Genomic DNA, 53969 nt, shown 5'->3' with positions numbered 1-53969 from the left:
TGGCTGGATATTATATTGCTGGAACCCGGCGAGCATCACTGCGGCGGTCGCCGACGTCGGCAGTCCGAGCGTCAGAAGGGGGACGAGTGTGCCGGCTGCCGATGCGTTGTTGGCGGCCTCGGGCCCGGCTACACCCTCGATTGCGCCCTGACCGAACTCCTCAGGCTTCCGGCTCAGCTTGCGTTCGATATTGTAGCTGAGGAAGGTCGGGATTTCGGCACCGCCGGCCGGCAATGCGCCAATCGGGAAGCCGAGAACGGTTCCTCGAAGCCAGGGCTTCCAGGAGCGTCCCCAGTCTTCCTTCGTCATCCAGATCGATCCCTTCACTGGAATGGGTTTGTCCGGCTTATGGAAGTGGCGGGAGGCCACCAGAAACGCCTCGCCGATTGCAAACAGTCCGACGGCCAAGGTGGTGACTTCCACGCCATCAAGGAGTTCTGGAACGCCGAACGTCAGCCGGGCTTGCCCGGTGAGTTGATCTATCCCCATCAGGCCGAGCCAGAGCCCGAACGCCAGGCTCGTGAGTCCGCGCATCGGCGAAGAACCGAAGGTCGCAGAGACGGTCACGAATGCGATCAGCATCAGACCGAAATAGTCCCAGGGACCGAATTTCACGGCAACCTTGACCAGTATCGGAGCCAGAAAGGCAAGGCCAAGAGTGGCTATGAGAGCCGCTACGAACGATCCTATCGCCGCGGTTGCAAGTGCCGGACCGCCTCTGCCCGATCGGGCCATCTTGTTACCTTCGAGGGCCGTAACGACCGAGGCACTTTCACCGGGCGTATTCAAAAGAATTGCAGTGGTGGAACCGCCATACATGCCGCCGTAGTAGATCCCGGCGAACATAATTATCGAGCCGCCCGGATCGAGCTTGAATGTCACTGGCAATAGCAAGGCGACGGTCAACGCCGGACCGATCCCCGGCAAAACGCCGACAGCCGTGCCAATCATCACGCCGATCGCAGCATAAACCAGGTTTGCGGGCTGGATCGCGAGCGCAAAGCCCTCGATGAGGAAGGAAATGGAATCCATCTGACGAACCTCAGAAAAGCTTTTCGAGCGGGCCTTGCGGAAGCGCGAGCGTCAGCAGCTTGTTGAACAGCAGGAATACGAACACGCCGATAGCGGCCCCGAGACAGAGGTCAACCAGGAACGCTCGGCGGCCGAAAGCGCGGGCAGTCAGAGCGAACAGTAGGGTTGCCCCGAGGATGAAACCACCGCCAAGCCATATCGAGCCAATGAGCCCGCACAATGCGAGGCCGATCCAGCCAACGGCCTTCCAGTCCGCGACTTCCACTTCGACATCAGAGGGCTTGAAAGCGGAAACCAGATGCCCGGCCGCAAGAACGGCAAACAGGAGGGCGACGAAATAGGACGCGGCACTCGCGCTCATCCCATAGGCCGCGCGGGTCGTCATCTGACTGGCGTCCCAGTAGGTGATAGCTGCGATCGCGAACAAGACGACGGCAATCACCGCCGGGGGACGGTTCGGAGTGTGAATCGGTCTGGAAGTCATTGTGTCCTCATCGCAAGCGGGAGGAGCAGAGCCCCTCCCTTCCAGCGTCAGATCAATCGGCAAGGCCAATGGAGGTCAGGATGGCCCTGACGCGGTCATTCTCTGATGCGATGAAAGTCTTGAATTCATCGGCGGGCGCGTAATAGTCGGACCAGCCGCGGGCCTTCAGGATTGCCTGCCACTGTTCCGATTTAACTGTGTTGTCCACGGCAGCCTTAAGCGCATCGAGATCTGCACCCTGGACATCCGGACCGGCGAAGATACCGCGCCAGTTCACCAGCTCGATGTCGAGTCCCTGCGCCTTGAGCGGCTTTGCTTCGATACCTTCGATCGGTTCCGGATACGAGATCGCCAGTGCCCTCAGATCGCCAGACTTGATCTGGCCTTCCCATTCGCCATAGCCGGAAACACCGGCCGTCGCCTGGCCGCCAAGCATTGCCGCGAGAGACTCACCACCACCGGAATATGCGACGTAGTTGATCTTGGCCGGATCTGCCCCGGCCGCCCTGGTGACCAGAGCTGCCAGAATATGGTCAGCACCACCGGCCGACCCGCCGACCCAGATCGTCTTGGCAACGTCCGTCTTAATGGTGGCCAGGAGATCGTCGATCGTTTTGATCGGGGAGTCCTTCGGTACCACTATGACCAATGGATCGCCGGTGAGGCGCGCTAGAGGCGTCACCTGCGTCAGATCGACGGGAGACTTGTTGGAAATGCTGGCTCCCACAAGGGTAATGCCTGAGACGAGCAGTTGATTGGGGCTACCTTTCGCCGACCCGATGAACTGGGCAAGGCCGACAGTGCCGCCGGCACCCGGAACGTTGACCACCTGCACGCTCTTTGCATTGCCTGTCGCCATCATGGCTTCCTGCAGTGAACGAGATGCAGAATCCCAGCCGCCGCCCGCGCCTGCAGGGGCAGTAATGGTCAGCTCAAGCTCCTCTGCGGCCGCCGGGACGCTTCCGAAGCTCAAAGCGCTTCCGACCACTGCAGCCATCAAACCGTATTTCACGAAATTGCGCATCGCGATTTCTCCTCCTCGCATCGCGGGGCTCACCTCCTGAGCCGAACATCGCGGAATTTGCATTATATAATAATAAAAGTAAATATGGGAAATCAGGCATTTCATTCGCCAGAACCGAAGTCGGTCACAACCGAAAACTATTACCGTCAAATGATGCGCTGCCAAAGCCAGGCACAAAGGTGGCATTCGGTGCGACGGTCGAACGCGTGGTACGCCCGCGCAATCCGGTAGACATGTGGAGGTTTCGCACTACAGGGGCGCGACCGCGACCCGCGTTGTCACTGCGTCATGTCTGTTTGCAGCAACCGCGACCGATGATCCTATGACCGAAAAGGCGGCGCAATGCGGACATTCATTGATCCAGTTAGGGGGCAGCACTTTACGACGGTTGACGCCGTACTGCGGCCGTGTTGACAGGGGCAAGGATCGCAAGTTGATCTGTATAACAAGGTCGGGCTCTTACGTGATGGGCAAACGCGAGGTCGCGAAGACGATCGGCACCACAAACGGTCGTCGCGGAGCCCGTGCTGAGCTATTATCTCCGATACTACGGATTGATGCGCCACGGGATGAATCGTCAGGGTTAGTATGATGCCGCCCCAGGTCGAACGGCGCCTGACAGCGATTATGGCGGCCGATGTGGTCGGCTATAGCCGCCTCATGGACCTCGATGAGCAGGGAACGCTGGCCGCGTTGAAGGCGCGCCGCAAGAGGATCCTGGAGCCGCTCGTTCGCGACCATCGCGGCCGCATCGTCAAGCTGATGGGCGACGGCGTTCTGGTCGAGTTCGCCAGCGCGGTGAATGCCGTTACGTGCGCCGTTGATATCCAGAAGGAGATGGTGGCGGCCAATCAGGGTCTCCATAATGATCGCCATATCGTCCTTCGAATCGGGATCAATCTCGGCGACGTGGTCGTCGAAGGTGGCGATCTCTTCGGGGATGGCGTTATCCTCGCGGTGCGGCTTCAGGTCATGGCCGGGCCGGGCGACATCTGTGTCTCCGGCAGCGCCTACGACCAGATCAAGCGCAAGCTCACCTTTGCCTTCGACGAACTCGGCCCACAGGCGGTCAAGAACATCGCCGAGCCGGTTCCAGTATACCGCATCGGATCATCGGCGTTAGGCGAGAAACGCGCAACGGAACAAAGCTCGTTGCCGCTACCGCTCAAGCCTTCGATTGCTGTTCTGCCGTTCAAGAATATGAGCAACGATCCAGAGCAGGAGGCATTCGTCGATGGCCTAACCGAGGACCTGATCACAGACCTTTCGAGAAGGGGCGGATTGTTCGTCATCGCCAGCCACTCGGCCTTTGCTTATAAGGATCGCCACGAAGACGTGCGCCACATCGCCCGCGAGTTGGGCGTGCGCTATCTGCTCGAGGGGAACATCCGGCGGGCAGCGGGTCGGGTTCGCATCAACGCAGAACTGATCGATGCGATCAAGGGCGACCACCTGTGGGCCGAGAGGTTCGATCACACCCTGGAAGACATCTTCGCCGTGCAGGATGAGGTGAGCGGCAAGATTGTCGAGGCCCTGGTAGGGCGGCTTATGGCCGTGCCGGCCCGCAACCGACCGGCGAACATAGAAGCCTATGAACTCTGTATTCGTGCACGGAGTCTCGCCATGCAGACGGCGGTCGCAGCAAAGGAGGCGGTCTTCCTGCTGGAGCGAGCCATCGCGCTTGATCCGGAGTATGCGGAGGCGCACCGCTGGCTGGCCTGGAACCTGTGGCTGGGCTGGGAGTTTTGGGGCGAGTCGGAGCCCAGTCGCGCACGATCTCTGGCCGAAGCCCAACAGGCAGTCGTCCTCGACCCCAAGGATGCCGGGAATCGCTGGGTGCTGGGCATCATCCTGGGCCACGAGGGCCGCTTGGCCGAGGCGGACGCCGAATTCGACGTTGCCCTTAAGTTAAATCCAAACCATGCCGACGCATGGGCAATGCGCTCGGACCTAACGACGCTCGGCGGCAGGCCTACTGAGGGTATCGAGCAGGTTCGCAAGGCCCTCCGGCTCAACCCGCACCCGCCCGGCTGGTACTATTGGCAGCTCGGGCAGGCCCAGTATGCGATCAGCGACTATGAGGCGGCGGTCCAGACGCTGCGCAGGCCGGAAACCTACCGCACGACATCGCGCCGCCTGCTCGCAGCGAGCCTAGCGAAACTAGGGCGCCTAGAGGAGGCGCGCTGCGAGGCGGAGCTCTTCATGATAAGCAACCCAACGTTCACAATCCGGCACTGGTCAACCACCCAGCCCTTCCGGAATGAGGACCTGCGGCAGCATTTCCTGGAGGGATACCGTCTAGCCGGGCTTCCGGAATGACTGGCGCGGGGCCTAGCGCTCACCTCCGGCCTGTTCTCGCAGCGCCGGAAGCTTGAGGATAGAACTGCGGCGTTGGACTCGCGTTCTCATTGCCAGGATGAGCGCTTCGACTGGTCCCTATTTCCAGAGGGCTACCTTCGGCGGATGCGAACTGTTGTGCCCTCCGATCAAGGCAGTCTCCCAGCGCCCACGCTTGCGGGTATTCTGAAATTGGTTTGATTGGCTCCCGCGCCCGTTGCCGGTGCAGCCAGCCAGAATAACCAAGGCAGCCGCCGTGATGATCGCCACCATTCTGATCATGCCGCACTGCGCGGTCGCCACGCATCAACGGCAGGTCAGACGCGATGCTCGTCTCGAAGGCGCGGCGGTGCGCAGGCCGACTTCAGCCGTGCCGCGCAATGCAGCAACAGCTACATCCGACCGATGTGACAGTGCCTGCCAGAAGGCGACAGAAGCTCTATATCCCCACGCAGGGGTAACAGAACAAGATGGTGGGCCCGGAGGGCTACTGGAAAGTCTTGCTTTTCAGGCACTTGCAGAAAAGTGGGACAGAAAACCGCTCTTTGATTTTGTTATGCTTTCTAGATCGATTGTCCCACTGCGAGCCGGCCAATGTGGAAAATAGTTAGCCCCACCAATTGATCGCAATTTCCAAGCTGAAGCCTTGTTGCCAATGGCCGCTCGACTTTCTATACACTCGCACCGAGCATTTCCCACACGCAGAAGAGGCAAACAGATGCTGGAGATCGCCGATCGGGCTGTGATCTATAGCGGGCAAATCGTTCTAGTCGATGAAGAGACTAGTTTCCGCCTCACTCTTGAAAATGGCATCATACTCGATGTTCGTTTTGTCACGGACGCCGCGTTACCAACGTCTGCATTTCCTCGCTTTTCCGATGGCATTTTCACCATCGAGCTCACCAATTTTGGTAGCTCGCTTGGGATGGCAGTCTCAGGGATCATTCGGGCGGAAACGACAACAGGCGGCCAGTCCTTGGACCGCAACGGCGCAATAAGACCTGGCGCTTGGATGTTCCAATACGCACTAACCACTCACACCATTGGAGATGACAAACCCACTCGCCTCGTCAACATTACTATTAGCGAGAAGCGCGTAGCATGAGGAAACGTGTGGTCGGTGCTCCCAGTATAACAGGTGCGACGGTTGAGCCGCCAAGTCCCATCATCAAGAATCCAACTCCGCGTTTTTCCATGGATGAAAACGTCGACTACCATGTGATCCTGGATCAGGAGCTGGACCAACTCTCGCAACCGGAAAACGGGGTTGTCGGCACGATCGGCTTTACCGCCTTGGGTGCAGCCCTCGCCTTTGTGCCGGCGATGGTTTCCGCCCTGGAAAAGCTCGGAGACCCACTCAAGCCGCTGGAGCGCACTGAAATTGCAACATTGCTTCTCACGCCGGGCTGCATCGCAACGGCCATCGTCTGCCTCATTCTGTTCAGCATATCCAAATACAGGAACCGCGGATTGGTTGAGAGAATTAGAAGGCGCCCCAGAAGGAGTGCTGGTTGACCGCCTCTTGAGGCTAGGCGGGGTGCGCGTCCCATTGAAGAGCTTTGGACTGTCAGCTTGGGAAGCTCGCGACCTTCCTTTTCCGTCAACGGCTTGGCTGCAGAACAACGCCGGTCCGGCCCAAACAACATTAATGAGTTAATGGCGCGCTGTAAAACTCTCGCCATCACACTATCCTTCTCTCCGTGCATGCATGAAGAGGAACCTATGACCGACGACGACAGCCCCCGCCCCCGCCACCACTGGATCAAGGAGGAGCACTCCGACCACATTTTCGCCGGCTGGGGTGAGCGGAAATTTGGCCGGGTCGAGCGCCATGTGCAGGGTTGGCGGGAGTGGAACCCCACGTGCCTCGACGGGGTCAGGGATTTAGGCCCGCTCAGGGCGTCATGGTATGGCCGAGCAGAAACGACCACGCTTGCCGCTGGAACGGGCTCATGAAGGCGAGACGGGGATGATGAGCGACGAGGTGTGGCTTTACGTGCTGATGGCTGTCGTCGGGCTGTCTGTCGCCGCCGGCCTCATCATTCTCGTTGGGCAGTTGGTCGGGTGGTGGTGACGAGGTGCTGCACGTACGACTGAAGTGGCTTTCTCCCTTCCCTCCTCAAGCCCCAAGAAGTGTGTGCTTGCCCGGCGTACCGCACACGCCGGAGTCTTTCGTGCGAGCCGGATCAGCTCTTACTAACGAGCACGACGCCGAGCCGCGATGTTGGCCAACGCCGAGCGGTTGACCTCTTGATCGCTTATCTTCTAGCTTATCTCCAATGTTTAAGGGGTCTGATCATGAAATCGCCATACCAGTCGCTCCCACCAGAGCGCTTTTGGAAAACGGGTGTCAGCGAACAACATCCGTTTTCAATTATTGATCTTTACAAGCGAAAGTTCCGTATCCTGCCGACTGACAAAATCGCGACGGCCGGCAGTTGCTTCGCTCAACATATTGGCGGACACCTGCGCGCAGCTGGTTACAACGTGATCGATGCAGAACCAGCGCCGAACGGCATAACCGATGCGGCCGCCAGGAAATTTGGCTGGCGTACCTATTCTGCTCGATACGGGAACATCTATTATGCACAGCAGCTCTTGCAGCTGGTCGAAGAGGCGTACGGCCTCTTCACGCCGAGCGAACCCGTGTGGGAAAAGCAAGGACGCTACTACGATGCGTTCCGCCCCAGTGTAGAGCCTTGCGGCCTATCCTCTCCTGCCGAGGTGAAGGCTCACCGTGAGGAACACCTTGCGGCGGTTCGGGAGGTTGTCGAAACGGCGAACATCTTTGTCTTCACCTTTGGCCTCACTGAGGGATGGATCCATCGGGAAAGCGGAACCTGCTACCCAACTGCGCCGGGAACGATTACGGGGACATATGACCCAAAGGTGTACGAGTTCAAGAATTATCGTACCTCCGAGATCCGGGCGTCATTCGAGAAATTCCGATCCCTCGTTCTGGAGCGCAACGTAACGGCCAAATTCATCGTGACAGTTTCACCGGTTGCGCTCATCGCGACAGCCAGTGAAAGTCACGTGCTTTCGGCAACCACCTACTCAAAATCCGTGCTGAGAGCTGTTGCCGGCGAACTTGCCGAGGACTATGCCGATATCGACTATTTCCCCTCTTACGAGTTGATCGCCACCCCCTTCTCCAAGGGCTTCTTCTACTCTTCGAACCTTAGGACTGTCGAAGACCAGGGCGTCCGATCCGTAATGCGCGTGTTTTTCTCACAGCATCCGGCAATCAAGAAAAAGCCCTCAAAGGAGAAAGTTCTGTCGAAGGATGATATCGTATGTGAAGAAGCAATGCTGGAGACCTTCAGTGCTTAACGTCTGCATATTCGCCAACTCCCATGTGAACATGCTCAAACTCGCCGCCGATAAAGCGCCGCCTGACGGCTGGCGCCCCACCTTCATCGGCGCTCCGGCTGCTGGACTTCGAGGTCTCCGTGCGAAGGGCAATGGCCAGAAGATTGTCCCCCGCGGGCAACGGCTTCGCGAATGGTTCGAAAAAACGTCTGGCGGTCTGACTGAGGTCAACCTGGACCGTTTTGATGCAATCGTGGTATATGGTCTAGGCCTTCGATCCCACGACGCTCTAACAATTTTAGCTGAGTTTCAGCCTATGGACCTTCGCTTCTGCGCTGGCTCTCGCCTGATCTCGGAACCGGCGTTCGGCGCACTCATTGATGCCATCAATGATCAAAGAGCGGCGGCGCACGTACTTAACTTGATCAAAGGGTGCGGTAAACTGATCATCTTGGCACCGGCGCCACTTCCGAACGAAAACCTCCTCCTGCGGGCTGATTATCAGTGGATCAAGTCGAAGAAGGGCCAAGCCGCTGCCAGGTGGGCGACGGGTCTCTGCCGTGACAAATGGAGAGAGCGCGCAAGTGCCGCCGGGGCTACTCTGCTTCTTCAGCCTGAAGATACAATCACCGATGGCTGCCTGACGCTTGGTGAGTACGCCGTCGGGGCTACTCGGCTTTCGGGTCGAGACTATAATGCCGATCCAACACACCTGAACGCCACTTTCGGAAAGAGAGTTCTCGACGACGTCGGGGGTATCGTTCTCGGTCAAAAGAAAAGCACCTCCTCCTCGTTTGGCCCACTTCACCGTCTCCTTCGCCGCAGCGTCGGTAACCCCGCTTGCTGAGAAGAGCGCGGCGCTAATAATACCTACATATTTGCCACATCTCTAAGCTGCCTGACGAACTGATCCGTTTTCGTTGCCTCGGATGACACCAAATATTCGGAGGCCACTGCGCGTTCGGCTGCAAGCCAGTCGTCACCCTCCACCACTACCCTATTGAGAAGCGCCTCAAGTTCACCGATATCGGAATAAATGTAGCAATAGGTGTTGATCGGAAGCGAGCTGCGATCAACACCTTTCGGCACGTAGACGAAGACCGGGCGTTGGCTGGTTAGCCAGTCGGAAACTACACTCGACACGTCAGTCACGCAAATTGATGAATTCTTCATCACGGCGTCGATCGGGGCACTGACGTCGATAAGATTTGCGCCGGTATCGACGATTTTCTGCTGAACGTCGGTCAGGTTATTGAGCCGAAATCCTGTGCACGGATGAAGCTTCACATGGACCGATTGGAACGTCTCGCGAAGGACATTGGAAATGGCTTCTGCAAACTCGAGAGAGCAATATTCGTTTCTGACATTCGGACCCTCCCATGTTGGCAGGTAGCAAGCTGTGAGCGTCTCAGGTGCTGCGCTAGACATAAAATCTTTTGCTTGAGGTCGACCAACAATGCGGAACCGCCAACTCGATCCGAAACGTTGGAGACGATCAATGTGCCCTTGGCCAGCGACCCATATTTCATCGTAGACCCTGAAGGTCTTCGATGCGGAAGCATTCTTGTAGCTATCGCCGTGACCAATAAAGCAATGCTTTAGGTCTCCGTATTGAATCAGGTGAATAATGTTGCCCGGATTTCCGGTGTGCATGACCGCTCGTAGCGCCGGCATACGAGACATCAACGTCGGCGTTTCTTCATTACCGACGAGCAACACAATTTGGTCATCGGGGAACTCAAGAATCACCTTCTCGAAAATATTCCGGACCCGAAAAAGCCCGATGAAGGGAACGCCAGATTTAATGAACTCGGCTCGCCACTGACGATAGATGTGTTCAGATCCAAGCGTTGCATCGCCATGGTACAGGATTACTCTGACATCTCCGGCATCCCGCTCAAACAGCTCAGGATTCAGTATTTTTAGCGATGGCTGAATAACCTTTATTGGCTTAGGTTTCGGACGGGGCCTCTTCTTGAATATGAGATCGTACTTACCTAATTTCAGCTTCATAACCGCCCTATAGCATTCCAAAAAGGTGAAGCAGCAACTCTGGAGAGAAGGCTATTCTTAGCTTGCTTTCAAGCACACGTTATGATCGCACACAAGAGGGGACTTTTTTATCGACAAGTGGGCACGGTAAAGGGGCGACGAGAAGCCCAAGACGGACAGCGTCCGTGTGGAGCACCGGTGCCACCATTTTGACTGCAAGAGTGTGGGCGTTGCGGCTACAACCCCAGCAAGGGAGCGACGGACTGATGGTGCTGGAGCACAGGGTAACCGATGAGGCGCGATCCGTGGTGGATCTACGCGCTCATTGTAGTGACGCTGTTGACGACGTTCGCCGGCCTCGCCAAAAGCATCGGGCAGTCAATTTGGGCGTGGTGATCATACAAATCCGAGCTTGATGGCGATCCATTTCCCGAACGTGGCGAGCGTAGCGCCGAAGGCCGCGGCGACGGTGACAATCAAAAGTCGCATGCCAATGAACCGCTCTTTCCAGCGACCAATGTCGGCCGTAATCGGCTCCATCTTGTCGAGCCGTTGTTTTACCGTCGCCAAGTCCCGCGCGATATCGTCGATACGCCGTTCCGTCATCTCGGCAGTCTGATATTGCTGCTTGCGATCCACGCGCGCCTGTTCCTGATCGGCAAGGATACGATCAACCTTGGCATCGAGAGACCCGAGTTGCTGATGTACGGCGGCGTCTACTCCGGGCAGGGACATTGTGCCTCCTATTTCGCGCAACCGGCCATCTGCCGGCAGGTGCGGTTATGAGATGCGATCTGCCTCGCAAACGACAGGTCATTGGCGACGACGAAGGCGCGTGTCGCCTGCGAGAGCGTCAGCACCTCGAACCCTGCGCCCGTCACGTCACTCGCAGTGGCCTTGCACCCACCGGCCGCCAAGAGCGATGCAAATACCGCGAGCATCAAGAGCGTTGACTTCCGCATTTGTGCGACTCCTCTGTTGGATGATTTCGATGGAGCGTCTCAGGGCGTCGGCCCGTTCCGCATCGCGCCCTTCATTCCTGGCGGTAGGCAGCCACAGAAGCGCGTTGAGCGTTGCGAAGGCGACAATCGCAGCCGAGGCGCCCAAAAACGCGCCGGCCGCGAATGACAGTCGGGAGGGCATCACTTCAACCCCAGCGCACTGCGAACGGCTGGCATGGAGGTGATCGCGTAAATGGCGAAGCCGACGATGACGGCGAGGATCGCCATCTGCACCCGCCAGTCGAGCGAGACCACGTTCAACTCCTTGAGCGCCGTGATGATCGTTCCGCCAGCAGTGAGCAGCCATGTCCAGAAGCGCCCGGACTGTGCCACCGGCTTTCGCCATTTCGCAGGCTTCGGCACCCGCCCCTCGTGCGGGTCCAGAACCGCGCCGCCCCGACCAACCGCCAGCACTCGATCAAGGACTGACTCGACCCTCTCTGGCTTGACCAGCGCCTTGTTTAATCCGTCACCTGCGTAGAAGGACTGACCACGCTTGAGGTTACGATGGGTGCTTTTAGTGGCGGCAAGTACAGGAAGCGACGCCCACTCCTGCGCCAGACGCTGGCCGAACGCCGTGCGGCTCATCTTACCCTCGATGAACAGGTCAAAGCCGCGCCGAACGAGCAGCTTGTAGGCAAGCCTGTCCTGCAGATCCGGGTCGAACGGTTGATCACCCCGCAGTGACGGATTTGCCTTGGCAAGGTCGACAAGGGTGGCGCGCATGAACTGGGCGGCGCCAGCCGCGCTGGAGCCGAAGCGCTTCGTCCAACTCAGCTGCAAATCGACGATCTCGTCATAGGTCATAGAGGTGAGCGGCTTTGGCAGCTTGTCTTGGTTGTGGCCGTAGATGACGTTGTAACATTCCGGCGCCTTCCTGCTGGTTTCGGTCTGGTAGATGAACGCAAGCAGAAGCGCCGCGCCGGGGGGTACGGTTTTGTCCATGGTGGGTCCTTTAGAGATTTTTAGGTCAGATAGTTATCTTCATGGTCGCGCATGAACGCGCGGCCAAGCTTTGACGTGGTCGTGGATGGTCTTTTGGGAGTGTCTTTTGGGAGTAGCGAACACGAAGGCGAACGCTCGCGAGGAACGCCGTGGTTAGGGGCCAGCCGTATGGCCAGTGATATCGGGCAGTGTGGGGCGCGCCAAATGGAGATGGCGCAAAGCCCAGGCGCGCGAAGGCCAGCACGGAGCGCTGATCGGTTCACGACAGGCGCCAGCCGACAACATCAGGCGCGAGAAAGGCCGCCCAAAACGACGGGGCGGCCTGCCTGTTGGTGGCGGGGTTAGAACCCGACTTTGTTCCGCATCGTTTTCCAGAAAGTCTTTTTCACCGGCCGGCGCGAAATCTTTCTCAGTTCAAAGCGTGCGATGTGTGGATCTTCGTCCTTGTAGGTCGCAAGGCCCTGTCCTTCCTGTCTTTGCACAATTTCGAAGACCTTGAGATTTGCGACCCTCTTCTCGAAATCGTCAGGATTTACGAATCTTCGATAGTGACCACCATGCGTCTTGGTAAGGTGCTGGTCGAGATGTGTCCTGAACTCAAGAAACACCGATGACCCTGTTGGCAAAGCATCCTTGATTGCGCGCAGTACGCTGGCTTCGCCCGCATCGTCGATGCTATGGAGGAAGAATCTCGAGTAGACAGCAATGGGACCGCCAGCCGCTTTCGAGAAGGCTTTGATTATTGAAGTCAGCGCCTCTGTCTCGCGAACGTCAACCTGCTCAAAAGCGACGTTAGTAACGCCCTCTCGGGACATTCTGTCACGGTTTGCTACAATTGCCGTGTGGGCATAGTCCAAACCAAGAGCCTTCAAGCCACCCGACACGAAAGTCGTATCCCGGCCGCTACCGCAACCAAGATCAATCAAGCCCTTTATTCTTTTGTCGATCTTTGGTTGGACCGCATTTGCGAAGCTTGAGGGCGGGTTAACGCTCAGATCTTTGTAGTTCAGATCCCAATAAATCTCGTTTGCTTCTTCCTTAGTCAAGGAGAGCTTGGCCATCTCATAGGCAGCCGGGTCTTTTACGACCCATTGGAACATGGGATCTGGGGTACGCCACTCTGACCCGTACGTACCTTCTAGCACCTTCTCTTTTTCAACAGGAACAAGGACTGGCATCCCGCAGAGAGTTTCTTCCGTGAAACCTTTAGCTACTTCCTTCGCAACTTCACTTCCAACGGCGAAAGACTGAAAATACATGTCGCCCCTGCACCAAGCAGGGAAAACGTCGATTGTGACGCCTAGATCCTTGTCCGCCCAATGGAAGAAATTTTTTCGCTTCGCTAGCTTTACGGTTTCCCCGGCCCCAATGAGGTCGCGCATGATCGAGATCATCTCGCGTTTTACGGCATGAGTATCCGTGTGACGTGACACGTAAGTAGTGTCGAAATCATCATCTCCAGGGATGAACCCGCCTTGCCGAACATGTCCCAGGAGGGTGCCATAGGCGATCGGTAGGTCGAGATCATATTTACTTTTAAATACTTCTCGGGCGCGCGCGTAGAATTGAAGCACTTTATGCTGCCATTCGATATCCAAATGAACCGAAAGGCGGAATTTCCCGGTCTTGGTTACAATATAACCTACTTTCAGACGGTCAACTAACTCTTCGACAGGTTGCCGCCTGTCGGCTCGAATTACTCGATACTTGTTTTCAACTACGGGCAAAACCTTGTCGCGCACGCGAAACTGAAGTGATTGCGCGGTGTGGATGTACTGAGCAAACGAAGGCGTTACACGAAACTTGAATTGTGCCATCCCCTTGCAGGGGAACTCTTCAAAACCCTTCATTTTCGACGTCGGCTTGATGGTCCGCACCTTATGACCGTCGACAAAAATATCGACAGTCGGCAGGCTCTCCGCTTCCGTATCTACCACCCATCCAGTAATAGCCTCACGACTCAACAGCGTGACGGCACCCCCAATTGGCATAATATTCCCCCATAACTTGTCTCTGCAGCGGAGATAAATCATAAATAGCGAGGAGTGCAAAGGCGTTAAATTGAAGAAGTCCGTCTCGAAAAACGAATGTCATGCGTGGCTGACGACGGCCGAGGGCCGCGACGGCTTTTATACGGGAGGCCAGCCAGTTGCGGACAGGAGCAGGAGGCAAGGAAGGCGCCAGCATGGACTTGGAGGGTTCACATCTGCCGCCAGCCGTATGGCCAGTAATATCGGGCAGTGAACCTCACAGCTCACTCTGCAACATCCACACATTAAAATAACGGGAGTGATCAATGTCAGTGCAGCAGATCAAGCATGATCCGACCGGCCTGGGGATGGTCGATTTCGAAGACGGCGGTAAGGCGCAGCGCGTGACGTACACATGGTATCGCGGAGAAGATTGCAACTTCGGCCCGACGCTTTCACATTTGGAGGACTGGAACGGGTATTCTGACTACTTTGTGGGCAGTTTCGCACCGCATGAACCCGTCATTACCGCGAAATCACGCGTTACCGCCTTTGGCAGTTGCTTCGCTGCGAACATCAGCAAATGGCTCGCGAAGCGCCATTATAATGTTCTCAATGCTGCGGAAAAAGACTCGCCCGCCTATGTCGTTCGGATGGGCGAAGGCATGGTAACGTCCTATGCAATTCGTCAGCAGATCGAATGGGCCTTTGAAAACAAGCCACCGCAGATTCCGGTCTGGCACTCTTACAGCGCCGAAAGCATGGAATACGACGAGAGTATCCGGCAGGAAACTCTCAGGATTTTCAGCGAAACGGACGTGTTTGTCCTGACCTTCGGGCTGTCCGAGGTCTGGCATGACAAGCCGACCGGTGAAGTGTTCTGGCGGGCTGTACCACAAGACCAGTTCGACCCGGCAAGACATGGATTTCGAACCGTCTCCATCGATGAGAACTACGAGAACTTGCGGGTTATTTTGCAAACCATCCGCAGGCACCGGCCTGAGGCCAAGGTCATCGTAACGCTTTCCCCTATCCCTCTCGTCGCAACTTTCAGGCCTGTCCCTAGCACGTCGGCCAATTCTATTTCCAAAGCTTCGCTGCGCATGGCGATTGATAAGGTGATGACCGCGAAAGAGTTCGAGGGCATGACGTTCTACTGGCCATCCTATGAGATCGTCATCGAGGGCTTCCTGGCAAAATGGCGCCCGGATCGCCGGCATGTGAAATCCGAAATCCTCGATTTCATCATGACGCTTTTCGAGAAGCGCTGGTGCGTGGGCGACATTTCAGAAAAGGAACTGGCTTCTGCCCTTTTGGCAGCCAAGGTCGCCGATGGATCGCTAAAGCAGAGCACACTCGACATGCTGCTTAAGGGGCCGTCACAGGAAGCAAGTAAGTGGATTGGCAAGATGGAGGCAAAGGAACGATTCAGGCTGATATCGTCTGCCAAAGCCGTTATGTCAGCTTGAGTGTAACGACCCCCTGCCGCAAACCGTGCTGGGGGTCGTCGCTACTCTAACTTGTCGCCTCAGGATCGCCTTGACGTTACGGCCCGACCACCTCTAGCAGCTCGCCTCATTGTGGATGAGATTGGCGCAGCACTGCGCGACAGCAATCACGCAGCTTCAAGTGCTGCAAGCCGCGCCTCAAAGCCCGCCGCCACCCACACAAGAACCTGATCGTAACGAACGCCGTAGCGGTCGCCGGCGTCGAAAATGGTTGTCTGGTTGCCGTCTTCGTCCGTCTCGATCTTCGCTTCCCATTCGTCGTAGCAGAGGACAGCATAACGGAACCCGTCGAGACCCTCCGCCTCGAACGCATCTCGGACCTCTTGCGCCGTCACACCGATATGCAGACGGGCGCCACCCGTACCCTTCTCTGCAATGGCGTCATTCCACTGGTAAATGCCAACAAGCTTAGAAAGCCGCTTAGCAACCCGCAACTCAGCACCGTCCAGTTCGCCGCGCCACGTTTTATCGCGCGCGTCCGACGTGCTGATTGTCCCGGTTGCCGCATAGACGACGCTCCAACGCTTGGAGCCTGCACCGCATGAAATGCCATTGTCCACATCGCCTGGATAGATGGCAGTCCCGCGCACTCGGAAGATTTCGGTGGGAGTGGTTCCGCCCGAGCGCATAGCGGCCCATACAAAGGCCATCGGAACGGAGTTGGTATTGAGCGCACCTGCAGCAGCGTCAACTTCTACAAGGTAGTACCCGCTGTTGATGTAATTGCCGCCGTGAGCCGCATAGAAACGGTCTGCATAAAGGTTCATGCCATCCGGCAAGCTACCGGACAAATCACCGATCGTTCCGCTTGTGCCGCGCACGATGATGCGGCTAACGTCGGACGCGCCGCCCGATGCTGTCCACAACGACAAATGATGCGTTGCGTTTTCAACGGTGGTGGAATGATGCTGAAACGGTGCAACGTTACCACTGCCAGCCGGTGACGCCATAAGGCTCCAATTGTGCCCAATGGTCATCGTTGGTGCGTAGTTGATCGGACGGCCTGCTACATAACCGGGATCAGGCTGAACGGGACCGATTACATAGACGCAATTTCGGCTTGCTTCCGTGCTGCTGCCGGCAAGCGAGATAGCCAGCGACGGGATAGGATCGTTGTCCGAACCGTCGATAAAATCGATGCTTTCAAGCTCCCAATGCACACCTTTGGACACAGGGTTGCAGGTTGCGAAACCAGGACGGAACTCCGAATTGCGATACAGCAGTTTGCCGGTGAACATATCATGGACGAGGATTTGCCCGGACGTGTTGATATTCGTGTAGCCGGCGATGGTGTAGAGCCGCCGCCCGTCGCAACCGTGCCCCTGATAGTACAGATTGGATGGCGATGGATCAGGAAACGTGATCCGCATTGACACGACTTCCAGCCCCGACACATCAGCCGTAGGCAACGAGCCGATGGCGGCCAAGACCTGATCGAGAGGATAGAAACGATTGGTGATCGTACCGCCCGAGCGGCTTTGCGTCACAAACCATTTCTGATCATAACTGATCGACACCTTACCAGATGACCCGGCAAAGAAGGTGATTTGCTGTGCGCTTGCTGGCGCACCGCCGGCAGCGTAATCGAAGCGAAGTGCAACCCCGCCAGCACCGCCGGTCCAGAGCTTTCCGGTGGCCCTTTCGACACACAGACCGGAATGGCTAATTAGCGCCGAAGGCGTCATGCTATCAAGTGGGGCGCGGCTGCCGGTTCCCCAGGCATAGCGGGTGATGACACCCTTATCGGCGCCGTCATTGATGTTGTGGTGCGTGTAGATATAACCGCGCTGACGGTCGAAGCCCGTTGTTTGGTTCACGCCCATTCCGGCAATCGGCACGAAACGGCACCAGGGCTGATCGAACGCCATGTCGCGTGAAAGGCTGGCGTCAAACAAACGTTGGGCGGACATTTCCGTTTCTGGAAGTCGCGACATTGCCGCAACATCACGCACCCGATACCACGTCCGCGTGCCACCATTGGTCGTGAAGGTGTCAGTGCTGCCGTTGTTGGTGTCGGTCCACAACCCGCCAAGCCCGTCGCTTTCGGAGGCCCCCCCTCTAAGCGTAATGGAATGCACGCCGGCCGGGACGCTAGCGGCGGCCGCTGCTGCGCGCGTTACGAAGGCGAGGTTGCTGTTTGCGGCGGCCAATGCCACGTTGGCCCACCCCTCAGCTGCCGCAACAATGGCGCTCGACACCTGGTCATTCACGACCCTGAACGTGCTGTCAGATACGATGCCGAGCACGATCATACCAGACATGAGACCACCAGGCGCTACGTCGTTTCCGGTATTCGTTTTAATGGGCAAAGGTGCCCCGCCGTTGAACGCGACAGTGACTGGTCCGGTGTTGGCAGTGAACACATTCACCCAGACAAGCGCCGATCCGGAGACCGGAATTGAAGACGTTGCCTGGATCGCGTTGGGCGTGCCGGCGCCAATATTAGACGCAACGACAAAGCTGAACGGCAGGTCGCTCCGCCGGGTCCAAGAACCGGAGCCGGGCGCCCCGACCTTCCCGTAGACGCCGTTGTTGGCGGCGACAGGGTCACCAACCACCCACGCCATGGTGTTGACGGCCTTGGCAAGGTCCGCGTTCAGGGACTCCAAGGACGAATAAACGAGTCCGCCATTCGAGGTGAAGGCGTCAATAATCGCTTCATACTGAGAATGCAGCTTTCGGATATCCGCCTTCTTCGGCTTGTTGGGGCCGGACGAAGGCACGCCATCGGTGACGTAGTCGCGGTAAACTTCGGCGGCGGTCAAATTGGTCATGTCGTTTCCTCATAGAGAAGCGATCCGGCCCCCAGCCAGAGCGCTTTTTCAGCTGTATTTAGTGGCGGCTCAGCTGACGACACGTCGCGTCATTGGCCGAGGCGACGTCGTATAGGTCAGACGGTCGCTGTGCGGTTGATATAGGTCGTCCAATCTGAAGAGCTGGCAGCCCATGTTCTGAGCCGGAACTTGTACTGCACGCCGTCCGACAGATAGGCCGAGCGGACATTGGCGCTCCCTGCCTCAGATAGTGTGGACCGCGCCGGCTCTCCGCCAGACACTGGCTCCCACTCGAGTTCGTAGGTGAATTCCGGGTTGGTCGTCGTCCAGGACGCCAGCGCGTAAGCAGCCTTCTGTCCGCCGGAAAGTGTCTCGCTCTTGATGATGACGTCGAACCCGGTCGGGACCGGCACCCCCTCAGGCGGCAACGGCTCGACGCTCGTGCCTGGCTTGCCTTCCTCCATGCCAGCATTGAAATCGTAGAGGCCGGCTGGGACGATGATGCCGGAGAACGCCACGGTCAGGTTGCGCAGCGAGATCGTCGGAACGTCGGTGATTTCGATGATCGCCTCGTCGAGCTTGGGCGGCACGTGAACCTTGACGAAACGCCGGTAAGGCACATTCTCCGCCGGCTCGTAATGCGCCACCACCGAGACGCGCGGTGCATTGGCCCGGAGGAAAGCGATCTTCTGCATCCGCGAAACATGGTTGTGCGACTGCACCGCCTCGTTGTCGACGGTTTTCGTCCGCTCCGTGTCCTCCTCTGGCAGGTACGGGTTGCCGTAGATTGCAGCATCGGCGGTGTTGTAGTCCTTGGAAGTATCGACGTAGCGGCCGCGCACGGCAAGGACAGTGCCAACCTGCCGAGTGTTGCCATCGAGCTGGACGCTGATGATATCGGCAGCCGTCAGGCGAATATCCGGCGCAACGAACTCACCGGCGTGAACGCCGACCAACCCATCCGCCCGCTCGTAGACGACGAGTTCGGCGGCCTGGTCCATCACCCGGCCGACCTCGACCGGATCATTCTCGGCGCGAAACCAGAAGCCGCCATGATAGCGCTTCTCTGTGGCCCCGCTGCGGTTCGTCACGTTCTGGTCGCAGACGTTGGCAGCGTTCTGCCATTCGGGCAGATACATGTCGCTGCGGGTCAGCTTGCCGCCGACGGGGCTGGTCAGATGCCAGAGTCGCATCAGCGCCAGATTGCGCGAGAATGCTGTGGCTCCTGTGCGTGGATCGTAAAGGCGCAACCCATCGATCACGCCCGAATATTCCGGCATGTTGTTCGGGAACACCTTCATGAAGCGCTTTTGGCTGGCCGACTTCACCCGCATCAATACGGTGGCCAGGCCATCGCCGCGGTGATCGTTACCCCAGATCGTTGGAAAGGCCGAAACGATATCCGCATAGGCCGTCGACGCGTTGGCGCCAAGTCGCGTCAGGATGCGAAGATATTTCGTGCCATCGTAGGTGAAGTGCCCAGGCGACGTCACATCGTTGTTGCCGTCGAGCGTCAGCTTCTCGTCATGCGCATAGTGCTGGACAAAGCCCTCGATGCGATGCGCCGCCATGCAGATGATATGGTCAGCGGTCCCGCCCTTCTCCTCGAGGAACAGGTAATCGCCACCCTTCTTGGTGCGTCCGAGCACATAGGATAGCGACGGCACATTCTGCTTCAGATTGAAGCTGCCATCCTCTGGCTTCGGCACGTCAGGTTTTCTTGCCAGCAGCTTCGATCCGAAGGCAAGGCCGCCGATCGCCAGCGCATAAGTGCCGAGGTAAAGCGCGTTGGCGGCAAGGGTCGTCGTCGCGATCGATGACACGATCAGCGCCAGCGTTTCCAATCCAGGCATTAAATTCTCCAGATCGCCAAAGGCTTTGCGACCATCGTGCCGACGCGGTCGATGAAGCGGACCCGCCAGCGCGCGCTGTCGAAGATCGCGCCGAACTGCCGATGAATGTTCGTTGCACTGCCGATTACGCCAACGTCGCCGCAGCATGGCTGCGACACGCGCCGCCCCCCAATGACAGCCGCCGCCTCTTCCATCAGTAGAACGCAGCCTGCGGCCTCGGCGACGATTGCGCGCATATGCTCGTCGTCACGGACAACGCCACGCCACTTTTCGATCGGGTCGCGATGTCCGAGCCAGATGGCCCACGCGGCCGGAAACATCAGGCAGTTGACGGATGCAGGCGCCCATGGCTTTTCGTCGTAAGCGCGGAGGAAGTCTCCAAGAGCAGTCTCCATTACAGATCCGGCCAGCGGATTTTCTTGTCGCGCAACAGGATGATGCGCTCGGCGATACGATCAGCCGGTGCGGACGGGTTGAGGATGGCCGCCCTCGCCTTCTGGTCGACGTCGGACAACACCGAGCCATTCGACTGCTTGCGCAGCGAGAAGCGGTTGGTGATCTCGATCGTGATCGTTGAGCGGATCTGCTCGCCATCAACGGTGTCACCAAAGATCAGGTTGTCGATGCGGCCGGTGAACTTGACCGCAGGCGCGCCCATCGGCTGGTCGTACTGGTCGCACTTCTGGATCAGGATGCGGAAACGCGATCCCGCGATGGTGCCCGCCTTGTAGTCAGCCCAGATCGCGTTCGACGTCGCCACGTCAATGCCGGAGATGACGAGCGAAAGCGTGAACGCCTCCGCGTTGATCGCCATTTCGATGTTGCTCAGCGCGTCTTCCGTTAGGACGCTGGAGCGATAGACGTTGCCGTCGTCGTCGACGAACGGACCGCCAGAGCCGTCATACCAGCGCAGTGTCTTCGACGGCAGGTCGGCCTGCGCCAGGATGCGAAGCGATTTCAGCATCAGGCAAGCCCCAATGCGAGCGCGTTCCAGTAGTCCGTGGCCTCGACGAACGAGACCGAAGGCAGCGAGTTTTTGCCCACTGCGTTGCGGTCCACGTCCATGCCGCGATCGTCGGCCATGTGACAGAGGCAGGTCGGTCGATCGAACTCCAGCGCAGAGCCGGCCGGGATGAACTCGCGGACCGACGGCGAGATCGGCACGGTCCAAATATCGCCATCGATGGCGATCACCGGGCCGATCTCGTAGAGCGCGTGGTTGAACGAGAACATCACGCCGGCCAAGTTCGGCGCTGCGTTGATGATGCGCAATTTGATGACTGTTGCCCCGAGCGCCGTATTGCCATCGGTCACGACCGAGATGGCGCCCTGCAGATAGGAGGCGCCGTCATCGAACAGCGCGTCGTCATCGTGCGGCACCTCGGTCTGCGGCTCGAACTTGCCCGACACATACGGCGCGGACAGCCCCGCGCGTACGGGCACCACGATCAGCCCTGACCGTCCCGACAGCTTCTGCCGGACCGCCTGCCATGTCTGCCACTGCTCCCGGTTCCGGTTTTGCAGCACGACGTTGCCATACTGGATGCTCCAGTGACCGAGGTCAGTCCGGATCGCCGACTCGACGCCGCCCAGCGAAGCGCCGCCGGATCGGGTGAAGGCTACCGGACACGGCGTTATCGTCTGCGGCCGGAGCACGCAGAGCGGCCATTCAATGATGTCAGCCATCAGGAGTTCCTGTAGTCGCCGCCGGCGCGCTGCGCCTGATACTTCGCCACCGCCGCGGGAGCGCGAGCGTCGGCGCGAGCCACCGCCACGTTCACGATCGTGCCGCTCTTCGTTTCGATGCGCTGATCGGCGATTTCAGCCATCCGCCCGCTATCGTCCTGCAGATAAATGGTGACTTCGTCTCGGCCGCCGCCCAAGCCTTTGCCTGTCGACATGCGGAGATCAACCGGGATGCGGCGGCCGTCCGGCAAGGGAACAGCCGCCTCCGGCCCAGCCTCTCCAAAGATTGCTGCGGTGCGCGAGATGCCGCCGCTGGCAAACTGCTTCAGTGGCCTTCCCCGAGCCGCGATGCCGCCGTTTGCAAACCCAAAGATGGAGAACAGGCCGCCCAGGAATCCGCCACCCCCGCCGAGACCGGCAAGCGGCCCTTTCCCGAGAAGGATGGACTGGGCCACCGCCTCGATCAGCGTGTTGAGGAACTTGTCGAGCGCCTTGTTCCCCGTCTCGATCTGCGGGATGAGATCGGAGAAGGCGTCGTAGGCCGAATCCGCGAAGAACTCGGATGCTTCCCTTGCCTGGCGCTGCGACTGATCCAGTCGTTCCGCCGCGGACGTTGCCTCGGCATAGCCTCTCGCCATCGCCTCGATGCTGGCCTGAACCTGCGGAGTGATTTCCACACCCGCCTTTTGCGCGGCATTCAGGAGATCCTGCTTCGACCGCGCGAACTCGATCGAATAACCGAAATCATCGATCAGGGGATTGAGGCCGGCCATCGCGGCCGTTTCGGCCTGGATCGCCGCCGTCCGCTCCTGGATCTGCTCGACTTCACGCTGGAAGCTATCTGCGCGGCTACGGCCACCACCACCCTTGCCTTTGCCCTTGCCTTTCGACTTCGAGGCAGGTAGGTCGAAATCCGCCAGTGAAACCGGCGCGACTGTCGCCGCAGCCGGCACACGGCCATCCTTCGGCGTCGTCAACGCCCCCTTGCCGAGGACGCTGTTCTTGATGGCTTCTGAGGTGAGTTCGCCCGCCTTCTGGATTTCGTCTTCAAAAGCCTCGTTGATCCGGTCGGTGATGCCCGCCGTCGAGGTGACAGTCAGGGCGCCGCCAAGAAACTCCCGCCGTGCCGCGCCACCGGTCAGCAACTTTCCGACGTTATCCCACCCCTTCATGTTGCCGACCGCATTGGCGAAGTCGTTGGCGGACTTGATCCCGGAGTTCATCGCCGCAATGACGGCGCTGATCTCGGAGATCAGATTGTCGAAGTCGATGCTGTTGACGAAGGCTGCGACCCGGTCGATCTCAGCGCCGAACGTAGCCGACGCTTGGGCAGATTCATTGAATCGGCGTGCGGCATCGACAAGCGATGTCTGCAGGTTCACCAGCCGCTGGTCGATTGTCAGTGTGGCGTTGGCGACCTTGTCCTCCAGGACGACGGAGCCCGCCTCGAACGCCCGGAAGAAGGCCTCCGAAGAGACAGCACCATCGACGACGAGCTGACGGAGCTTCGCCACCGAGCCGCCAGCCTCCTTGAGGCCGGCGGCGGCGGCCTGGGCGAACGGGAGAGCACCTTCGAGGATCGAGTTGAACTCTTCCGCCCGGACCACACCGGAGCCGAGAGCCTGCGACAGCTGCAGCAGCGCACCGCTCGCCGATTGCGCATCCGTGCCGGCAACGCGCAGCGCCACCGCGACGTTGTTTGTGAACCCGAGCAACTCGTCGGTGGAGATGCCGAGTTCCTTCTGCACGATCGCGGCGCGCCCGTAGAGCGTGACAAGCGATTCCAGCGGGGCGGCGTTGGCAAGCGCGCTGTCGCGCAACCGGCCATAAACGCGTTCCAGCTCTTCGCCAGAAAGACCGGCAACCTTCAGCGCGTTATCGATCCGGGTGGCGGTGTCGACCAGGTTCTTGGCGCCGGCCGCCCCGCCGATGATCGCAAAGGCGCGAGCAGCCGCATTGAAGCCGGAGGAGAGGTTTCGGTTCATCGCCTGGAAACGCCGCTCGATCGCCGTGGCGCGTTTGTTTGCCACGCCGTTCGCTTTGTTGAGGGCGTTCTCGAACGCCTTCGTCCGCGCCTCCAGGGCGACGATCAGCTTTTCAACGTCTGTAGCCACTAGAAGCCCTCGATGCCAAGTTCAGCCAATCGGTCGTCGCTCATTGCCGGTGCACTCTGGTTCCCGCTGGGATGCGCCTCCCGGAAACCATCTTGCATGCAGGCAAACTCCCAGAGGGTCATTCCACCGATGTTTCCGGAGACGACGCCGGCCCATTTGTAGAAGCTGGAGAACCGCCACTTGCCTCGCGGGAGCGGGTTGCGCTCTGGCTCACCTCCCCCGCCGCCGGCTCCCCCGGCATGTCGTCCTCGCTGCCGAAGAGAGCGGACATCAGCACAGCCTGGGCGATCATCACCGACTCCGTCAAAGGCCTATCCTCGACGAAGTCTTTCACCAGCTTCCGCGCGGCTTCCTTGTGCAGCCCTCCGCCCTCAAGGCCGAAGCGGATTGTCTCGGTGATGTCGTTGATGAACCAGCGGCGCGTTCCGAGCCGCTCGAGGATGAACTGTGGGCCGGCATCGCATTTGTCCTGCAGGCCCCGCAGCAAGTCGATGGTGAGCTTGAAGTCGTGCACACCACCCGCCCATGTGAGTTCGACGCCCTTCATCAGGGGGCGGCCTTGGCCGTGCAGGTCGGCTCTCCGTCGAAGCGCAGCTCGATCTCGCGCGTGACGATTTTGCCCTCACCCTCCAGCTCGCCGCTGTCGTTCAGAGATGTCATGTAGGCGAAGCCGGTTTCGTATTCGGTGTCGCCCACACCAGCCGCGACATGCGCAACCCGGACGGACTTGCGCTGCTTCAGATAGATCCAGTCCATCATCATGCCGTGAGACTGGCGCGCCCATTTTGCAGTGCCGCTGACGGTGACGACGAGCGGCCCCGGTTCGACCAGCGTCTCGGCGCCGGCGGCTTCGTCATCGCAGTCCTTGGGTACGGAGATCTCCTCAAGGGCGAGGCTGCGATTGACCTGGCGACCGGTGATGCCGCAGATCTTGGCATAGGTGCCTGGCGTGTCGGTCTCGACCTCGACAACGAACTCGTGAAAGCGCTGATAGTTGGGCGCGGCCATTGTCTTTTCTCCATGTGGCAAGGGGCCGGAGATCGTCCAGCCTGGAAGGGCTTGCGCCCGGTTTCAGAGGAATGGGCTACTTCGCCCGGTTGCGCCGCTGCCTGATAGCTTTGGCCTGCTCTCTGGTCGGAGACGGAACTTCCGTCGCCAGACCTTTCGCGACCGCATAGTCGACGACGTCGCGCGGTCGCTCCTGCGGCTCCGGGCTTGGCTTGAAGTTGAACGAGTAGATCGACCGAGGCCGACGGAAGTTTCCCTCGGCATGAACAATCATCCAGGCCATTATACCTCCTCCGGCTCCTCGACGAGCGCCGTCACCTGCACGACGCCGTGCACGGTGAGCGGGTCCGGATCGTCGATGATCCGCCACAACGTCACGCGCATGTTGACCAGCGCATTTTCGGTCAGTTGCAGGCCTCGCTCATGCAGCGCCTTGCGGACCGCGGCGATCATGTCATCCATCGTCCAGCGGTTCGGCTTGCGCGACCAGATATCGAGCTGGATCGTGATCTCCTGCCCGCCGATGCAATCGGCCTCGTCCGGAATCCCGTAGAACGGGCCGCGGCTCATATACGCGTTTTTTTCCCCCCATGGCTTGTCGGGAACCTTGTCGTAGATCGCGTTTAGTCCGGCCATCACCGTCGCGTCGGCAAGGAGAGTATCACGGATGGCGTCCCAGAGTTCCTGTCCTACGCTCATGATGCTGCTGCTTCCTTCGCCGCTTTCTTGATGGCTCGCGTCACCTTGCCCTTCACCCGCTTCCGGACGATGCGCCAGCCTGGGTAGAAGAACGGCTGCGCCGGGGCGCCCGGGTTCTTTGAGCCTGCGAACTTGCCCTTGTTGACATGCGCCGACGTGCCGAACTCGACGAATCTGGCATAGAAGGCATCCCCGCCGCCGGCGTAGATGGTAATGCGCAAGTTTCCGGCGTTGGCCTTGCTCGATGCAATCGCCATTGCGCCTTTCGGCGCATCGCCCCAGGTCCAGCCGACGCTGTCGACCAACGCGCCGCTGTCACGCGGAGCAAGGCTTTTCATCAAGGCCACGGCCTCGTTGGCGCTCTGCTCCATCGCCTCTTTGATCCGCTGCTGCGCAGCCTCGGGGATGGTCTTCGTCAGCTTGCGACGGAGGCGGTCCAGACCGATGACGGCCATCACACCCCACGCTCGACGAGCAGCGAGATCCACTGCCGATCGGTTTCGTGCGTTACGTCGCGGATGTTAAACTCGTCGCCCGTTCGGACATCCCTCACCCGCCAGTCGGTGGTGACCTGCCGCGTCTGCGACGAGGCACGGACGGTGATGATCTGCGGATGCCTTCCCTCCAGGCGACCAGCCAGGACGCTCTCGCCGCCGCGAAGATGACGATAGGCGGCACGGCACTGGAACTGCTCGTGCCAGTCGCCCCGGGTGTTGCCATGGCCGTCGTCGACTTCGGAGCGTCGATCGAAGGCGACACGGTAGTGGAGATCGCCCGCATCCATCACACACCCACCCGCCGATAGGGCGCGACGAGCGCGTGAACACCGAACGGCAGTTCCGACCGCGCCTCGCCCACAGCTTCACGATTGGCGTAGAAATGTCCGACCATCAGAAGGAGGGCCGTCTTGATCGCAGCTGGCACATCAGCGGCGGCCGTCCCGGCAACATAGGTAACACTGACAGCGTCGGGCCGCGTGTGGGTAGTCGGCCATGCCTGGTCCGGCGCCAGGTCAACATAGCTTCCGACGGCATCCGTGCGAAGCGTGTAGACCGTATCGGCGACCGTCTGGACAACATTGTCGCCGTCGAAATATTCGATCTTGGCGATAGAGGCGACCGGCCCGACTGGCAGACGCATGACGCCGAGCCTACCGAAATCCTGCCGCCAGGACTGTGTGACCAGCGCCCGCCCGAGAGTACCGGACCATCCGTCAAAATGGTTCACGGCCGCAGCGATCAGCGACGTGATCAGATCGTCATCATCGCTGAAATCGACGCGCAGGCTTGCCTTGGCCTCTACCAGAGAGACGGGCGTCGACGCCGGTGCGGAGGTGCGGACGGGCGCAAGCATCACTTTGCGGCCTTCTCGGCCTTGTTTTTCGGCGTTCCGGCCGCACCAACGGCGTTCAACGCCTTCAGGCGATCAAAGTCGGCCTTGCTGAATTCACGCTCGGTGCCTTCCGGCTGGCCGTCCAGCGGCTTGAGTAGAACTGCCTTGACCATGATGCTTCTCCTTCGGTTCATAGAGAGGGCAGCTAGGCTGCCCTCCTTGATGAGCCGAACTCGTCAGGCCACGCGGCCGAGGTCGCCGTAGACAAGCGCCTGCGGACGGTAAATGGCGAGTGCAAGGCGCTCTTCCGCACGGATCGTCACCTTGTTCTTGACGAAGTTGTCCTGATCCTCGGTGGACACCTCGACGGTTGCGTCCTGGCGATCGAAGATCTGGGCCGCAAGATCGAATGCGCCGACCAGGAACTTGTCCTCCGCCATGGCCTGCGTCGGAATGACCGGAAGCCCCCACAGGGTTGGGTTGAGCGTGCCTTGCGGGTTGCCGATAAGGTAACGACCCTGGTCGTCCTTCAGCATCTCGATGAAGGCCCAGTCGATCGGGTTGAGCACGACACCATTCGGCGGGTACTCGGCAAGTGCGACCTGGAGCATGCCGAGACGAACCGTGTCGATCATCTGCCCCGCCACAAGGCCACCCGGCGCGGCAAATGTCGTCGCTTCCGTCACCAGGCCGGACAGGCTCTGGCCGACGCCGCTGCCATTGAGGAGTTGCGTCTCCTCGACATAAGCGAGGCCGTAACGGAGACGGTTGTCGATCATGGACCGCAAACCAGGAGCATCGGCAAGGATCTGCACCGAGGCGCGCATCCAGTGAGCGATAGTGCGAACCGTCGCAGTCGCCTCTTCGAACTGGATCTCGGACTGCGGCTTTAGAGCGCCTTCGGCGACCGGGGCAGCGTTGTTGGTGAACAGCTTCTCCTTGTCATACTCGATGGAGTTGGAGGAGGTGTTGCCCTGAGCGAGAAGCGCGCGGATCGTCATGCGGCGCCGCGGCAACTCGACAGGTGCGGCGCGATCGGGACGAACCAGCGTGCCGACGGAGCCGGGCGCATCCGTGGTGAGGGACGAGATATCCTTCACCTCGACGATGTGCCGGCCGCGGGGACGGGTCTGGCCAGCAAAGGCCTTGAAGCCTTCGTCCTCGACAAACCGTTCGCCGGCGGTGCGCGCCTCGTCGGCCGGCTGGCCGCGGCGAGCCATCTTCTGCTCCATCTCGTCGAGACGGGCCTTCGCCTCGTTCATGCCGGTAATCGCCTGGTCCGCCAACTCCTTGGCGGTGGATGCCATTGGCACACCCTTTTCGGCTTCGGCGAGTGCCTTCTCAGCAATCTCCTTGACCTTGTCGTGCTTGGTCTCGAAGTCGCGCTTGAACTCGGCGGCGAGCTCTGCCGCGGTTTTTCCGCCGCCACCGCCAGAACGGTCCGGCGCATCGAACACAATACGAGGGCCGAAGGGAAGAGCAGCCATGGAAGCGGCCACAAATGCGATGGAACCGCCGCAGAGGACGGCCAGATTACGTCCCGACATGGGAACCTCCTGATTTCGGTTTGAGATCGGGCGTCAGCCCATCAAGGCGCGCAGGAATGCGACGCCGTCGTCAGCCGCGTCGACAGGGTCCCCCTGCCCCTTCAGGTGGAGACGCGCGGCGCGTTCCGCCTGCGAGTTCGAGAAGCCCAGCCCCTTGAGCCAGGTTTCGAACTCTCGTTCTGTCAGCCGGTCCCCGGCCTTCAGCTTCTCCGTAAGATCATGCGCGGCCTTGGCAGCCTTCACGCTCTGCACAACCGCATTCTCGTTGGCGCCGACGGAAACGATGCTGACCTCGACCAGATCCAGTTTCTGAAGCGTCCAGACGCCGGTTTCCGTGTCGACGCTGTATTCCTTGATCCGATAGCCGATCGACAATCCGTCGATGTCGCCGGCCTTGAGGAGAGCATGGGCTTCCCGGCCGCGTTGGACATCCATGTTCAGCTTGCCCCGCATCAGCAAGCCATGATCGTCCTCCTTGGCGTCCAGCCACTTCCCAATCGGCTCATCCGAGTTGTGCTGCCAGAACAGCTTCGGCATGGTGCCTTTCGCCTTGTGGACGGCGAGGCTTTCCGCATACGCGCCATCGGCGATCACATCGCCATAGGCGTCCGGCTCTCCGCCGAACGTGGAACCGTAGCCCTCAAACTCGCCGCTATCCTTAAGCGACTTGATCTCAAGAACCGGAGCCGTCTTCTTGTCCATTAGGACCTCCGTTGATGGCGGTGGAGAGGGGGACGTCCTGCATCTGGACGGTAACGACATCACCGCCCTCTACTGGCGGAAGATTTTCCAAGGCCCTGCACTCGTTCCGGGTGGCAATCCCCATGCGGATCGCCTTCTCATAGGCCTCATATCGGCTGGCCGTGTCGCCGCGCAGCAGGCCTTCGAAGTTGAATTCGATGGTGATGCCCTGCTCCCGCCGCTCGGCAAGCGCAACGAGCTGCTTCAAAAGCGCCTGTTCGATCCTCTTCAGCCGCTTGCGAAGCGTGAATTTCTGGAAGCCCAGAACGTCCACTTCCTTGCCGGTCCCCCAGTTCGAGGCTTTGTCACCGAAACCGACCATCGCAGGAGGCACGCCGAAGATCCGGCAGATCTGCTCGCCGCTGAACTTGCGGCTTTCAAGCATCTGTGCGTCCTGCGGGTTGATCGTAAGCTGCGTCCAGGTCAGCCCGTTGTCGAGCAGCATCGGTCGGCCTTGGCGGATCGAGCCCATGTACTTCGTTGCGAGATGCTGCTCGAGCTCCTGGCGCTGCAGAGGCGAAAGCTGGACTTCAGGTTTGGTCGATAGAATACCGCTGGGGTTAACCCCGTTCTGAAACATCGCGCCCGCGGCACTTTCCGCCGCCAAGGCATCGTCGAAGACGCTGCGGCAAATGGAAAGGGTCGAAGATCCGGAGATGCCGTCCCCGAGTGCGCCGCGAATATGCAGGATGTCTGAGCCGCGCTTGACTATTCGGCGGCCGTTCTCGGTCCACTCGTATTCGAGATCTCCGCTCTCTGTCCTGCGCACCTTGACGATATCGGGTCGCACGGGGTGCAGCGCACTTAGAGCGCCATCGCTGGAGCGCCGCTCTATCACGGCGTAGGCGTTGCCGTGCAGTTCGATGCTGGCTGCCATAACCTCCCAAAAGTCGACGGCGGTCTGGTCATAGTTCGGGCTGTCGTGCAAAACGAAATAAAGCGGATGATCCTTCGCGACCTTCCGTATCCCATTTTCCGTCCGATAGACCATCAACGGCAGCGAAGCGATCGTGCCCGCGATCAGTTGCACGCAGGCCCAGGTCGCGGAAAGGCCAACGGCCGCGCCAGGCTGACCGAAGCGTCCATCACGGTAGCCAGCGAGAGTCACCTGATTGGTGACGAAGTTGTCCGCGTTCTCGGTGGAAGCGGCCCCGCCTCGCCACGGCTCTATGTCTTTTGTGCCCTCAAGGCGCAGAAGTCGCTTGAACCAGTTCATGCATAACTCGCTATCCACGCCTCAGCATCAAAGGCCGGGGCTGCTTCCGGGTTGAGGAACATCAGCATCGCCGCATTGAACAGCGCCATCAGCGGGTCGATCTTCGACGCGCCGGCCGCCTGCTTGGTGACAATGTAGTTCGAGCCCTTCAGCTCGGTCTTGGCGTTGCCGACCGCCCACGCCATCAGTGGTTGGCCGCAGTGCTGCATCGTCTTGTCCTTGAGCTTGCGCGGCAGCGTCGTCACCGCCGACTGCAGCTTCCAGCCCTGTCCGACGGCCATGGTCAGATCGCCGGCCATGCCGCGCTCCGCCAGCGCATCGAGAAGGCTGGCGACCCCGAACGCATCGAGGCCGATGCCGGCCTTTTCCGGCAGCAGGCCGGCCAAGAACAGCCGCTCGCAGATGTCGGCGATCTCGGTGATGTCTTGGTCAACCTCGTTGCAGACGACCAGGTCGCCGTCACGCTCGAAATCGCGCAGCCGCGGTGCGATCTCCTTGCGGCGCTCAAATACGTCCGGATGCGCCCAGGCCTTTCCCCACGCGAGCCACTTCCGCGTTTCCCGCTGGCGCCCGATAACATCCATCGCCATCAGGTCGTCGAGGCCACCGCCATCGATGCCGACGACACAGACGTCGCACTCGGCCATGATCCGCTCGAGCGTCAGGCCGGCGCAAGTTGCGCCCTCCCAATACGTCGCCCCGGCCCAACGATCGGCATGAAGGCCGAGGCCGACTTCCACGTTAAAGTGCTGCGAGGCGATCAGCGCCAGCTTCTCCGGCCCCTCGCGCTCAGCCGTGGCGACCTCGCCGGCGAGATAGTCTTCGTTGACCGACCGGTTCAGGTTCGGATTGACAAGGCCCCAGTTCTCGCGCCGCTTCCATCCGCCGTCGACGGCATCTTCCGCCGGCAACTCGTAGAGCACGGCCAGCATTGGGAAGTCGAAAAGGCCGTCGCGAACGTCTCGAGCCTTCTGCAGCTCCGCCTTGAATACGCCGGCCGGAGGCGTCTTCGATTGGGTCGTGATCTGCAGCAAGAACCCATCTGGCCGCGCCGCCAACGATCCGCGGATCTCGACGAAGATATCGGCGGCCTTGGCGATGGCGGCAAAGACGTGGGTCTCGTCGATCAAGATGTAGGTTGCCTTCGAGCCGGTGATGACGTCGGCTGCGGCAGCCTTTACGACGATCACGGCGAGCGTATTCTGATGCGTGATCTTCTTCAGGTGATCCTGAGGATGGAACAACTTCGCCAGCTCGTCGTCGAGTCGGATGATGCCGACGGCCTGCTTGAACGAGATATCCGCGATCTGCTTCGTCGGCGCTATCAGCAGCAGTTCCGCTTCCGGCCTCTCGTTGAGGATCGCAGCGGTGACGATGATCGCAGCCGCGATGGAGGACTTGCCATTCTTTTTCGGCACGAGCAGGAAGAACTCGCGCAGGGCACGGCGCTTAGTCTCCGGATCGTAGCTGCCAAAGACGACGCGGACGAAACCGAACACCCACTCGTCGCAAGCCTCGCCGTAGGTCGGATTGCCGATGATGTCCGGTACGCGCAGCCGCTTGAAGATGCGGAGCGCCTTTTCCGCGACGGCATCGTAGAGCGGCAGATCGGGGATGAGCGACCGCTTGCCGCGGATCCGCTCCTTCCAGTCGGGAACGGCCGTCGACCAGGTCGACGCCGGCATCCAGGCCGTTTCCACTACTGCATGCTCCGATGCACGCCGGGCAGCAGGTCGCTGCCCCATTCGCTATCTGCGCCGGCTGTCTTCGCGGCCTCCTTCTGGGCCGCCTTCTTGCCGAGCTTCTCGGCGGCCTTTTCGGTGGTCGCCCGATCACGCTGCGCATCACGCATGTTGCGATCGGCATCCATCATATCGGACCGCTCGATCATCTTCCCGAGCTCCTTCAGCGCCGCGACGTTGCCGGCATTTGCCTGCTCCATCGCGATCTGGAAGCGCCGGGCATCCAGACGGTCGCGCATGGCGTAACGCTCTTTCAGCTCGGCTCTAAAATACCGCTTCACCGTCGCTGGAGAGACGCCGACTCCGTTTGCCAGCCGCTCGATCGACCAGCCGAGCGCCAGCAACAGCTTGATTTTGTTGCGGTCATCCTCGGTCGGCTCATAAGGAGGCCGGCCACGCTTGCCTCTCCATGCCGGGACCGGATGCCCGAATAGGTCAAAAATCGTGTCCATCCGAAAAAAATCTCTGCGTGAGGGGGACGCGGGTCCGGGCCGGAGGGGGCCTCCAGACTATCGACCCGCCCCCCCCGGCGTTGCACTTCGGCAACAGGGGTCGAGGAGTCGGAGGTCGAGGGGTGGAAACCCGGTTTTCGGGTCGTAGGAGGCGAGGTTAGCCTCAATAACTTTTCTAATTTCTCGACCTCACCACCGAGCCTGCGCGCGCTCCTGCTTCTGTTTCGAGCGTTCAATCTGGCTTAACCCGCGACGGACTATGCTCTGGGTCATGGTCAACAACGTCTACAAATTCAGACGCGTGAAGTGGGGCAACCCTCGCGAGAAGCTGAAGGTTCTGAGCGAGGACATCCAGCGACGGGTTTGGCTTGATCGGCTGTCACCTGTCTCTTTCTGGTCGCTGGCCGCTGCCGTATGGACAGTGATCTTCACCAGCGTCATTGCGATACTTGTCTACGTGGTGCCGTAGCTATCGGATCACCACAGAGCTTGCGCCCGCTCCTGCTTCTGCTTCTCGCTGTCGTGGTAGGCCTTGCTGACGACCTGCAGGTTGTCCTCGTCCCAGAACAGCCGCTCATCACCGCGATGCGGGATCTTGTGGTCGATCACCGGACTGTTGTCGGCCGGATGCTTGCCGACGCACATCACGCCAGTCTGCTGGCAGGTGTAGTTGTCGCGCAGCAGGATCTTCTGCCGCAGCTTCTGCCATCGTGACGTCTTGTACCAGCTGCGCCAGGCGACCGTCTGGTCACGCTCACGCAACCGCGCCTGCTCGTCGCCCGCTGCCCTGCCGATCCTCGGAGCGAGAGTGGAGAGGCGCGGCCTCAATGTCGACAACCGCGCCATCTCACCCGCCCACAAAAGCGAAACCCGCCGAGCGTTTCCGCCAGCGGGTTTTTGAACCTGATTTAACGTGCTGACTATCTGTCAACTTCCAAACGCACGCAACATCATTTTGAAGCATAGTGATTTCTTCGCCATATCAAACAGATAGGCCATTTCCTTCAGCTCTTTTTACCCTCATCCATGGGTGCCGATCCGGCACAAATTCGAAGAGCTCATGTGCCGACAGGCGCCCGCAAAGCGAATCTTGCAGCACTTCGAGGGCCGATTGCCACAGCTGCCAGTCCAGCCTGGCAAGGATATCGCCACGCAGCGGACGGTTCAGCCTCCACTTCCGATACGCCCCCTTGATCGGACGATGACGGCGCTGGTCGTAACCGTTGTCGGTGTAGGTGTAGACGCGACCCAGGCTGTCCTTTGCCTTCCGGTCGACGAACCACATGGCGCGCCCGTTCACGTCGATCAGCGGCCGTGCGCTCGGCTCATCCGCATCCCACGACGGCCCGCGGCCCAGCATGGCGGCGCTGATGACGAGATTGACCACATGCTTGCCGTTGAGCCTGTCGCTGCGGTTGCGCTGTTCATCGGCGACGCGATCAACCTCGGTGCAGATCAGACCGTGGGGGTCCTCCCATTCAGGGAAAGGATGCCAGCCAGCAGCGATCTCGAAGCCGTCGCGCTTCGCCAGCTCGCGCACCGCATCACCGACAATCAGAGCATCTGCAGCCGGCTCGCCCTCGTACACGTAGCCGGGGATCGCGCCGTAGTAGTTGGGGTTGCGGTCGATCATCGTTCCGAGCGCTGCGATCTCGACAATCGCATTCCAGCTCGAACCGGCCACCAGCGATCCGCCGTTCCCGGCGCCCACCTTCGGCAACTCGTGGACGAAAGCCCAGGTCAGAAGCTGTTCGATCGTGGTTTTTTTCATCATCTTTCCCATCTGACCAGTTTTGACTAGTTTCTGACCAGTCGAATGAAGAGTTTTGTTTATAAAGTTCATGCACTTAGACCAGTCTGATGAGTTATCTTCCTAATCGCATATAACCACCCTCCGCACCTCCCACCGCTCACATAATGAGACGTGCGAAAACTCGTCAGAACTCGTCAGCCACCTTGATTTCATTGTCTTTTCTCTCCCTTTGAAGTGGTCAGGCACCCGTCAGCAACTCGTCAAAACTGGTCAGATACAAACCGGCAAGGAGGGGTTCCGGGGAGATCACCGGTCAGGAAAATTCGTCAGGAAACGGCACATCTGGGTCGAAGCGGCCCTCGGGCGGATCGACTGGCGAGGCCCGCGCCGGTACGTTCGCTAGCCGGATGCCGATGTAGACGACGCCGGTGTCGGTGCGCTCCTTCGGGAACTTCTTGCCCATGATGCGCCCGAAGCTGGTGACGTTCATCGGCTTGCCGCCCTGGTCGATCGTGTCGTCGCAGTAGGCCTGATAGAGCACCTTGCCCTGCAGTGGCGACGCAATGGCATCGCGGATGACGCACCGGCCGACGAACCCCGCCGTGCGGTCCATGTCGTCGCGGTAGTCCTGCGTGGCGCGCTCCACCGCTTCCGGGATCACGAGCCCCTCGCGCAGGAAGACATGAACGCCCTCGATCAGCCAGTTGAGGATGCCGGGATATTCCGGCTCGAAGGACGATACGATCTCCTCGAACTCTCGCCGGTCCTCCTTGGCGATCTTGTTCGGCCAATGGATCACCGCCATGCGCCGCCAGATGCCGTCGTCCGTACCGGTGATACGCGGGTAGCCATTGCCGCTCATGATGGCGACGAAGATCGGCAGGAAGTCCGTGTAGCCGGTGAAAAGATCGCGCGCGGTGATCGTCTCCCCGCCTGTGAGCTCCTTCACCAGGTTCTCGCGAAGATCCTCGCCCTCCGGAAGCTCCTTGACGCGCAGCAGGCGCCGTCCGTGCAGACGGGCAAGGTCAGGGCTGGCGCTACCGGAGGATCCGCCTTCGCCGATCAGGCTCGTCGCCGGAAGTGTCACCGATGCCTCGCCAAGCAGCCTGCAGAGCGTCTCCATGTAGACGGATTTGCCGTTGGCGCCGTCGCCGTAGTGGAAGAACAAATACTGCACAGTGATGCCCAGCAGCCCGAGCCCTGAACTCACCTGCACCAGCCGGCGGACCGCAGGATCGGGTAGCTTGCTTTCGATGAAGGCCATCCACTTCGGGCACTTCGCGTCGGGCTTGTAGCGCACCGGCACGATATGGGTGATCATGTCCTGCCTGCGATGGCCAGGGATCACTTCCAGCGTCGAGTCGATGCAGGCCTCGATGAATTCCGGCGCATCCGGCGTTTCCATCGTGCTCTTGTGGCGTGGATTGCGGCGTCGTTCGGTCTTGCGATGAAAGCGCAGCGTGGCGTTCTCGACGGCCACCATCATCCGGTCGGCGTTGAAGTCGTTCGGATTGCGCATGATATGCGGTGCGGCGCATTCTAACGCCGCATTCATCTTGGCAACGTTCTTCGAGGTAACGGCATGATCGAGGCGACGCTTGACGCGCTTCCCATGCGCCTCGGTTGCCTTCGCCGCGCCGGCAGCAAGTCGACGCTCGACCGGTCCGCGTTCCTCTTCCGGCTTCTTCAGCGCTTCCTGACCCTGGTCAATCAGCATCTGCTCGAAAGCGTTCGGCTTGATGAATTCGATCTCCTGCGCAATGCGGTCGCCTAGCCGCTGCGCCAGTGCCTTGGACTTCGGCCCGCCGTTCGAGGCATCCCAATGGGTTCCCGTCCAAACAGCGAAGGCCGGCGTCTTGGCCTTTTCCTGGGCGATCACCAGCAGATCGGAGCCGAAATGCACGATCATTCGCTTGCCGTTGTCGGTGTCGGAGTGATCAAGCTCGGCGCAAAATTCCAGCGCCGCTTTATCAGCTTCGAGATCGGCCAGGATGTGTGCGGGATCCTCGTCCGCAGGACCGGCAGGGGTTACGGGGTTTTCGCCGCGCCGCTGCTCTTCGGCCTCGCGCATCTTTTCGCGGACAGCCTCGGGTAGTTCAGGTTTTTTCTTTCGCTCTGCCACGTCACCCTGCCATCAGTTTGGAAAAATCGGAGCCTGTGGGAGGCCACCAAGTCTCTATTTCGCGCCCCCCACGGGAATGCAGCCTCTCTGCGCGCGCCATGGCGGCAGCGGTAAACACGGGCTCGCTATCGCCGTCGGCGAGCAGCACGAGCTGCGCAACGCGATCAGGAAAAACCAGCACCTCGCCGGGCTGGAGATCCTGCTTCGGCTCCGGTCCCTGTACGCGGACCGCGCGCGAGCGGCCGCGCTTGTCAGTCATCGTAAGCGTCGGATGATTGAAGGCGCTGGCGGGATCCGCAGGGCCAGCGAGGTTGCCGAGATCACCGGCGGCGAAATAGAAGGTATCGCGGGGAAAGCCCTCGGCGCCGGCAATGGCGAGGCCGTTCTCGATACCTTCGCCGCCGACCCAGCGTGTCGAGGACATCAAGCCGAAGAGCGGGATCATCGATCCCCTCTTCACACCCTGCATCTTTTTCGTCGGCAACACGTCATCGCCATCGGCAAGCAACGGGCGGAATTTAGGTCCACGAGCCAGATCTATCCACGTCTCGTGGCAACCGGTGACCTTCCCGTCCATGTCGACGAACGGCGCGATCATGGCCGGGCCGACATGGAGGCAGGGATGGTGCCCACGATCGTCCTTGCGGCTGCTCCAATAGGAGTGTGTCGGATCAAAGCGGATATTGGCCCATACGGCGTCTGGCATCTCGAAACCCGTGCGCAGCTGCAGGTAATCGGCTGCCGCGCAGCGCTCGCCTGGCGCCACCTTGCGCGCGTTGAAATAGATGCCGCGTCCCTTGGCGATCGCCTTGTCACGAAAGTCGTTGCTGGCGCGCGCTGCTACCTCGGCATTATGCCGACGACGATCTTCGATCACCGCCAGCCGCGCAGCCCGCTGCTCATCGGTCTCGCGCTCACCTTCCGCAGGGATCTCGCGCTGCAGCGCTTCGCTGCACGCGGTCAGAAAGCCGGTTCGCGTAGAGACGTCGTGGCCGCGCGCGTGGGCGATGAGCCCGATGCCGTCGCGCCCGCCGCGGCCGCATTGCCGGCAGTTCCATGCCTGTTTGGCGGTGGAGATCGAAAACCGATCCCGGCCCCCGCAGACGGGGCATGGACCAGAGAATTCGGATCGCGTTAGGGTATAGCCCAGGATTGCCGCGGCATCGGTGACCGATACGGATCTGGCCTCGTCGATGAAGACGTCCAGAGCGGCAGTCATTGCGCCGCCTCCCCGTAGCCGCAGCCGTCGCCGCATTCCGCGTCGAACTCGTCGAATTCTGCAGTGTCGAACATGTCGGGATGGCGCTCTACACGGTCCATCAGATCGGCGACGCGAACCCTTCGATCGAAGAAGCCATCGCGCTCCACTTCCTTCTGGTTCCACCAGAGACCACAAGAAGGATTGCGCCGGATGCGGGCAAGGCGAATAGCCTTGGGCACGGCGAAGCAGAGATCACAGTTACCCTCCCATGGCTCCAGGGCCAGGTCGAAGTCCATCTTCCGCCAGAAGTTCATGACGTCCGCCTTGCGGATCTTCGCGTTGGCGAGTGGATAACCGACACGGCGCCCGGTCTCCTCGGCTTTGGCAAAGCCGCGCAGGATGCGTTCCCCCTCATCGTCGCGCAGGCCGATCAGTTCCGCATACTCACCTTTCTTCCAGCCTAGACTTTTGGCATAGGCGAACATCGGCTCCAACTTGAGCATGCTGGTGCACCAGCGCTCTCGCCAGTTCGGCAATCGCTTCTTCTTTGCTATGATGGCGTCAAATGGCTCGCCGTTTCGGCTTGCGCTGTTGAAACCAACCTCTTCGAAGCACGGCTTGGTGTCTCGCCATTCCAGCCAAACAATTCGAACGCCGAACCTGCTGCCGCACTCGAATACGAAGCGGAGTGTCTCCTCGCGTTCCTTCCCGGTATTCGCGAAGGCCACAATCACATCGTCGGGCAATCGCCCCCCATGCGCTCTTACGATCTCGTGGAGCATGAAGGCAGAGGTGCGGCCGCCTGAGAAGGAGATCATGGCCGGACCACGAACCAGGAAGTGGTCGTTCATCCCCTCATCTCCCGCCGAGGCATATCGCTGAACGTTTGGTAGAGCGGCGCCTCCTGAGCGCCCATGATCCTGAGCCTGCCCTGCAGCTGCATCGCCTTGACCGCCAGAGCCAGCACGTCCGTGTTCGGCCCCGGTAGCCAGTCGCTGACAGGTTTGGCGATGAATGGCGTGCCCGGCAGGGTGTCGCGCAGCGAATAGGCGCAGGTGATGTTGCGATGGTGCTCCATCTCGGCCGGCGCCAGCCCGAAGGCGCGTGCCGTCTCGACGCATTCGATCATGGACGGAGCGATGACATAGAGCGTGCGCGGAGCCCCTCTTCTCATCGATCGCCCCGCGCCTTGCGGACGGCCTCGATGCCATCCTCGGTGACCCGGTAGACGGCCGCATGATGTGGGCCGCCGCGCTTGATGCAGACGATAAAGCCGGCATGCGTCAGGTCCCGCATCGCGCGCGGCGCATTCGTCGATCCGATTCCGGCCCGTTCAGCGATCTCGACCAGCGAAAGGGAGATGCCATCTGCGCCACCCTCAGCCAGCATCATCGACAGGATCTTCATCTTGTTCGAGCGGACGTCGACGGATCTGTCTGGATCGACCCAGTTGCTCGCGGCCTCCGGTGTACGATAGCCGTGCCGCTGACACATCAGGCGCTTAGCCTCTAGTGTCGGGATCGAGATCGATGCCGCCACCACAGGGACGGCAAGGCCCACCTCTGCGGCCAGAAGCAGCGCTTCCGTCTGCATGTGTGGTGCAAGTGCCGCGAACCGCTGCGGCGTCATCTTGTCGAAGAATTGGCCGAACACCGGCTACCTCCATTCCTGGGCAAATTGTGGGACGGGCGCCGTGACGGCGACAGGCGATGTCGGCGGCGGAGAGGCAGGCGCATCCCGCTCGCCAGCAACGTTGCGGGCACGCCAGCGCGAAACCTTCTCCATCTCATCGTCGGATAGAAACACGAGTCCGCCACGCCTCCGGCGCCCACGCCAAGCAATCTCGGCGCCGGAGGTCTCGCGGCTGGTCGTCCAGATGCCGGGATGCACCTTCGCGCCGTTGGGAAGTGCTAGGATCTCGACCGGGTCGTCGATAACACGGGCAAAGCTTGGTGCATTGCTACGTGCGCACGCAAAGATGACTGAAAGCGCAAAGTCCACATCGTCAGTTACGACAGTGAAGAGGGCGCGCGGACGCTCGATCGTCATTTCTTAGCCCTCCCTGCCTTGAAGCTCGTCATGCGCTCTTCTGTGGACCAGCGACCGCCGCAGCGCATGCATTCGCGGCGACGCCGGACTGCGCCGGGGCGCTCGCGACTGTCGAGAACGCGACTCGAGTTGGTGCCGCATTGTGGGCAGAGGATGCCGGCGAGACGCCAGATGGTGCCGTTCGCACGCTCGCTCATGCCGCCGCTCCCTGCTTCCAGGGCGGCGTGACGCCGGCGATGTCGAAGATCTGATTCGCCTCGTCCATCAAGCGGCGCGAGACATCGGCAGGGTAGTCGCCTGACGTCACTCCGCCTTTCGCAAGACGATAGCGACGCTCGGCAGCGTCAAGGGCGCAGTCGACCGGGACTTTGGCGACGCCGTGGCAAAAAAAGCAGGTAGCGCCGAGCCGGACACGTTCGCCCCGGCAGATCGGGCAGACGATGCGCGTGATCCGAACAATCGTCATGCGGCGCCGCCGATCCGGCGCAACACGCATTGCAGCGCCTGCATCGCCTGGTCGATCTCGCGCGTGATGATGCGCTTTTCCAGCGCGTCGATGTTTTCGTCTTCCAGTGCCTCAGTGATGGCCTTGACGACGTCGGCCGCCTCGTTGGCTATCTTGAGCCCGTCGCGCAGAGTGATCGGCGCCATGGAAACGGCGGCGTTGTCATCTGCGGGCACGAGCTTGTAGCCAAGCATGGCGGCCATGGCCGAAACGATGATCGGGGAGTTTGCTTCGAGATCGCATTCGACGGCGATATCGATCGGCATGAACTTGTCCGCCGTGTCCTCGCCGACGGTGGCGTATTTGGACAGCGCACCGGCCTTGACGCGCGTGACGTGCTGGAGCGCGTCGCCGCCGCCTGCCTGGTCGATGCCGCGGCGTGTTGCAGCCTTCAACGTCAGGCCCTGTTTGTCGGAAATAGTGCGCAAGTCATCCTCCCTGAAAATCAAGGAAATCGTTTCGATAAATCTTTCCGTGAAAGCCGCGCGTGCGCAGCTTAGGGTTGGTCCATCAGATCAAGGGGGACCGCATGGCAAACGCCGCATCATTCCGCAGCCTCCGGCGCCGCATACCAGTCGCCGACCGACACTTCGCCATTCGTGGCTGTTTGGATCCTGAGGACCATCTCCCGCGAAGGGAAACGATCGCCGCGCACATAGCGATTGATCGTCGCCTGAGAAGCGCCAACCAATTTTCCAAAAGCCTCATGGGTGAGGCCGCGTTCCGAAATGTATTTTCCGAGCGTCATGCGAAAGACCATACCACTTTGGCATTATTTCGCAAGCCCACTAATACCATTTCGGTTTTTGAAGTTTATGCCAATATGGAATAGGCTTAGACCATGAGCACGATCAAAGACTTACGAGAGAAGCAAGGCCTCAGCCAGCAGCAATTGGCAGATCGCGTCGGCACCTCGCAGCCGCAGATCAAGCGCCTTGAGACCGGCGAACGAAAGTTGACAAAGGAGTGGGCCGAGCGCTTGGCGCCACACCTTCAGACAACAGCGCTCGCACTCATGTTCGAACTTCCATCCGGCGGGACGGACACTTCGCCGGGTGTCGGCAGCCAAAACTCGGACCTTCCCAACGCAGAAATTCGCGGTAAGGTGGAGGGCAAGGGTAGGAAGATCCCTGTATATGGGCAGGCGGTAGGCGGCATTGACGGCGAATTCCTTATGAATGGCAGTGTTTTGTATGAAGTGATGGCGCCGCCAGTAATCTCCCACATTCGAGGCGCCTATGCGGTGCAGGTGTCAGGCGACTCGATGTATCCCCGATACGAAGATGGCGAGATCTGCTTCGTGGACCCGATGCGCCGAGTGAGGAAGGGCGACTACGTGATCGCCCAGGTACACCTGGAGGAGCATGGACCACTGCTCGCTTATGTGAAGAAGTTCCTGCGCCACAACGCGGAAGAACTGGTGCTTGAGCAGTTCAATCCCCATAAGGAGCTCAAATTCCCTGCGGGAGCCGTTCACTCGGTGCACTTTATCGCACTGGCCGGCGTCGCCTGATTCGCGGGCGGCGTAATGCCCGATACCAATATACCAAAGCGGTATTGACCATATAATACCATAGCGGTATTATCCCCGGCGTTGATGCGTTTTCACGCAACGTTGAGGGCCACATGATCCGCTATATCACCCATCCCAACACCACAGCTGCGATCGCTGCAAAACCACGCTGCGTCCGCTCTCTGGAAGAGCGCATGGCCGACGACATGCGCGAGCTCGCCTTCGCCGGCGATAACGTCAGCGTCGAAACTTTGATCTCACGTGGCTGGACCCGCAATACGGTCCTGCGCCTGCACGACAAGGCCGCCGCGATCGCCCGCCGCAAGTCGATCCGGCAGGTGGTCTGACATGATCGATCGCCATCCGAAACCCGGCTTCGTCCTTCCCGGCGACGATTGGTTAAGTCGGCCCGCGCGCGCCGGAAACGAACTCGAGACCTTGATCGTCGGCATCTTCATCGGCTTCGTTTTGACGGCCGGCAGCATCGCACTCGGCGCATGGGTGTTTACATGATGGCAGCCGCACGCCTCGTCGATGAGCGTGTCACGACCGTCTGGAACGATGGGCGAGACATCGATCTTGCGAACCCGGATCACGAGATCGTCTGCTTTGCCGAGATCGGCAATACCCTCTCCAAGATCGCCCGCTTCAACGGCCGCAATCGCGGCATCGCGCTGTCAGTCGCCCAGCACTGTGTCATGGGCGCGCAAGCGCTTCTCAACGAAGGCGCAAACCGTCTCGATGCCGCGCTGTTTCTACTGCACGACGCGCATGAGTGGGTGCTCGGCGACCTGATCCGCCCGAGCGCCGAACTCTTCGCCGCTGCCTGCGCCGAATACTACGGCGAAACACGTCTGCTCGATGCGATTGCCACCTGCAAGTCCGCCTGGGACGAGGCGATCTATTTTGCCGCCGGCCTGCCGGGACCAGAAGCATGGACGAAGCGCCAGGCTAAGCTCGTCAAGGATATGGACGCGCGCATGCAGCGCGCCGAGGCGGTTGCGCTCTTCGGCGCCGCCGCAGCCGGCAAGTTCCCTACCTCCGCAACGCCCAAGCTGACGGGCGCCATTAAGCCCTGGGCTGCGGGCAAGGCGGAAGAGCAATTCATGGCGATGGCCGATCGCCTCATCGGCGAGGAGCGGATCCTCGACCGCGCATCCCTTGCAGCCCTTCGGAGATCCCTATGAAAACGATAGCCTGCACGCCGCTCGCGGCGATTGGCGCGACGCGCCAGCTTATGATCACCAGCATGGACGGCTCGACCACGGTCGGTACCGCCAAGGATGGCGGCGAGCTTGCCGCTGATTTCAGCGCCGGCGCTTTCGTCCTGGCGGACAACGATGGCCAGCTGATCGTCGGCCCGATCCAGATAGAAGCGGCGCATGCCCTGGCAATGAAGGTCGCCGACGGCAATCCGCGCGCTATCACCGAACCGCAGGCAAACCTCATCCTCGCAACCGCGGTAATCGCGCTGTCGCATATGTGGCCGCGCGGCTCCGAGAACGGGAGGGCCACCTGATGTCCGGATCCGTCAACCGCGCCACCTTGATCGGCCACCTCGGCGCCGATCCGGAAATCCGCCGCTCCCAGGACGGTCGCCCGATCGCCAGCATGCGTCTCGCCACATCCGAAAGCTGGCGCGACAGGAACAGCGGTGAGCGGCGCGAGAAGACCGAATGGCACAGCATCGTCATCTTCAACGAGGCGCTGTGCAAGATCGCCGAGCAGTACCTGAAGAAGGGGGCCAAGGTCTTCATCGAAGGCCAGATCGTCACGCGCAAGTGGCAGGACCAACAGGGCCAGGACCGCTACTCGACCGAGATCGTCCTCCAGGGTTTTCATGGTCAGCTCGTCATGCTCGACCGGGCCAACGGCTCCGGCTACCAGGCGGGCGGCAACGGTGCAGGCGACTACGGCTACGACACCGATCGCGCCGGCGGCACTTCCTCCAGACCCTCCACCCCGTCTTCGTCGCCGAACTACTCGCGCGACATGGACGATGACATCCCATTCTAGGAAAGGGCAGTCGCATGGATGCACAAACATTCGATCCCCTGGCCTTTCGCAGCCAGGTTCCACCCGAGGCCGTGACAGCCGCCGCCAAATCGATCTCGAAGCAGGCCGGGAGCGGCAAGCATCCCAAGGCTGAGGAGCCAACGCAGCCCGAGGCCTTCGGCGACAAAGAGACCGGTTCCGCAGCGGCGCACGGCGTCGCGCGCGACCAGCTCCGCGCGTTCGTCGAGCGCATCGAGCGACTCGAAGAAGAGAAGCAGACGATCGCTGGCGACATCAAGGATGTCTATGGCGAGGCCAAGGGCGTCGGCTTCGACACCAAGATCCTCCGCAAGGTCATCGCCATCCGCAAGCAGGACAAGGACGAGCGGATAGAACAGGAGGCCGTCCTTGACACCTACCTGCATGCGCTCGGCATGATCGAGCTGCCGGCGGAGGCTTGAACGATGCCGGTTGTAACTATCACCACCGAAGTTTCATTTGATGTCGCCGTCATCCAGGATGACGTCATCAAATCCGAATTCAATCGGCGCGCCGACGTGAAAAAGTGGGCACACGATTACTGGCAAAGCCAGCAGCCGCCCGAGAAGACCATCGAGGACTTCGACGACGAGGAGCTGCTCGACGAGCTCGAAAATCGCGACATCGACCTTCCGCAGATGGAGACGATCCATCGCGTCTATCGCTTGCTGGCGAGCCGGGACATCGAAGCCGCCATGGACGAACTGCATCGCGAATTCGGACTTGCTCCCCCCTCCCATGAATGCGCGATCGCCGATCTCCTTTCCGGCACCAGCAGGAGCCCAGCCCATGTTTAAGACTGAAAAGCACGCTTTCGTGGCGGCCCTCGCCAGCATCATCGGCGTCGTCAATCGCAACGCCAAGATCCCGATCCAGCAGAATGCCCTCTTCGAGCGCGACAGCGAGGCGGTCACTGTCCGCGGCACGAGCATGGATATCGAGATGGCCGCTCGCTTCACCGCCACCGTTGCCGCCGATTTCGAGGACTTCACCGTGCCGGCCCATCTCGTCGCCGACGCGGTTAAGAGCATGCCGGATGGCCAGGAGATCCGCGTCGAGCGCATCGACCAAGCCGGAAAGATGATCGGCATCTACGTCAAGTCAGGCCGGTCGCGGATCAAGCTGCCGGTCCTGCCCGCGTCTGATTTTCCCAAGCTCGACGCGGCCACCCTTCCCAATCAACTGAGCCTGGCATCGTCCGTTCTCGCTAGAGCGTTGAAGGCAACCGTTCACGCGGTCTCGACTGACCAGACGCGCTACTATCTAGCCGGCGTCTATCTCCGCCCGAAGAAGGAGGGGCTACACCTGGTGGCGACCGATGGGCTGCGCCTGTCAGTCCGCCTGATCAAGGCGATCGACATCGACCAGGAGGATGCGATCGCCAAGCTGCCGCCGATCATCATTCCGACCAAGGCCGTCGAGGCCATACTGAAGATCATCGCCGACGGCGAAGACGTGACCGTCGACTATTCTGACATGAAGCTGCGGATCTCCTGCGCCTCGCGCGTCATGACCGCCAAGCTCGTCGAAGCTACCTTTCCAGACTACGAGCGGATCCAGCCGGAAGCATCCGCCATCCGCACCAGCTTCAGCGCCTCGACGCTTTCCGGTGCCATTGCCCGCGTCCTGGTGGCCACTCCAGATGCCGGCCTCGGCGTCGCCTTCCGCTTCGCGGCTGGCGCGCTCGCGATCAACGCGCGCGACTATGCCGTCGGCGAAGGCGACGACGAGATCGACTGCGAAGCGGATGGCGAGATCGAAACCGGCTACAATGGCAAACACATGCGTGAGGCGCTCGAACATACCGAAGGCGATGCCGTCGAGCTGCTCACCAGCACCGGCGCCAGCCCCTCGCTCCTCCGCGCCGCCGGCGACGATCTGAACTACACGATCCTCATGCCGATGAAGCCAAAGGGAGCGCGCTCGTCGTGACCGTGTTTGTCGTCGAAGTCTACGGATTTGATCCGGAGCAGTTTCAGGCCGAAACCAAGGCGAAGGCTACCTGGCAGGCCTATCGCACTTTCAGAGAAAGTGGTCGCAACTGGGATTTCCATCGCTTCCTGATCAACTTGCGGATCTGGAAAGCATGAGCACGCGTCGCGACCGCATCCGCGCAAAGATTATGGCGCGCGTCGATATCGACGAGGAAACCGGCTGCTGGCTGTGGACCGGCCCGAGCTCGGGCGAGAACGGCCGCGGTGCAGGCTATCCGCGCATGAGCCTTGATGGCCAGACGGTCGCCGTCCACATCGCCATGTGGACCAACGAGCACGGCTACATCCCCGGTAAGAAAGAACTGGATCACGTTTGCCGCAACCGACGCTGCATTCGGCCGGACAACGACAAGCATCTGCAGATGGTAACGCGCAAGCGCAACGCGATCCGCCGCGAAGAGGCAAAGCGCGCCATGGCGCGCGAGGACGTAACCGGATGAAGATGGCTCGAAACGTGGTCCTGCCGGCATCACTGCCGCCGCTCGGCATCAATCGCGAGCAGGCCGCCGAATTGATCGGCGTCTCCCCCTCGACCTTCGACAAGCTGGTTGCTGCGCGAAAAATGCCGCGGCCGCGCATCGCGTCGGCAGGGCGGCTGATCTACGACGTCTCAGAACTTGCGGCCGCCTTCAGGCAGCTGCCACATCAGCCAGACCCGAACGATCCCATTGACGGCGATTCCGCAAACGGCAATCCTTGGGACGATGAGTGAAGCGACAAAGCCAGAAACGAAGCTGCCGAAGGGCGTCTCCACTGACCGGGACCGCCACGGCAACGTGCGCTACTATTTTCGGCGCACCGGCGCTGCGAAGGTTCGGCTGAAGGAAACACCTGGAACCAAACTGTTCGAGCAGGAGGTTGCCGCCGCCCGCCTCGGCATTCCCTGGACGAAACCGGACGCGAAGACGCCAAGCAATCCCGTCCAACCGCCAGCAATCAAAGATTCCTTGCGATGGCTGCTCGGCGAATACAAGCGCCGCGCCCGCGGGACGGTATCTGTCGATCTGATGGAACGCCGGGTCAGGATGTTGGAGGAAATCTGCGAGAGCAGGAAGGGCGGAAAGGAGAGCGCCAGGAAGCGTGGCGAACTGCCCTACCGGCTCATGGAAAAGCGGCATGTCACGGAAATCCGCGACGAGTTGCGCGCCACCACCGGCGCCCGCAACAACGTCATCAAGGCGCTGTCGGCGATGTTCGCCTGGGCGATTGAGAACGACCTCGCCACCAACAATCCGTGCTCTGGCATCAAGCGGCAGAAATCTGGCGACGGCTTCCACACATGGACGATCGAAGAGGTGCGGCAGTTCGAGCAGAAGTATCCGCTCGGCAGCAAGGCGCGGCTGGCACTTCACATCGCCCTGTTCACCGGCCTGCGCCGCAGTGACCTGATCCTCGTCGGTCGCCAGCACCTGCAGAACGGCTGGATCAGCCTTCGCCCTGGCAAGACGGCCCGGTCGTCGAATGTCGTGGTGGAGATCCCGCTGCTGCCGTGGCTGTCTGACACTATCGCCGCATCGCCGACCGGCGACCTCACATGGTTGGTGAATGACTACGGCCGCCCCTTCACCGATGACGGTTTTGGCAACCGCTTCCGCAAGTGGTGCGACGATGCCGGCCTGCCTCACTGCACCGTGCACGGACTGCGCAAGGCAGGCGCAACAATCGCCGCTGAGAACGGCGCTACCGACGATCAACTGATGGCGATCTTTGGTTGGACGACGAAGCAGCAAACGACGCTTTACACCGCAAAAGCCAACCGGCGCCGCCTCGCCGAGGCCGGCATGAAGCACATGACGCTGGAACGAAACGCGGACAAAATTGTCCCACCCCCTTCAGAGTCGGAGAAAAGTGGGGCAAAAACAGCCAAAAAACGCTGATAAATCAACACTGCCTAAAAGGCATTGGTGGGCCCGGAGGGACTCGAACCCCCAACCAAGCGGTTATGAGCCGCCGGCTCTAACCATTGAGCTACAGGCCCGGCCGCGAAGCGGCGCGCGGGGTCAATGGCAGGCCCCGGGAGCACCCCGTCTAGACGAAATATCACCGGTCGACAAGCACCGCCGCAATCCTTACACAATCTCGCGTGAAGAACGTCTCAAGGGACACAACCAAACGGAGACAACTCGCATGCCTCGATCGATCCTTTCGCGCATAGCGCTCAATGGCGCCGTCGCCGCCGCCATTACAGCACTTGCATCCGCGCCCGCCCTTGCGCAGGAAGCAAGGCCGCGCGAGCCGGTGATCACCGTTACCGGCGAGGGGCATTCCGATGTCGCTCCCGACATGGCTATCGTCGAACTTGGCGTCGTCAAGGACGGCAAGACGGCGCGTGAGGCGCTCGACGCCAACAACAAGGCCATGGCCGAGGTGATGAAGGCGCTGAAGGACGCGGGCATCGCCGAGCGGGACTTGCAGACGTCCGGCTTCACGATCAATCCGCAATATCACTTTCCGCAAAATGAGAACGGAGAGAACAAACCGCCCGTACTGGTCGGTTTCCAGGTCGCCAACATGCTGTCGCTGCGCATCCGCGATCTCTCCAAGCTTGGCGCCATTCTCGACCAGACGGTGACGCTCGGCGTCAATCAGACCGGCGGCATTCGCTTCACCAACGACAAGCCCGAGAGCGCTATCAGCGAGGCGCGCAAGCGGGCCGTCGAGGACGCGATCGCCAAGGCCAAGGAACTGACCCAGGCTGCGGGGATCGGCCTCGGCCGGGTTCTCGAAATGTCGGAGACGTCCTACCGTCCGCAGCCCATGCCGATGATGCGAAGCGCCATGGCAAAGGACTTTGCCGCCGAGGCCGTCCCGGTCGCGGCCGGCGAAACAAGCTACTCGGTCAACGTAACCGTGACATTCGCCCTGCAGAACTAACCCTGTCCTGCCGGCGCCCGATGCCGGAAGGCAGTCAACTGTCCGCCGGCGCTGGTCAGCGTTGACAGTCCGACGCGGTTTTTGCGTGGTTGCGCGCCGGGGCGGCAGCGAGGCATAAAGATGGGGCGGCGCAGAAGTCTGCGCCGCCCCATTACTTGAGATAAATGACCGCCTGCAGGCTGCGCCGGTCCCCCGACGTCAGCCCCAAAGCGTCGGGCAGCGCGGGACGTTGGCAAAGGCGATACGGGTGTAGCGATGGTGCCGCCACCCCTCGACAACGACGCGACGATGGCTGACGTCGGCGATGCGCGCCTGTCGGATGCCGCGATCGCGGGCCTTCTCCACTGCGAGCCGGGGCGTGCAACGGCCACGGTCGCGACGGTCGTCCCAACGGTGGTGGTGGTCCGGCCCGCGGCCATAGTAGCCGTCGCGATAGCCGACGGTTTCGATGCGAATGTCCGCGCCGCCGGCCGAAGCGGCGGGAGCGGCCGCCGTCAGGCCGGCGATCGCCAGGAGGGCAGCGGCAAGGGTTTTTCCGAGAATACGCGACATGAAGGTCTCCGTTCGTTGTGCGCCCGCTGTTATGGAGCGTCGCTTTGAGCAATCGATGGAGAACAACTATCGCCGCCACGCTGAACGCTGCCGGAACCGCGCGTTCAGCATGTGTTCAGCGCCAATGATACACGGGGGTTATGTGTGCAGAATCATAGCGATACGCGGGGTGCGCGCCGTAACCAGCCGGCGCACATGTGCCGGCGGTCGATCGCAGACTGCCCGATCCAGCTAGCCGGCAAGTTGTCTTTGGAGGTCGCCGGCGTCGGCAAGCAACGACAGGCGCGTCATCAGCCCGTCGTCGAAGTCGATCAGCAGCACTTTCTCGGTCGCATAGGACTTTCCGGACGACACCTGGCCGCGTGCGGTGAGGCGAACCGCCACGGGTGAACCACCGCTGGCAGTCATGATTGTGGCGTCACCATAGGTCTCATCGAAAGCGGCGAAGTGGCGAGCGAGTCGGTCACGCAGCGCCGCGCGTCCGATCTCGCTTCCCTCGCCGATCCCGGCAATTGCGATATCGTCGTCCGCAAGCTGCGCAACCGCGGCGTAGTCGCGCACATTCAGCGCCGCGACCACGTCGTGGGCAATGGTGACTGTGTCTGCCATGGCGACCGTCCTCCGTTGTTCATGGCCGATCTCTTACCAATGCGTCGGTTGCCGCCGGAGTTCCGAGGGTCATTCACGGTCCGAGATGCAGCACCACCTCGCGCAGATGCGGTGTATCACGGTGCTCGAACAGAAAAATGCCCTGCCAGGTGCCAAGCACGATCTCGCCTTGTGCCACGGGGATGCCGATTGAAACCTGGTTCAGCGCCGCCTTGATGTGGGCGGGCATGTCATCCGGACCTTCGAGCGTGTGAACGATCCAGCGCATCGACGGATCGTCGGACGGGGGCACGAGACGCCGAAAGAACTGGTCGAGATCGCGGCGCACGTCCGGATCGGCGTTCTCCTGGATCAGGATCGAGCAGGAGGTATGACGGACGAAGACCGTCAAAAGCCCCTCGCCAATCCCGGCCCCGCGCACGAAAGCACTCGCCTTGTCGGTGAATTCGTAAAGACCCTGCCCGCGGGTCTGAATGGTGACCCTGCCCTGTGGCACCCTGTCTCCTCATCGTCACCCCGCCGACACGACGGTTGCCGCCACGAAGGCTGCCCAAGCCGTGCCGAGCGCGATCGAATTGCTACAATTCCAGAAAGCTTTGAAAGCCGCCATAGATCAGGCGCTTGCCGTCAAAGACCGCCTGCCATCTTTCCTCCGAAAGACGGGGATCGTCCATCACCTTGGCGACGATCGCATCGCGGCTTTCACGCGAATCATAGGTGACCCAGGAAAAGATGACGACCTCGTCGTCCTTTGCATGCACTGCGCGCGGGAAGGAGGTCAGCTTTCCATAGGGCACGTCATCGCCGATGCACTCGACATAGGAGAGTGCACCGTGCTCTCTCCAGATCGGGCCGGCAATGCCGGCAAGCGCCTTGTAGGCATCGAGGTTCTGTTTCGGCACGGCGATCACAAATCCGTCGACATAGGGCATGGGAACCTCCTTGAGAGGATGCGTTTGCACAATGTTGCGTCCGCTCGCACCGGTGTGGACCCAGAGCTCGCAGCGATCAAAGGACGTCTTGCCCGAGCCGTTGCCTACACCGACGAACCGAGGCGATCGTTCTGGCGCCTCGAAACCGTGGCCTCATGGCCCGCGGCCCAGACGTTGACCCGGTGCCGACAGGATACTCTTCGTCCCTGACCCGGTGCAATGCCAAGGGGCGCTGGCAAATGCCGGCGTAGAACGGCTGCGGTTCCAAACCTCGCTATGGCATACCACCTTTGCTTCAGCGGACTTTTAGCTTCACCTAATATAATATTGATGCTCCGCGCAAAGGGTGCGGCGATCAATACCGACTTTCGCAAGAACCACGGCATCGTCACGCGAGGAGGCAGCAATGTTGCGCTTGCATCGCTCCGCAATCATTGGGCTCGGCATCGCCCTTGCAAGCTCGACGCCTGGGCTTTCGGCCGAGCCGGTCGGCCAGGCGGTGCATATCAGGACAAGCGTGACGGGTGACGGCGCGGAACTGCAGGTTCAGGATCCAGTCCACCGCGACGAGCGCATCAGCACCTCCAGATCGGGCTTGGGCCAGTTCGTATTTAGCGACGGCAGCAAGCTTGCGGTCCGGATGGGGTTCGTCGGTCGTGATCGACCGGTATGTCTACGACGACCAGAAATCACTCAAGAAGCTGACGATTTCAGCGGCAAAGGGCACGTTCCGCTGGATCAGCGGCAAATCGAGGAGCACGGCTTACGAAATTCTCACACCCGCCGGAACGATCGGCGTGCGCGGGACCGTGTTCGACTTCTACGTCGCCCCCGACGGAACGACCGCAATGGTGCTGCTGAGCGGCGCCGCCTCGTTTTGCGGCACGAGCGGCTGCGCGCAACTGACCCGGCGCTGCGACAGCGTCATCGCTTCGCGCCGCGGCGGCATTTCCGACCCGCGACGCGCTGACAGGAACGTCTTGCGCGCGCTCGGCAATGCACGAGCTCTGCCCTTCCTCACCGGGGATCAGCAACTTTCGGGCGGGATGCAGAATGGCGGCTGCAAACTCGAGACGGCTGTGAAGACGAAGCAGGATCATCCGGACCCGCGCGAGCCCTCGAAGCCGCAGAAGGCCGCCCCGCCGAAAAAGGTTGATCGGGACAGACCCAGCTGGGACAGGCCCGACCACGAGAAAACACCCCACGACAAGCCGGACTTCGGATCGCCGGGTCGGGTCAAGCCCGACCGGGACAAGCCCAGTTGGGACCGGCCGGACAGGGAGAAGCACGGCATCAGAGACAAGCCGGACTTCGACAGACCGGACGTTCGAACGCCCGAGAACCGCGGGCACGGCGAATCCTCTTCCGACCGCCATGGGAACCGGCGCTGAGGCACCAGCGCAAGGTTGTGTCGATTACTTGAGGGCGCGAAGATTGAAACAGGGTCACTTGGAGGGCCAGAACGGAACCGTGTCTCTGAGACTAGACACCCCTATTTCACTGCAACGTCCTTCTCCGCCTCAACGTCCTGTTGGAAATGATCGCTCCTGCGGGACATCCGGCGGTAGAATTCAGGCAGGCCTTCGGACAGCGTCGCGGATTTCGCTTTTGCCTCGCGTGCGAGCTGGCGAGCGTTACCTGAGCGGTCCTGCAACGCCTTGACCAGCCCATCGTGAACCGACCGCAGATCGGCGAAGGCATCGGACGCCGCAAGGCGCTCATCCCCAACGACAGCGAACATCTTCGTGCGCGACCGCCGGCCCTTCAGCGCAAGCGTCCCCGCCTCCAGCAGCGCCATCTCCGATATGCATCGGGCCGTGCTTTCAGAGACGAGGATGTCCGTGCCGACCTCCTTGCAGGCAGCCTCGATCCGCGCGGAAACATTGACGGTATCGCCGACCGCCGAATAATTGAAATGGGCCTCGGCCCCCATGTTGCCGACGCAGGCCAGGCCGGTGTGGATGCCGATGCCGATCGAGACCCTGCGCTCGTCACCAAAACCGAACGCGTCTTCGCTATTGAGACGGGCAAGCGTCTGGCGCATGGCCAGCGCCGTGCGGACCGCCTTCCGCCCATGGTCAAGGATATCAACCGGGGCGTTCCAGAAAGCCATGATGGAGTCGCCGATGAACTTGTCGAGCGTGCCTTCGTTGTCGATCACATCGCGGCTCAGCGCATCGAGGAGCCGATTGAGAAACGTGACGACCTCGCTGGGGGAAAGCTGTTCGCTCATGTCGGTGAAGTTGCGGACATCGACGAACATCACCGTCAGTTCGCGTTCATCGCCGCCGAGCCGCAGGGCGTCGTGGGTGTGCTCGATGCGGTACAAAAGTTCGGGCGACAGGTATTGGCCGAACGCCCGCCGCACCTGCCGCCGCTCCCGGTCCACCACAAGGATGCGCAAGCCGGTGGCCGCGAAATGGGCGATCGTGGCACTCGCGATGGGGACCAGCGGATCGAACAGCAGCCCGGCGTAGCGGAATGCCACCCATGACGCAGCGAGCGCGACCACTGTGACGAGCAGACCGAACGCGAGGGCAACGGCCGGGCTGACGAAGGTCGTCAGCACAACAATCAGGCAGCCGGCGATCGCGATCGCCAGGATCTCGAGGCCATTTGCCCAGTCGGGCCGCGACAGGAACCGGCCGGACAGGATCTGCTCCACAGCCTGCGCATGGATCGAAACGCCGGGCACGTGCTGGCCGAGCGCGGTGGTGCGGATGTCCTGCAGCCCCGCGGCTGACGTGCCGACGAAAACGATGGCGCCCTGCAGCTGTGCACGGACATCCTCGGGCGGCCCATCGTCGGCAAGTATCGCCCGGGCTGAAACGTACCGATCGGCTCTGTCGGCGTCCAGGTAGAGCCAGAGCTCGCCCGCGGCGGTGACGGGAACGACGAATTCCCCCACCTTGATCTCCGTGATCGTGTCAGGAACATCGGGGGCATCGGCCAAAAGGTAGGTCGAAGCACCTTGCGCCACGCGCAACGCCTCCAGCGTGAGGTTCGGATAGAGCTGCTCACCATCGCTGAGCAGAAGGGGAATCGTCCGCACGACAGCCGAA

The 53969-nt window shown here is 60.7% G+C and carries 66 protein-coding genes, 1 tRNA gene and 1 pseudogene (2 of these 68 only partly in view); 23 read left to right on the top strand and 45 right to left on the bottom strand.

Annotated elements, in window-relative coordinates:
• The 3 genes in view from J2Y48_RS15585 to J2Y48_RS15575 are tightly spaced (at most 52 nt apart) and all read right to left on the bottom strand, a layout consistent with a single transcriptional unit that may run on beyond the window.
• On the bottom strand, positions 1-1032 hold the 5' portion of the coding sequence (locus J2Y48_RS15585; RefSeq protein ID WP_310419773.1) for a tripartite tricarboxylate transporter permease. It extends 468 nt beyond the left edge of the window; only the first 1032 of its 1500 coding nucleotides appear in the window; it begins with the start codon at positions 1030-1032; its stop codon lies beyond the left edge, outside the window.
• Between the two features lie 10 nt (positions 1033-1042).
• Positions 1043-1516 carry a tripartite tricarboxylate transporter TctB family protein gene (locus J2Y48_RS15580; protein ID WP_310419771.1) on the bottom strand — a complete coding sequence of 158 codons (474 nt, stop codon included), beginning with the start codon at positions 1514-1516 and terminating at the stop codon, positions 1043-1045.
• Positions 1517-1568: 52 nt separating this feature from the next.
• Positions 1569-2540 carry a tripartite tricarboxylate transporter substrate-binding protein gene (locus J2Y48_RS15575; protein ID WP_310419768.1) on the bottom strand — a complete coding sequence of 324 codons (972 nt, stop codon included), beginning with the start codon at positions 2538-2540 and terminating at the stop codon, positions 1569-1571.
• A gap of 588 nt (positions 2541-3128) precedes the next feature.
• Here J2Y48_RS15575 and J2Y48_RS15570 point away from each other — a divergent pair.
• The 6 genes from J2Y48_RS15570 to J2Y48_RS15545 all read left to right on the top strand — a co-directional run bounded on the left by J2Y48_RS15570 (position 3129) and on the right by J2Y48_RS15545 (position 9036).
• The gene (locus J2Y48_RS15570; RefSeq protein WP_310419766.1) at positions 3129-4859 is read left to right on the top strand and encodes an adenylate/guanylate cyclase domain-containing protein; all 1731 of its coding nucleotides are present in this window, start codon (positions 3129-3131) and stop codon (positions 4857-4859) included.
• Positions 4860-5595: 736 nt separating this feature from the next.
• On the top strand, positions 5596-5982 hold the full coding sequence (locus J2Y48_RS15565; RefSeq protein WP_310419764.1) for a hypothetical protein: 387 nt from the start codon (positions 5596-5598) through the stop codon (positions 5980-5982).
• Positions 5979-6392: a hypothetical protein gene (locus tag J2Y48_RS15560; RefSeq protein ID WP_310419762.1), complete on the top strand. Its 414-nt coding sequence runs from the start codon at positions 5979-5981 to the stop codon at positions 6390-6392. The genes J2Y48_RS15565 and J2Y48_RS15560 overlap by 4 nt, the downstream gene beginning before the upstream one ends.
• Positions 6393-6786: 394 nt before the next feature.
• The gene (locus J2Y48_RS15555; protein WP_310419760.1) at positions 6787-6951 is read left to right on the top strand and encodes a hypothetical protein; all 165 of its coding nucleotides are present in this window, start codon (positions 6787-6789) and stop codon (positions 6949-6951) included.
• A 224-nt stretch (positions 6952-7175) separates the two neighbouring features.
• Positions 7176-8210, top strand: a complete 1035-nt coding sequence (locus J2Y48_RS15550) for a GSCFA domain-containing protein (RefSeq protein WP_310419758.1) — start codon at positions 7176-7178, stop codon at positions 8208-8210.
• On the top strand, positions 8203-9036 hold the full coding sequence (locus J2Y48_RS15545) for a hypothetical protein (protein ID WP_310419756.1): 834 nt from the start codon (positions 8203-8205) through the stop codon (positions 9034-9036). The genes J2Y48_RS15550 and J2Y48_RS15545 overlap by 8 nt, the downstream gene beginning before the upstream one ends.
• A 23-nt stretch (positions 9037-9059) precedes the next feature.
• On the opposite strand, the gene J2Y48_RS15540 is transcribed toward J2Y48_RS15545, so the two are convergent.
• The 5 genes from J2Y48_RS15540 to J2Y48_RS15520 form a co-directional block, all read right to left on the bottom strand.
• A complete protein-coding gene (locus J2Y48_RS15540; protein WP_310419754.1) occupies positions 9060-10202 on the bottom strand; it encodes a CDP-glycerol glycerophosphotransferase family protein in 1143 nt (380 codons plus the stop codon).
• Between the two features lie 375 nt (positions 10203-10577).
• Positions 10578-10916: a DUF1515 family protein gene (locus tag J2Y48_RS15535; protein WP_310419752.1), complete on the bottom strand. Its 339-nt coding sequence runs from the start codon at positions 10914-10916 to the stop codon at positions 10578-10580.
• An 8-nt stretch (positions 10917-10924) separates the two neighbouring features.
• The gene (locus tag J2Y48_RS15530; protein ID WP_310419750.1) at positions 10925-11143 is read right to left on the bottom strand and encodes a hypothetical protein; all 219 of its coding nucleotides are present in this window, start codon (positions 11141-11143) and stop codon (positions 10925-10927) included.
• Positions 11144-11323: 180 nt separating this feature from the next.
• Positions 11324-12127, bottom strand: a complete 804-nt coding sequence (locus tag J2Y48_RS15525; protein WP_310419748.1) for a hypothetical protein — start codon at positions 12125-12127, stop codon at positions 11324-11326.
• Positions 12128-12468: 341 nt separating this feature from the next.
• Positions 12469-14118, bottom strand: a complete 1650-nt coding sequence (locus tag J2Y48_RS15520) for a LicD family protein (RefSeq protein ID WP_310419746.1) — start codon at positions 14116-14118, stop codon at positions 12469-12471.
• Between the two features lie 305 nt (positions 14119-14423).
• Between J2Y48_RS15520 and J2Y48_RS15515 the strand changes: the two genes are divergently transcribed.
• A complete protein-coding gene (locus tag J2Y48_RS15515) occupies positions 14424-15566 on the top strand; it encodes a GSCFA domain-containing protein (RefSeq protein WP_310419744.1) in 1143 nt (380 codons plus the stop codon).
• A gap of 146 nt (positions 15567-15712) precedes the next feature.
• Here J2Y48_RS15515 and J2Y48_RS15510 read toward each other — a convergent pair whose 3' ends face one another.
• The 19 genes from J2Y48_RS15510 to J2Y48_RS15420 form a co-directional block, all read right to left on the bottom strand.
• Positions 15713-18379 carry a tail fiber domain-containing protein gene (locus J2Y48_RS15510; protein WP_310419742.1) on the bottom strand — a complete coding sequence of 889 codons (2667 nt, stop codon included), beginning with the start codon at positions 18377-18379 and terminating at the stop codon, positions 15713-15715.
• A 116-nt stretch (positions 18380-18495) separates the two neighbouring features.
• Positions 18496-20232, bottom strand: a complete 1737-nt coding sequence (locus tag J2Y48_RS15505; RefSeq protein ID WP_310419740.1) for a hypothetical protein — start codon at positions 20230-20232, stop codon at positions 18496-18498.
• Positions 20232-20627 carry a DUF6950 family protein gene (locus J2Y48_RS15500; RefSeq protein WP_310419738.1) on the bottom strand — a complete coding sequence of 132 codons (396 nt, stop codon included), beginning with the start codon at positions 20625-20627 and terminating at the stop codon, positions 20232-20234. Before J2Y48_RS15500 ends, J2Y48_RS15505 begins: the two co-directional genes overlap by 1 nt.
• Positions 20627-21196: a hypothetical protein gene (locus J2Y48_RS15495; RefSeq protein ID WP_310419736.1), complete on the bottom strand. Its 570-nt coding sequence runs from the start codon at positions 21194-21196 to the stop codon at positions 20627-20629. Before J2Y48_RS15495 ends, J2Y48_RS15500 begins: the two co-directional genes overlap by 1 nt.
• Positions 21196-21918, bottom strand: a complete 723-nt coding sequence (locus J2Y48_RS15490; protein WP_310419734.1) for a hypothetical protein — start codon at positions 21916-21918, stop codon at positions 21196-21198. The genes J2Y48_RS15495 and J2Y48_RS15490 overlap by 1 nt, the downstream gene beginning before the upstream one ends.
• Entirely contained in the window at positions 21918-24032 is a 2115-nt protein-coding gene (locus J2Y48_RS15485) for a tape measure protein (RefSeq protein WP_310419732.1), read from the bottom strand. Before J2Y48_RS15485 ends, J2Y48_RS15490 begins: the two co-directional genes overlap by 1 nt.
• Before the next feature lie 118 nt (positions 24033-24150).
• A complete protein-coding gene (locus J2Y48_RS15480) occupies positions 24151-24579 on the bottom strand; it encodes a gene transfer agent family protein (protein ID WP_310419730.1) in 429 nt (142 codons plus the stop codon).
• On the bottom strand, positions 24579-25040 hold the full coding sequence (locus J2Y48_RS15475) for a phage tail tube protein (protein WP_310419728.1): 462 nt from the start codon (positions 25038-25040) through the stop codon (positions 24579-24581). Before J2Y48_RS15475 ends, J2Y48_RS15480 begins: the two co-directional genes overlap by 1 nt.
• Positions 25041-25116: 76 nt before the next feature.
• Positions 25117-25323 (bottom strand): hypothetical protein, encoded by a 207-nt coding sequence (locus tag J2Y48_RS15470; RefSeq protein WP_310419726.1) that lies wholly within the window; start codon positions 25321-25323, stop codon positions 25117-25119.
• The gene (locus J2Y48_RS15465; protein WP_310419724.1) at positions 25323-25739 is read right to left on the bottom strand and encodes a DUF3168 domain-containing protein; all 417 of its coding nucleotides are present in this window, start codon (positions 25737-25739) and stop codon (positions 25323-25325) included. The genes J2Y48_RS15470 and J2Y48_RS15465 overlap by 1 nt, the downstream gene beginning before the upstream one ends.
• Positions 25736-26194, bottom strand: coding sequence for an HK97-gp10 family putative phage morphogenesis protein (locus tag J2Y48_RS15460; RefSeq protein WP_310419833.1), 459 nt, complete (start codon positions 26192-26194; stop codon positions 25736-25738). The genes J2Y48_RS15465 and J2Y48_RS15460 overlap by 4 nt, the downstream gene beginning before the upstream one ends.
• The gene (locus J2Y48_RS15455; protein ID WP_310419722.1) at positions 26194-26523 is read right to left on the bottom strand and encodes a phage head closure protein; all 330 of its coding nucleotides are present in this window, start codon (positions 26521-26523) and stop codon (positions 26194-26196) included. The genes J2Y48_RS15460 and J2Y48_RS15455 overlap by 1 nt, the downstream gene beginning before the upstream one ends.
• Positions 26523-27092, bottom strand: a complete 570-nt coding sequence (locus J2Y48_RS15450; RefSeq protein ID WP_310419720.1) for a head-tail connector protein — start codon at positions 27090-27092, stop codon at positions 26523-26525. Before J2Y48_RS15450 ends, J2Y48_RS15455 begins: the two co-directional genes overlap by 1 nt.
• A complete protein-coding gene (locus J2Y48_RS15445; RefSeq protein ID WP_310419718.1) occupies positions 27092-27244 on the bottom strand; it encodes a hypothetical protein in 153 nt (50 codons plus the stop codon). The genes J2Y48_RS15450 and J2Y48_RS15445 overlap by 1 nt, the downstream gene beginning before the upstream one ends.
• Positions 27245-27307: 63 nt before the next feature.
• On the bottom strand, positions 27308-28618 hold the full coding sequence (locus J2Y48_RS15440) for a phage major capsid protein (protein ID WP_310419716.1): 1311 nt from the start codon (positions 28616-28618) through the stop codon (positions 27308-27310).
• 33 nt (positions 28619-28651) lie between these two features.
• Positions 28652-29320: an HK97 family phage prohead protease gene (locus tag J2Y48_RS15435; protein ID WP_310419714.1), complete on the bottom strand. Its 669-nt coding sequence runs from the start codon at positions 29318-29320 to the stop codon at positions 28652-28654.
• Positions 29292-30575, bottom strand: a complete 1284-nt coding sequence (locus J2Y48_RS15430; RefSeq protein ID WP_310419712.1) for a phage portal protein — start codon at positions 30573-30575, stop codon at positions 29292-29294. Before J2Y48_RS15430 ends, J2Y48_RS15435 begins: the two co-directional genes overlap by 29 nt.
• Positions 30572-32260 carry a terminase large subunit domain-containing protein gene (locus J2Y48_RS15425; RefSeq protein WP_310419710.1) on the bottom strand — a complete coding sequence of 563 codons (1689 nt, stop codon included), beginning with the start codon at positions 32258-32260 and terminating at the stop codon, positions 30572-30574. The genes J2Y48_RS15430 and J2Y48_RS15425 overlap by 4 nt, the downstream gene beginning before the upstream one ends.
• A 14-nt stretch (positions 32261-32274) precedes the next feature.
• Positions 32275-32661: an AraC family transcriptional regulator gene (locus J2Y48_RS15420; RefSeq protein ID WP_310419708.1), complete on the bottom strand. Its 387-nt coding sequence runs from the start codon at positions 32659-32661 to the stop codon at positions 32275-32277.
• Between the two features lie 367 nt (positions 32662-33028).
• On the opposite strand from J2Y48_RS15420, the gene J2Y48_RS15415 reads away from it, so the two are divergent.
• Entirely contained in the window at positions 33029-33238 is a 210-nt protein-coding gene (locus tag J2Y48_RS15415) for a hypothetical protein (RefSeq protein WP_310419706.1), read from the top strand.
• Between the two features lie 8 nt (positions 33239-33246).
• Here J2Y48_RS15415 and J2Y48_RS15410 read toward each other — a convergent pair whose 3' ends face one another.
• The 12 genes from J2Y48_RS15410 to J2Y48_RS15360 all read right to left on the bottom strand — a co-directional run bounded on the left by J2Y48_RS15410 (position 33247) and on the right by J2Y48_RS15360 (position 41147).
• Positions 33247-33615 (bottom strand): HNH endonuclease, encoded by a 369-nt coding sequence (locus J2Y48_RS15410; protein WP_310419704.1) that lies wholly within the window; start codon positions 33613-33615, stop codon positions 33247-33249.
• A gap of 136 nt (positions 33616-33751) precedes the next feature.
• Positions 33752-34552 (bottom strand): hypothetical protein, encoded by an 801-nt coding sequence (locus J2Y48_RS15405; protein WP_310419702.1) that lies wholly within the window; start codon positions 34550-34552, stop codon positions 33752-33754.
• Between the two features lie 283 nt (positions 34553-34835).
• Positions 34836-36644, bottom strand: coding sequence for a phage/plasmid primase, P4 family (locus J2Y48_RS15400; RefSeq protein ID WP_310419700.1), 1809 nt, complete (start codon positions 36642-36644; stop codon positions 34836-34838).
• 1 nt (position 36645) lies between these two features.
• Entirely contained in the window at positions 36646-37863 is a 1218-nt protein-coding gene (locus tag J2Y48_RS15395) for a primase-helicase zinc-binding domain-containing protein (RefSeq protein ID WP_310419698.1), read from the bottom strand.
• Positions 37860-38591 carry a Nin-like protein gene (locus J2Y48_RS15390; RefSeq protein WP_310419696.1) on the bottom strand — a complete coding sequence of 244 codons (732 nt, stop codon included), beginning with the start codon at positions 38589-38591 and terminating at the stop codon, positions 37860-37862. The genes J2Y48_RS15395 and J2Y48_RS15390 overlap by 4 nt, the downstream gene beginning before the upstream one ends.
• Positions 38592-38692: 101 nt before the next feature.
• Positions 38693-39019, bottom strand: a complete 327-nt coding sequence (locus J2Y48_RS15385; protein WP_310419694.1) for a hypothetical protein — start codon at positions 39017-39019, stop codon at positions 38693-38695.
• Complete coding sequence (locus J2Y48_RS15380) at positions 39016-39498, bottom strand: hypothetical protein (RefSeq protein WP_310419692.1); 483 nt, start codon at positions 39496-39498, stop codon at positions 39016-39018. Before J2Y48_RS15380 ends, J2Y48_RS15385 begins: the two co-directional genes overlap by 4 nt.
• A gap of 3 nt (positions 39499-39501) precedes the next feature.
• Positions 39502-39894: a hypothetical protein gene (locus tag J2Y48_RS15375; RefSeq protein WP_310419690.1), complete on the bottom strand. Its 393-nt coding sequence runs from the start codon at positions 39892-39894 to the stop codon at positions 39502-39504.
• Positions 39891-40091 carry a hypothetical protein gene (locus tag J2Y48_RS25390; RefSeq protein WP_405030234.1) on the bottom strand — a complete coding sequence of 67 codons (201 nt, stop codon included), beginning with the start codon at positions 40089-40091 and terminating at the stop codon, positions 39891-39893. Before J2Y48_RS25390 ends, J2Y48_RS15375 begins: the two co-directional genes overlap by 4 nt.
• Positions 40088-40360: a hypothetical protein gene (locus tag J2Y48_RS15370; protein ID WP_310419688.1), complete on the bottom strand. Its 273-nt coding sequence runs from the start codon at positions 40358-40360 to the stop codon at positions 40088-40090. Before J2Y48_RS15370 ends, J2Y48_RS25390 begins: the two co-directional genes overlap by 4 nt.
• Entirely contained in the window at positions 40357-40827 is a 471-nt protein-coding gene (locus J2Y48_RS15365; RefSeq protein ID WP_310419686.1) for a phage regulatory CII family protein, read from the bottom strand. The genes J2Y48_RS15370 and J2Y48_RS15365 overlap by 4 nt, the downstream gene beginning before the upstream one ends.
• 116 nt (positions 40828-40943) lie before the next feature.
• Entirely contained in the window at positions 40944-41147 is a 204-nt protein-coding gene (locus J2Y48_RS15360; protein ID WP_310419684.1) for a helix-turn-helix transcriptional regulator, read from the bottom strand.
• A gap of 93 nt (positions 41148-41240) precedes the next feature.
• Between J2Y48_RS15360 and J2Y48_RS15355 the strand changes: the two genes are divergently transcribed.
• The 13 genes from J2Y48_RS15355 (at position 41241) to J2Y48_RS15295 (ending at position 47817) form a co-directional block, all read left to right on the top strand.
• On the top strand, positions 41241-41912 hold the full coding sequence (locus J2Y48_RS15355; RefSeq protein WP_310419682.1) for a helix-turn-helix transcriptional regulator: 672 nt from the start codon (positions 41241-41243) through the stop codon (positions 41910-41912).
• A gap of 113 nt (positions 41913-42025) precedes the next feature.
• Positions 42026-42259: a hypothetical protein gene (locus tag J2Y48_RS15350; protein ID WP_310419680.1), complete on the top strand. Its 234-nt coding sequence runs from the start codon at positions 42026-42028 to the stop codon at positions 42257-42259.
• A 1-nt stretch (position 42260) separates the two neighbouring features.
• The gene (locus J2Y48_RS15345) at positions 42261-42425 is read left to right on the top strand and encodes a hypothetical protein (RefSeq protein ID WP_310419678.1); all 165 of its coding nucleotides are present in this window, start codon (positions 42261-42263) and stop codon (positions 42423-42425) included.
• Entirely contained in the window at positions 42425-43099 is a 675-nt protein-coding gene (locus tag J2Y48_RS15340; protein ID WP_310419676.1) for a hypothetical protein, read from the top strand. Before J2Y48_RS15345 ends, J2Y48_RS15340 begins: the two co-directional genes overlap by 1 nt.
• The gene (locus J2Y48_RS15335) at positions 43096-43431 is read left to right on the top strand and encodes a hypothetical protein (RefSeq protein WP_310419674.1); all 336 of its coding nucleotides are present in this window, start codon (positions 43096-43098) and stop codon (positions 43429-43431) included. The genes J2Y48_RS15340 and J2Y48_RS15335 overlap by 4 nt, the downstream gene beginning before the upstream one ends.
• Positions 43431-43928 (top strand): single-stranded DNA-binding protein, encoded by a 498-nt coding sequence (locus J2Y48_RS15330; protein WP_310419672.1) that lies wholly within the window; start codon positions 43431-43433, stop codon positions 43926-43928. Before J2Y48_RS15335 ends, J2Y48_RS15330 begins: the two co-directional genes overlap by 1 nt.
• A gap of 230 nt (positions 43929-44158) precedes the next feature.
• Positions 44159-44368: a DUF2312 domain-containing protein gene (locus J2Y48_RS15325; RefSeq protein ID WP_310419831.1), complete on the top strand. Its 210-nt coding sequence runs from the start codon at positions 44159-44161 to the stop codon at positions 44366-44368.
• 3 nt (positions 44369-44371) lie between these two features.
• Positions 44372-44743, top strand: coding sequence for a hypothetical protein (locus tag J2Y48_RS15320; RefSeq protein ID WP_310419670.1), 372 nt, complete (start codon positions 44372-44374; stop codon positions 44741-44743).
• Positions 44736-45878 carry a DNA polymerase III subunit beta gene (gene dnaN, locus J2Y48_RS15315; protein WP_310419668.1) on the top strand — a complete coding sequence of 381 codons (1143 nt, stop codon included), beginning with the start codon at positions 44736-44738 and terminating at the stop codon, positions 45876-45878. Before J2Y48_RS15320 ends, dnaN begins: the two co-directional genes overlap by 8 nt.
• Positions 45875-46036, top strand: a complete 162-nt coding sequence (locus J2Y48_RS15310; RefSeq protein WP_310419666.1) for a hypothetical protein — start codon at positions 45875-45877, stop codon at positions 46034-46036. The genes dnaN and J2Y48_RS15310 overlap by 4 nt, the downstream gene beginning before the upstream one ends.
• Complete coding sequence (locus tag J2Y48_RS15305; RefSeq protein ID WP_310419664.1) at positions 46033-46380, top strand: HNH endonuclease signature motif containing protein; 348 nt, start codon at positions 46033-46035, stop codon at positions 46378-46380. The genes J2Y48_RS15310 and J2Y48_RS15305 overlap by 4 nt, the downstream gene beginning before the upstream one ends.
• Positions 46377-46652 (top strand): helix-turn-helix transcriptional regulator, encoded by a 276-nt coding sequence (locus tag J2Y48_RS15300; RefSeq protein WP_310419662.1) that lies wholly within the window; start codon positions 46377-46379, stop codon positions 46650-46652. The genes J2Y48_RS15305 and J2Y48_RS15300 overlap by 4 nt, the downstream gene beginning before the upstream one ends.
• Positions 46645-47817 (top strand): tyrosine-type recombinase/integrase, encoded by a 1173-nt coding sequence (locus J2Y48_RS15295; RefSeq protein WP_310419660.1) that lies wholly within the window; start codon positions 46645-46647, stop codon positions 47815-47817. The genes J2Y48_RS15300 and J2Y48_RS15295 overlap by 8 nt, the downstream gene beginning before the upstream one ends.
• A gap of 25 nt (positions 47818-47842) precedes the next feature.
• On the opposite strand, the gene J2Y48_RS15290 is transcribed toward J2Y48_RS15295, so the two are convergent.
• Positions 47843-47918 (bottom strand) — tRNA-Ile (locus tag J2Y48_RS15290).
• A 149-nt stretch (positions 47919-48067) separates the two neighbouring features.
• Between J2Y48_RS15290 and J2Y48_RS15285 the strand changes: the two genes are divergently transcribed.
• A complete protein-coding gene (locus tag J2Y48_RS15285) occupies positions 48068-48814 on the top strand; it encodes an SIMPL domain-containing protein (protein ID WP_310419658.1) in 747 nt (248 codons plus the stop codon).
• A gap of 198 nt (positions 48815-49012) precedes the next feature.
• Here the strand turns inward: J2Y48_RS15285 and J2Y48_RS15280 are convergent, their stop codons facing one another.
• From J2Y48_RS15280 to J2Y48_RS15265, 4 genes are all read right to left on the bottom strand, one after another.
• Entirely contained in the window at positions 49013-49366 is a 354-nt protein-coding gene (locus J2Y48_RS15280) for a hypothetical protein (RefSeq protein WP_310419656.1), read from the bottom strand.
• 231 nt (positions 49367-49597) lie between these two features.
• Complete coding sequence (locus J2Y48_RS15275; RefSeq protein WP_310419653.1) at positions 49598-49975, bottom strand: nuclear transport factor 2 family protein; 378 nt, start codon at positions 49973-49975, stop codon at positions 49598-49600.
• Between the two features lie 73 nt (positions 49976-50048).
• Positions 50049-50471: a secondary thiamine-phosphate synthase enzyme YjbQ gene (locus J2Y48_RS15270; protein WP_310419651.1), complete on the bottom strand. Its 423-nt coding sequence runs from the start codon at positions 50469-50471 to the stop codon at positions 50049-50051.
• Between the two features lie 82 nt (positions 50472-50553).
• Entirely contained in the window at positions 50554-50907 is a 354-nt protein-coding gene (locus tag J2Y48_RS15265; RefSeq protein ID WP_310419650.1) for a DUF1428 family protein, read from the bottom strand.
• Between the two features lie 406 nt (positions 50908-51313).
• Between J2Y48_RS15265 and J2Y48_RS15260 the strand changes: the two are divergent.
• Positions 51314-52298, top strand: a pseudogene (locus J2Y48_RS15260) (FecR domain-containing protein).
• Positions 52299-52399: 101 nt separating this feature from the next.
• On the opposite strand, the gene J2Y48_RS15255 reads toward J2Y48_RS15260, so the two are convergent.
• Positions 52400-53969 carry the 3' portion of an adenylate/guanylate cyclase domain-containing protein gene (locus tag J2Y48_RS15255; protein WP_310419648.1) on the bottom strand. 602 nt of this gene lie beyond the right edge of the window, so the window shows 1570 of its 2172 coding nt (coding positions 603-2172); its start codon lies off the right edge, out of view; it ends in the stop codon at positions 52400-52402.

This window comes from Mycoplana sp. BE70 (assembly GCF_031455855.1).
Taxonomy (GTDB): Bacteria; Pseudomonadota; Alphaproteobacteria; order Rhizobiales; family Rhizobiaceae; genus Mycoplana.
This window is presented reverse-complemented; position numbering and strand designations above follow the sequence as displayed.

Bases quoted from the DNA above. Each gene is read 5' to 3' on its own strand.
- J2Y48_RS15510 (WP_310419742.1), bottom strand. From the start codon at position 18,379: ATGACCAATTTGACCGCCGCCGAAGTTTACCGCGACTACGTCACCGAT.
- J2Y48_RS15405 (WP_310419702.1), bottom strand. From the start codon at position 34,552: ATGGGAAAGATGATGAAAAAAACCACGATCGAACAGCTTCTGACCTGG.
- J2Y48_RS15550 (WP_310419758.1), top strand. From the start codon at position 7,176: ATGAAATCGCCATACCAGTCGCTCCCACCAGAGCGCTTTTGGAAAACG.
- J2Y48_RS15275 (WP_310419653.1), bottom strand. From the start codon at position 49,975: ATGGCAGACACAGTCACCATTGCCCACGACGTGGTCGCGGCGCTGAAT.
- J2Y48_RS15530 (WP_310419750.1), bottom strand. From the start codon at position 11,143: ATGCGGAAGTCAACGCTCTTGATGCTCGCGGTATTTGCATCGCTCTTG.
- J2Y48_RS15505 (WP_310419740.1), bottom strand. From the start codon at position 20,232: ATGCCTGGATTGGAAACGCTGGCGCTGATCGTGTCATCGATCGCGACG.
- J2Y48_RS15555 (WP_310419760.1), top strand. From the start codon at position 6,787: ATGGCCGAGCAGAAACGACCACGCTTGCCGCTGGAACGGGCTCATGAA.
- J2Y48_RS15495 (WP_310419736.1), bottom strand. From the start codon at position 21,196: ATGCTGAAATCGCTTCGCATCCTGGCGCAGGCCGACCTGCCGTCGAAG.
- J2Y48_RS15370 (WP_310419688.1), bottom strand. From the start codon at position 40,360: ATGACGATTGTTCGGATCACGCGCATCGTCTGCCCGATCTGCCGGGGC.
- J2Y48_RS15560 (WP_310419762.1), top strand. From the start codon at position 5,979: ATGAGGAAACGTGTGGTCGGTGCTCCCAGTATAACAGGTGCGACGGTT.
- J2Y48_RS15540 (WP_310419754.1), bottom strand. From the start codon at position 10,202: ATGAAGCTGAAATTAGGTAAGTACGATCTCATATTCAAGAAGAGGCCC.
- J2Y48_RS15475 (WP_310419728.1), bottom strand. From the start codon at position 25,040: ATGGCCGCGCCCAACTATCAGCGCTTTCACGAGTTCGTTGTCGAGGTC.
- J2Y48_RS25390 (WP_405030234.1), bottom strand. From the start codon at position 40,091: ATGAGCGAGCGTGCGAACGGCACCATCTGGCGTCTCGCCGGCATCCTC.
- J2Y48_RS15500 (WP_310419738.1), bottom strand. From the start codon at position 20,627: ATGGAGACTGCTCTTGGAGACTTCCTCCGCGCTTACGACGAAAAGCCA.
- J2Y48_RS15565 (WP_310419764.1), top strand. From the start codon at position 5,596: ATGCTGGAGATCGCCGATCGGGCTGTGATCTATAGCGGGCAAATCGTT.
- J2Y48_RS15335 (WP_310419674.1), top strand. From the start codon at position 43,096: ATGAAAACGATAGCCTGCACGCCGCTCGCGGCGATTGGCGCGACGCGC.
- J2Y48_RS15300 (WP_310419662.1), top strand. From the start codon at position 46,377: ATGAAGATGGCTCGAAACGTGGTCCTGCCGGCATCACTGCCGCCGCTC.
- J2Y48_RS15435 (WP_310419714.1), bottom strand. From the start codon at position 29,320: ATGGACAAGAAGACGGCTCCGGTTCTTGAGATCAAGTCGCTTAAGGAT.
- J2Y48_RS15520 (WP_310419746.1), bottom strand. From the start codon at position 14,118: ATGCCAATTGGGGGTGCCGTCACGCTGTTGAGTCGTGAGGCTATTACT.
- J2Y48_RS15295 (WP_310419660.1), top strand. From the start codon at position 46,645: ATGAGTGAAGCGACAAAGCCAGAAACGAAGCTGCCGAAGGGCGTCTCC.
- J2Y48_RS15490 (WP_310419734.1), bottom strand. From the start codon at position 21,918: ATGGCTGACATCATTGAATGGCCGCTCTGCGTGCTCCGGCCGCAGACG.
- J2Y48_RS15515 (WP_310419744.1), top strand. From the start codon at position 14,424: ATGTCAGTGCAGCAGATCAAGCATGATCCGACCGGCCTGGGGATGGTC.
- J2Y48_RS15465 (WP_310419724.1), bottom strand. From the start codon at position 25,739: ATGAGCGTAGGACAGGAACTCTGGGACGCCATCCGTGATACTCTCCTT.
- J2Y48_RS15570 (WP_310419766.1), top strand. From the start codon at position 3,129: ATGATGCCGCCCCAGGTCGAACGGCGCCTGACAGCGATTATGGCGGCC.
- J2Y48_RS15285 (WP_310419658.1), top strand. From the start codon at position 48,068: ATGCCTCGATCGATCCTTTCGCGCATAGCGCTCAATGGCGCCGTCGCC.
- J2Y48_RS15580 (WP_310419771.1), bottom strand. From the start codon at position 1,516: ATGACTTCCAGACCGATTCACACTCCGAACCGTCCCCCGGCGGTGATT.
- J2Y48_RS15320 (WP_310419670.1), top strand. From the start codon at position 44,372: ATGCCGGTTGTAACTATCACCACCGAAGTTTCATTTGATGTCGCCGTC.
- J2Y48_RS15280 (WP_310419656.1), bottom strand. From the start codon at position 49,366: ATGTCGCGTATTCTCGGAAAAACCCTTGCCGCTGCCCTCCTGGCGATC.
- J2Y48_RS15460 (WP_310419833.1), bottom strand. From the start codon at position 26,194: ATGGCCGTCATCGGTCTGGACCGCCTCCGTCGCAAGCTGACGAAGACC.
- J2Y48_RS15430 (WP_310419712.1), bottom strand. From the start codon at position 30,575: ATGAACTGGTTCAAGCGACTTCTGCGCCTTGAGGGCACAAAAGACATA.
- J2Y48_RS15445 (WP_310419718.1), bottom strand. From the start codon at position 27,244: ATGGTCAAGGCAGTTCTACTCAAGCCGCTGGACGGCCAGCCGGAAGGC.
- J2Y48_RS15470 (WP_310419726.1), bottom strand. From the start codon at position 25,323: ATGGCCTGGATGATTGTTCATGCCGAGGGAAACTTCCGTCGGCCTCGG.
- J2Y48_RS15385 (WP_310419694.1), bottom strand. From the start codon at position 39,019: ATGAGAAGAGGGGCTCCGCGCACGCTCTATGTCATCGCTCCGTCCATG.
- J2Y48_RS15345 (WP_310419678.1), top strand. From the start codon at position 42,261: ATGATCGATCGCCATCCGAAACCCGGCTTCGTCCTTCCCGGCGACGAT.
- J2Y48_RS15410 (WP_310419704.1), bottom strand. From the start codon at position 33,615: ATGGCGCGGTTGTCGACATTGAGGCCGCGCCTCTCCACTCTCGCTCCG.
- J2Y48_RS15350 (WP_310419680.1), top strand. From the start codon at position 42,026: ATGATCCGCTATATCACCCATCCCAACACCACAGCTGCGATCGCTGCA.
- J2Y48_RS15375 (WP_310419690.1), bottom strand. From the start codon at position 39,894: ATGACGATCGAGCGTCCGCGCGCCCTCTTCACTGTCGTAACTGACGAT.
- J2Y48_RS15575 (WP_310419768.1), bottom strand. From the start codon at position 2,540: ATGCGCAATTTCGTGAAATACGGTTTGATGGCTGCAGTGGTCGGAAGC.
- J2Y48_RS15450 (WP_310419720.1), bottom strand. From the start codon at position 27,092: ATGCTTGCGCCCGTCCGCACCTCCGCACCGGCGTCGACGCCCGTCTCT.
- J2Y48_RS15480 (WP_310419730.1), bottom strand. From the start codon at position 24,579: ATGAAGGGCGTCGAACTCACATGGGCGGGTGGTGTGCACGACTTCAAG.
- J2Y48_RS15440 (WP_310419716.1), bottom strand. From the start codon at position 28,618: ATGTCGGGACGTAATCTGGCCGTCCTCTGCGGCGGTTCCATCGCATTT.
- J2Y48_RS15330 (WP_310419672.1), top strand. From the start codon at position 43,431: ATGTCCGGATCCGTCAACCGCGCCACCTTGATCGGCCACCTCGGCGCC.
- J2Y48_RS15395 (WP_310419698.1), bottom strand. From the start codon at position 37,863: ATGACTGCCGCTCTGGACGTCTTCATCGACGAGGCCAGATCCGTATCG.
- J2Y48_RS15415 (WP_310419706.1), top strand. From the start codon at position 33,029: ATGCTCTGGGTCATGGTCAACAACGTCTACAAATTCAGACGCGTGAAG.
- J2Y48_RS15525 (WP_310419748.1), bottom strand. From the start codon at position 12,127: ATGGACAAAACCGTACCCCCCGGCGCGGCGCTTCTGCTTGCGTTCATC.
- dnaN (WP_310419668.1), top strand. From the start codon at position 44,736: ATGTTTAAGACTGAAAAGCACGCTTTCGTGGCGGCCCTCGCCAGCATC.
- J2Y48_RS15425 (WP_310419710.1), bottom strand. From the start codon at position 32,260: ATGCCGGCGTCGACCTGGTCGACGGCCGTTCCCGACTGGAAGGAGCGG.
- J2Y48_RS15340 (WP_310419676.1), top strand. From the start codon at position 42,425: ATGGCAGCCGCACGCCTCGTCGATGAGCGTGTCACGACCGTCTGGAAC.
- J2Y48_RS15455 (WP_310419722.1), bottom strand. From the start codon at position 26,523: ATGGATGCGGGCGATCTCCACTACCGTGTCGCCTTCGATCGACGCTCC.
- J2Y48_RS15535 (WP_310419752.1), bottom strand. From the start codon at position 10,916: ATGTCCCTGCCCGGAGTAGACGCCGCCGTACATCAGCAACTCGGGTCT.
- J2Y48_RS15305 (WP_310419664.1), top strand. From the start codon at position 46,033: ATGAGCACGCGTCGCGACCGCATCCGCGCAAAGATTATGGCGCGCGTC.
- J2Y48_RS15355 (WP_310419682.1), top strand. From the start codon at position 41,241: ATGAGCACGATCAAAGACTTACGAGAGAAGCAAGGCCTCAGCCAGCAG.
- J2Y48_RS15265 (WP_310419650.1), bottom strand. From the start codon at position 50,907: ATGCCCTATGTCGACGGATTTGTGATCGCCGTGCCGAAACAGAACCTC.
- J2Y48_RS15360 (WP_310419684.1), bottom strand. From the start codon at position 41,147: ATGACGCTCGGAAAATACATTTCGGAACGCGGCCTCACCCATGAGGCT.